Raw genomic sequence first — 55,765 nt, forward strand, 5'->3', positions numbered from 1 at the left:
GGCGACATCAATACCAATTCCGGTATCTTGAACCACAATTAAAATCCGTCCTTCTGGAGCTTCCCAGAAGCCGACAGTAACAAGACCTGAATCCGTAAATTTGACGGCATTAGAAATCAGATTCACTAAAATTTGGCGAATTCGACCCGGATCATTGACGATCGGTAAACTGTCCTGCGAACAATCAAGCTCTAACGCTAAGCCTTTTTGCTCTGCTAAACAGCGAAGATCCTGAATCGTTTCAGAAGCAATCTGAACCAGATCAAATCCTGCGGGTCGAAGTTCAAGCTTTCGAGATTTGAGCTTAGAAAAGTCGAGCAGTTCTTCGATCATGGCTAACAAATGATGACTATTGCGAACGACATGATCCACCATTTGGTTCAACCTACCATCACCCAAAAGCGCAACGCGATCGCCAATCAGCCGAGAAAATCCCAAAATTGCATTCATTGGCGTTCGCAGTTCGTGAGAAATCGTTGCCATGAACTGGTCTTTGAGTCGATCGATTTCGATCAGTTCCAGATTTTGAAGTTGAGTGTCTTGAAGTTGTGCCTCAGTGCGTTTGCGATTCGTAATGTCGCGAATCAGCCAGCGCAGTGCAGTTGCTTTTCCTTGTTGATCAAGTACTGCTTCAACTGTAATTGCTGCGATGAACGGCTCACGCTTGCGTCCACAAACCATCACTTCCCATTCTTGGACTCGATAAATCGTTGGTAATTGATTCAGAATCGATCGAAATGCCTGACGCTGATGTTCAGGAATAAAGCTGATTAACGGTTTCTGGATCAAATGCCGATGAGCAATATTAAATTGTTGAAGTGCGACCCGATTTGCCTCTCGAATGATTCCATATAGATCCGTAATTAAGTACGCATCCGGCGCAAATTCAAACAACTCTTGATAACGCTGTCGCTCTGCTTCAATCTCAGACTGAGCTGCGATTAACATTTCATTTTGTTGTCGTAATTCTTCTTCTGCAATACTCAGTTCTTCTAAGGCTGAGAATAATTCCTCTAAACAATCTTCTATGCTTGCAGAAGATTGCTTAGAGTCTTTTGTATTTTTATATAGAACTTGTGTCCGCTGCTGAACCGTTTGGATATAGCTGCTCAGCAATGTATTATCAAAGGCTTCCATGATTCTGCTCTGCAATGAGTTTAAGGCGAACTTTGGCACTTTTCCTACCATCGGGAATTCTGCCTTACCTTGCATCTATCAGATGGATGGAGCAGATGACGAACAGGGCGATCGCAATTCAGTCAACTCAGCAGATCTGACTAAAGCGCCTGCGACATTCGAGTTTTCTGAATCGTTAAATTAAAGATAAGACTCTGCCCAGTTTTGGAATTCGGTTGCACACTAAAAGAAGTCACCCAGTTCTCACTACACCAAGGGTTAAAGTTATGGCTCAAGCAACAGGCAATGTGACGATCGAACAGCGCCTCAATACTCTGATCGAATCCGCTCACGATGTGTGCAGTACCAATGGAACAATTTCCGATGATTGTGCGGCGGCGTGGGATGCGGTTGAAGAAGTTCAAGCTGAAATCTCACATCGCCGATCGGCGGTGAAAACTTCGCTGACTGTTTTCTGTGACGATAATCCAGATGCGCCAGAGTGCCGAATCTACGACGTTTAGACCTTCAAAAGCCGGGGCGTTACAACACTCCGGCTTTCCTTTAGAACCAATCTTCTTGTTCCAACGTTTCAATCACTTGTAAGCCGCGTGCGTCTCCAACTTTGAGCATTGCAGCTTTGGCATCTTCTCGCACGCCAGAATCTTCGTCTTCTGCAAACGCCTCGATCAAGGCATCGATCGCAGTTGCATAAACGACATTCGATGGCATCTCTCGACACAACTCACCCAATGCCCAAGCGCAATTGCTCCGAATGGCTGCAACCGGATCACGTCTTAATCCTTCAATTAAAGGTGGAACGGCGGCAACGATTACGTCGTATCCGAGGGTTGCCATCTGGGCAAGAGAACTTGCTGCCCATAAGCGAACGGCTGAAATATCAGTTTTGACCGCCTCGGTTAAGGTATTAAGCGATCGTCGATCGCGACAATTCCCCAGTGCCCAAACGACTCCTTTGCGGACATAGCCATTCCAATCTTGCTGATAGCGATCGACTAATGACTCCACCGCTTCCGGGCTAGGATTTCTTCCTAACGCATACGCTGCACTCACCCGCACTAACGGACAAGGATCGCTCAACAGTGCAATCAGTTTTGGAATGGCACGATCGTCTTGCACATCACAGAAAGCTCGTGCTGCTAACATGCGTTGCTGAATATCGGCAGCATCCAATAAAGGCAGCATCGCCTCCGGATCAGGCTTGGCAGCAACCTCATCCTCGACCGTCGGCAGTTCATCCAACGGATCGGCTAAATCCTCTTCTAGGTCTAAAACCTTTAAATCATCATTGCTATACATGGGATTTATTTTATTCTGCTAATCGATCGATTTTGTCATCCAGCGGGATTGGGTGCCATACCCTAGGGCTTGATAGAGTGACAGTGCAGGCAAATTTGTTTCAAAAACTTGCAGCCCGATCTGGCGATCGCCGCGCATTTTTGCCCATGTTTCAGCGTAACGCACGAGTGCCGCTCCGATCCCCTTGCGTCGATGTTCAGGCATGACATATAGCAACAAAATATGGGTCTGTCGTTCGCCTGTGCCTTGCTCAATTGCGCTTCCAAGCCATAATCCGGCAATTGGATTCCAACCGGAACGAGTTGAACATTGAACCCACTGCAAAGGTGTTTCAGCAGAGAAAAACCGCGCGATCGCAGACTCAAGCTGAGGAAAATTGCGCCCGGGAAATAGTTCTGTATAGGTATTCTGCATAAACGTTAGCAATCGATCGCGATCGCGTCCGCTACCTGAGCCGCGTTCAAGCACATATCCTGGCAGGAATTCCGACACGATCGTTTAAAGCTGAGTCGGATCATTCGGCAAGCCCTGAATAAACGGTGCAAGTGCGGGCGGTAAACCTGCAACTGCATCGACATCAGGAGATTGTGCTTTATCACCACGAGGAGTGACTTCTTCAATAGGTGCAGGTGCTGCCATGTCACTCGGTAGAAAAATTCGAGCACTAACAACGACTAGGGAAAACAAAAATACGAGAACAACGATCAACGGAGCGATGTATTGACGAAAGAAAGCCATGATTCGTGTTGAGGGGCGATCGCGGACAAACAAAACTCTACAAAACGTTGCAGAGACTCTTAATCTAAGAATAAAGCGCTTTGCGAGATTCCAACCAATCTTTTTTGGTTCGGAAAATACGATTTTTTAGATGCTTGCGTTAAAGTGACAAAACAGATTATATTGATTAAGACATCCAAGGGCGGATGGCGAAACTGGTAGACGCACCACACTCAAAATGTGGCACCGAAAGGTATGAGAGTTCGATTCTCTCTCCGCCCATCACAAATTACCAAGCTTAATGATCAAACTTAAAACTGGTCAACAGCCGGAACTTTAGAATTTCTTGAAAATATCTAATTTTGCACGATCGTCTGAAGCTACATCACGTTGGGCAAAGTGCTTTCTCAATTATGATTAGGGCAATCGGAATAGAGTATCAGAGGTTGAAATGGCTGAAACCGCACTTCAACTAAAGCGCTGGACGATCGATGAGTACCATCAACTCATTGAGACTGGTTTGCTTGGTAACAGCCATGTCGAGTTATTAAATGGTCAAATTATCGAGATGCCTCCTGAGAACCCGCCACACGCTTATCAGAGCCAAGAGGCTGATCGGTATCTTGCACGTCTTTTAGAGCCACATGCCTATATTCGACAAGCGAAGCCAATCACATTACCCAACCACTCAGAACCAGAACCAGATATCGCGGTTGTTCGTCCTCCAGGAAGTTCATATCGTCATCATCATCCCTATCCCGAAGATATTTTCTTTTTAATTGAGTATTCGGATTCAACCTTGAATCATGATCAATCCGTCAAGTTAGCAGTTTATGCGACGGCTGGCATTTCTGAATATTGGATCGTCGATGTCAAGAAAAACCGCCTCATTGTTCATCGCGATCCTCAGGGGTCTGAATACACTTCAATCACAGAACAGAATAGCGGCATAATTCATGCGATCGCATTTCCAACGATTCAAATTGATGTCCTTCAAATTATTAATCCCTAGTCAAAATTCAGGGCGGTTAACCGTTGGCTTCACCCTTTGACAGGCTTGATTCTCGCGCTAAAATTTAGATACGAATCAAAAGGACATGAAATATGGCGATGATGAAACGTTGGGAATCGCCCAGACGAGAAGGGCGAAACGATAAAGGAAAAGGTGGAGCGGCGAGACAAAGACAACTCAAGAAACGCAATCAAGTCCTACGCAAGAAACTCCAAGACGGACAAAACAATTCAAACTCTGGTAAATCGGGGAAAGAGGATACAACTCTCTCCCCGATTTTTTATGTATGAAGCAAAGTTGTGAATTCACGCTAAAGTGGTACAGTTCATTTCGCTCGGATCGCTCGATCGTGGATTACGAAACTGCACGTCAGCTCTTAATTGACCAAACGAATTCGACTGCCAGCGATACCTTTCTGGGACGGTTGGGTCAAGGAAAACCGCCTGTTCCGGGTCAAGTCACTTCAATTTTGCTGGCGTTGAGAGTCGTATTTGATGCGTTGAAAGATCAAACCACCCTCGATCGCACATTGGCTGCTGCATTATTTTCGATTTCTAATGAAGCAAGACGCTTATTTAATAATGGGTTAGGCAAAAGTCGCGATTGTCCACCGCTATTGAATGAGGATTTAGACCGAATTGCGATCGCCGTCAAAAGTATTTTTTCAGGCACGTGGCAAGGCTAAAGCTTCGATTTGGCGCACAACCGTTAATGCAGAATAGCTCACGCCTGCGGTTCCTTCTCCGGGATGGGTCGAATCTCCGACCAGCCAAAGCTGCTGAATTGGCGTTCGATTTGCAAATCCAAAAGGCCCAAATGTCGGGATGCGCTGCCCAATGCCTCCTACAATTCCATCTGCACGTCCTGTAAATCGCTGGAATGTTCTGGGAGTCGCAGATTCTTGATACACGATCGTCGATGGATCGAGTTTGAAATACTGCCCTAATTTCGCGATCGCTTCTTCTGCATACTGCTGCTTCATCGCCTCATAATCACCACTATTTTTCCAAGCGCCTGTATCGGTGAAAGAAGACGCGATGATCGTTGCTTTTCCGGCTGGAGCGCGACCATCTCCTTCGTGACTGACTGAAACGAACAGGGAATTATTTTCACCGATCGCGCCTTCGTAATCGTAGAGAAATTGTAAATGAGGCGGGCAATCGGCAGGAATTGCAGCTCGATCGACTCCTAAATAAATCACAAACGCGCCCGAAGCAGGCGGCAATTTCTCGACTCGACGCTGATACCCTTGAGGCGCATCTTTTCCTAAAAGTTCGACTAAATTCTGAACCGTCACGTTTGCAACCACGTGATCCGCAGACTCGAACCAAGATTCATTCGTTTTCTGATTCCGAATCGTCACCCCTGTCGTGCGTCCCGCTTGCGTGTGGATTTGCTCAACGCTGTGCCGCATTAAAAGTTTGCCGCGATCGCGCTCCAAAGCTTCGACTAAGCGATCGCTCAAAACCTGCATACTGCCTTGCAAATGAAACAAGCCTTGGGGCGCTTGAGAAACACTTAAAGCTGTTGCAGCATAAAGCAACGCAGTTTCCTCGGCACTCACTTGAGAATAGAGTTTCAATTGCAGATCGAGAAACGTGCGAAGTCGGCGATCGTTTAATCCATATCCTCGCAACGCATCACCGACCGTTGAGAAGGTATGTGGCAAAGTGAGCAGTGTATTCGGTCGAACGGCTTTTGTCAGTTGCCATAAATCCCAAACGTTTCGCGGTGGAAGCACCGGATCGCGGGATTGAAACTGCCAACTGTAGCGGAATAAATCATTCAGCAATTGCCAAAACGGTTCGCTGCCGGGAAATTGTTTTTGGCGTTCTGCTTTCCAGCGATCGGGATCTCGCCAAACCTGAATCGGCTCACTTTCACCCGGAAGATAAACTGCACAGGCTGGATCGCAAAATGTCGCAGGGGGTAAATCGATCTCAAGCTCTGAGAAAATTCGGTGATGAATTCCACCCGGTTCTAATCCTGCAACCTGGGTCGCACCCACATCGAAGGTAAAGCCTTGCCGTTTGAATGTTGAAGCGCATCCGCCTGGAACAAGGGCTTGATCTAAAACCAGGACTTCATACCCGCGATGAGCGAGAAGGGCAGCCGCAGTTAATCCACCAATTCCAGCACCGACAACAACAACTTTCTGGGGCATCTTTCTATACTGCTTAAAAAAACTTAACCTTCTGACTTCATTGTAAAGAATTGCAGAGCATCGTGCACAATCCATTGGTGCAAGCTTTTGCTTGAAATCTAAAGATTTAGAGTGTCAATTGCCACTTTCGGAAGACTAAGATAAGTAAAGCGACGCTACAGGTAAGCCATGACTTCAACGTTGATTAAATCTCCGAAGCTGAACGCGCCCACGATCCATCGCCTCTCGAATGGGTTGACGATTATTGCCGAACAAATTCCCGTCGATGCAGTCAATCTCAATGTTTGGCTAGATGTCGGAAGTGCGATCGAATCAGATGCGATTAACGGAATGGCTCACTTTTTAGAGCATATGGTGTTCAAAGGAACCGATCGCTTGAAAAGTGGCGAATTTGAGCAACAGATCGAACGCTGTGGTGCAGTCACAAATGCCGCAACCAGCCAAGATTACACGCATTACTACATTACGACCGCTCCCAAAGATTTCGCAGCTTTAGCACCCTTGCAAATGGACGTGGTGCTGAATGCTCGGATTCCAGAAGATGGATTTGAACGCGAGCGATTTGTAGTGTTAGAAGAAATTCGGCGATCGCAAGACAATCCTCGTCGTCGCACCTATCAACATATGTCAGAAATGGCATTTGAAACCCTGCCGTATCGACGACAAGTTTTAGGGCCAACTTCCGTAATTGAACATCTCAGCGCTCAACAAATGCGAGATTTTCATTCCACTTGGTATCAACCTCGATCGATGACGGCGGTTGCAGTTGGAAATCTTCCGGTTGATCAACTGATTCAAATTGTCGAAGACAGTGTTTCTCACGCTTTGCCCACGGCTGCACCGGAACGCGATCGACTGTTTGCAGAACAGCCGTTCACTGAAATTATTCGTCAAGAACATGTAGATCCCAGTCTGACTCAAGCGCGATTAATGCTGTTATGGCGGGTTCCAGGATTAGACAATCTCAAGCAAACCTATGCTTTAGACGGAATCGCGAGCATTCTCGGACATGGCAGAACAGCAAGACTCGTCAAAGACTTGCGTGAGAATCGCGGCTTAGTGTCCAGTGTGTCGGCGAGCAATATGAACTATCGTCACCAAGGCATTTTCTGTTTGTCTGCTCAGTTGCCAGTCGAAAATATTGAAGCGGTTGAAGCAGCGCTGTTAGAGCATATTCAAGCTCTACAAAACGAATTCGTGAGCGCATCCGAACTGGATCGAGTGCGAACTCAAGTTGCAAATCATTTCACGTTTGGCAACGAAACACCCAGCGATCGCTCGGGTTTGTATGGCTATTATCAAGCTCTAGTCGGCGATTTAGAGCCAGCATTCAACTATCCGACTTATATTCAATCTCTGTCTGCTGTAGACCTGCAAAATGCAGCACAAACTTATTTGCCAACTCAGGCGTATGGTTGTGTTGTCGTGAAGCCGGGAAAATAGACCTGAGAAATATAGACTATGTGGACGCAGATCGATGCTCAGATTAGTCAAGCAATTTCCCACCCGTTTGAAAGTCGCGATCGACGTTCTGTGGGTGGAGGTTGCATCAATCAGGGCTATCAGGTGAGCGATGGCAATTTCACCTTCTTCGTTAAGCTCAATCAGGCTGATCAACTGGAGATGTTTACAGCCGAAGCGCTCGGACTCAAACAGATGGCAGAAGCGCAAGCCATTCGCGTTCCGAAGCCCATGTGCGTTGGGGTTGCTGGAAATTCTGCCTATATTGTCTTGGAGTGGCTGGAACTCGGTCGCGGGAGTTCTCAAGCTTGGGCAGAATTGGGGCGCAATCTGGCTCGAATGCATCAATTTCAAAAATCGACCGCGTTTGGGTGGGAGCGCGATAATACGATCGGCTCAACGCCTCAGAAGAATCCTTGGACAGCGAATTGGGTAGACTTTTTCACCCAATATCGGATTGGATATCAGCTTGAATTAGGACATCAAAACGGCGGACGATTTCGCAATGGCGATCGCCTCCTCGAACAGATTCCAGAATTACTTGCAAATCACACTCCAAAACCGTCGATCGTGCATGGAGATTTGTGGTCAGGAAATGCAGCAGTAACCCAATCTGGGGAGCCTGTCATTTTCGATCCAGCAACCTATTGGGGCGATCGAGAAGTGGATTTGGCAATGACCGAACTGTTTGGGGGCTTTCCTGCCGAATTTTATCGAGGATATGACGAAATTTTTGCGATCGATGCAGGCTATCACCAGCGAAAAAAACTCTATAACCTGTATCACATTCTGAATCATTTTAATTTGTTTGGAGGCGGCTACGAATCACAAGCGAATCGCATGATTGATCAGTTGATTCTTTAAGCTGTTCATTCGAGGCAACAATGCAGATTGCACCACTCGAATTGTTGCCGTTGCCTCAGCTCTGTCTAAAGCGTCACCTTTGACGAGGCGGCGCTTTCTCCTGCAACGCGGTTGGCATGATAAACACCGTCTCGCCTTGCTCGTTTTTTCGCTCAATTGCACCGAGTTTTAAAAGTTCGCGTCTGGCGCGATCGACCGATTGCTGATCCCCAACTTCAAGGGCATCCTGATAAACCACTTGCCAAGCTTGAAACTGCACTGCTTCAATATTGGGCTTGGTTTTGAGAAAATTGGCAGTCTCCTGGAAGTTCGGTGCAAACTGCTTGTACTCTTCGCTTTCCGCTGCCCATTTCGCAGTCATTTCAAACGATTTTGCTGCTCCTGGCAGATCCCCAAGCAATAAAATTTGATCTAACCCCGCAAATCGCCAGACTGAGAAAGCCTTGGGATGCATTTGAGGCGTAAGCGCATCGGTTCCTCGCTTCATCAATTTCAGCGCTAATTCTGGCTGACCCAATTGATGCGAAATACTGCCAGAAATAAACAAGTAGCTATCGACAAAACGAGGATCGTGACGCGTCACGATATCAAAATACTGGGGAGCAAGCGAGAATCCAGTGACTTTCCGAGCAGGTGCATCGCCGTAATACTGAACAAAATTGAGGAATGTCCAGTTCGCCACCATATTATCAAACCCAAAACTTGGCATTTTGCTGAGCAAAGTGAGGCGGACTCGTTCCTGTTGCTCTGCTTGCTCAGGTGTTTCTAACGTAATCGAAGGTTGTTTGAGTCGATCGTACTGAATTGTTATCACTCCCGCGATCGCGACTGCTGCGATCGTCACATGGGCAATGATCCCGCTACAAGACTTCCAAGTTTGACGCACGCTTAACACCACAACAGAGAACCTCATTAAGAAAGGTTTACAAAACTCGCAAGAAATTCTTACAACAATTTGCCCAAATTCCGTTAGATTGTCATAAAGATTGCATTCATCGTTACCTTGTCTGAGCCATATTAAGGCACGTTTTCAACTCAGAGACACTTAATTAACTGTCCTAAAACTGTCAGACTGACCGGAATTGCTCCGTATACGTTGTATCTAGTCTTTGGGGTAATTCTGATCCCCACTCTTCACCTGAATCCTGAACTTAATTAAATTTCGTTGATCGAATTCGACCAATGTCACCCTAAGTGACCGGTGTAAATTATTAACTGTCCACTTCTCGCCTCCTCAATACTCAATGAACCAACCCACTCGCCGTGTATCGCTGCTTCAAGTCGCTCTCTGTAGTGGTGTCGTTGCAGCTACAGCTGCTGTATCCGTATTTGGATCTGATCGCTCGGTTCGGGCAGCACTTCAAGACAGCCCCAAATCTGTTTTGGACGAAGCTTGGCAGATTGTGAACCGCGAATATGTAGACGGTACGTTTAACAAAAATGACTGGCGTGCTGTCCGGCAATCTCTTTTGAGTCGAGACTATAGCTCTCGTCAGCAGGCATATACAGCGCTTCGAGATGCTCTGAAAAAACTCGATGATCCCTATACCCGCTTTATGGATCAAAAGCAGTTTGAGGCATTGAGTAGTCAAACGTCTGGAGAACTTTCAGGGGTTGGGATTCGCTTGGAGCAGAATGAAAAAACTAAAGTGTTGACTGTGGTTGAGCCGTTAGAAAATTCTCCAGCGATAAGAGCGGGGATCAAGTCAGGCGATCGCATTCTGGCGATCAACGGCAAATCGACCAAAGGCATGACGGTTGAAGACGCATCCAATTTGATTCGAGGGGAAGTCGGAACAAAAGTGACGCTCCAAGTCGGGCGAGATGGAGCGACTGCCTTTAATCTACCTCTGACCCGTGCACGCATCGAACTGCAAACCGTTCGTGCAGATGTCCGGCAAGAAGGCAAAAACAAGATTGGCTACATTCGCCTCGCTGAATTTAGCAGCCATGCTGCTGAACAAATGGAGCGAGCGATCAAGAAATTGAGCGATCAGAAAGTGGATGCCTTTGTGCTTGATTTACGCGGCAATCCAGGCGGGCTGTTGCAAGCCAGTATTGATATCAGCCGCATGTGGTTAGATAAAGGCGCGATCGTCAAGACGGTGAATCGTCAAGGCGGCAGTGATACGGCTTATGCGACGGGTAGACAATTGACGAAGTTGCCGCTAGTGGTCTTGGTCGATGGTAGATCGGCAAGCTCGAGCGAGATTCTCACAGGCGCGCTGAAAGACAATAAGCGGGCAATGGTGATTGGCAGTCAGACCTTTGGAAAGGCATTAGTGCAATCGGTGCATTCGCTGTCTGACGGATCGGGACTGGCGGTGACGATCGCGCATTACTACACGCCCAACGGAACAGACATTAGCCACAAGGGAATTTCACCCGATGTGAAGGTTGATTTGTCTGATGCTCAGCAGAAATTCTTGGCAACCAATCCGAAACTGATTGGAACGATTCAAGATCCGCAGTACGCTCAAGCGTTGAATACGCTGCAACGGACGGCACTGCTGAAACCGAATGCACAACAAGCCTCGCAATCCGCGCCAGCCAATCGTGAATAGGCGAACTTGATCAAGTCTGAAAAAGGATCGTTTAAGACGATCCTTTTTTATTCAGATTAAGAATTGAGTCATTCTGAAACTTGCGTTCTAGGCACTTGATACGATCGCATTCAATGCATATCTCTTCAAATGCAAAAATTATGACGACAACGATTTGCTATCCTCACACAACTGATCTTGCTAGCGATGATTATCTCGTCGTTGGGTTGGCGACTTGCTTTATCAAAGACGATGATGGGGTCCATGAAGTGAATGTGGTTGAGCCAATTCCTTCTGCGGCATTAGAAGCGATCGTCAAAGGCATCCCAACTTCTTATAAAGTTGCAACTGCGACGACGCTCGGCTCTGTGATCCCGGGTGAAGCGTTACATCTCCCAGAGTGTTTTCCATCAGACGCGCAATTCTGTGATGATTTTGTTTTCCGCGCTACGGCATCGGCTCGAACCTATAAAGCGCGATCGATTGCTCAATCTCACATTCCAACAGGTACAACACGCGAGGATTTCAATTTCTCAACCGAGCGGAAACGAGTGTTAAATTCTCAGCGAATTGTGAAGACTGAGGATAATGTGAAACAACACGAATATACGCACAAGGTTCTGTAGAAAATTTTATGTTGAAACTGTTTGGGGGTGCGCGCAGTCGAGCATCGATTGTGCAGTGGTATCTCGAAGAATTAGAGATCCCTTATGAGTTTGACCTGCTTGATATGCAAACTGGGGAACATCGGCAGCCTGAATTCTGCGAGATCAATCCATTCGGCAAGGTTCCTGCGATCGTGGATGGGGATCTGAAACTTTGGGAGTCGGGTGCGATCTTGCTCTATTTGCTCGATCGCTATGACAATGCGGATGTTAATCAGCGTGCAATTGCGGCTCAATGGGTGCTGTTTGCCAATGCCACGTTGGGCCCTGGGATCTTCGTAGAGACGAATCGAGAGCGAGAAATGCCGCGACTGATGCAGCCTCTCGATGAAATTTTTGGCAAGCGTAAATTTATTGCAGGCGATCAGTTTACGGTTTCAGACGTGGCAGTTGGTTCGTTGCTTGCTTATATTCCGTTGATGTTAAAACTGGATTTGAGTGAATATCCGAATGTGGTGAGCTATATGCAGCGAATCACAGCACGTCCGGCATTTCAAAAATCGATCGGCGGTCGGAAATAAATGCAACAAAGGTCGAGCATCGTACAACAAAAAAAGGGGGCAGTGTTGACCCCTCTTTTTTTTATCGTTTTGATCGATTAACTTATTTGAAACCGACGGCTGCTTGCCATACAAATGCCAGCAACAGAAAGAAAACAGGGATTACAGGCAAGATATCAACCAGCGGATCAAAAATCGAATAAGCTTCGGGCAATTTTGCAAGTAGCATTGCTGCTTCCATGACTCGATGACCTCTCCAACACAGGACTCATAATTGATACGGATTTTAACATGATTCGAGGGTCGTCTTTAAGGCAGAAAGTTGGGATCAAGAATTTCTGCGATCGAGTAAGGACATTCAGGAGGAAAGGTTGCACTGGGTAAGTGGGTTTCCTTCACAGCTTCTCTGCATCCTCGTCGATAGTACTTCTCAATCCAGCTTGGATCTTCAAGAAACCGCCTCAAACTAGGCGTATCCTCTAGACAATCTTGGATGTGATCTCGGCAATTGATGATCGTCGTTTCCCAGCTTTTGGTTCTTCGTTCTGGTTGATATTGATATTTGAGCAAATGCAAAATGAGAACCTGCAAGTAGCTGCCAAGCTCTCGTTGTTCACTGCGTCCCAAAGCTTCTAATTCCTCGATCAAATTTTCGATATCTAATTCTGCCCAACGCCCTTTTTTCAAGGAGTCAGCTTGCTGCTGTGTCCATTGGAAGAAGTCGCTATCGTAGAGTTCCATAGTGCTGATGCCCTAGAGAGGAGTAAGCCATTTTGCGAATTCGGTGTGAAACGTGCCGTTGAAAATCGCCGCCCGAATTTGGGTGGTGAATCGGATCAGTTCAGTAATATTGTGAATCGAAATTAGGGTGTAAGCCAGCAGTTCTTGTGACCGCAGCAAATGGCTGATATATGCCCGACTGAAATTCTGGCAGGTGTAACACGGGCAAGTTTCATCGATCGGCTGAAAGTCCTCTCGGAACTTCGCATTTTTCAAATTCCAGCGATCTCCTTGGACTAAAGCGGCTCCGTGTCGTGCCAGTCGAGTTGGAATCACACAATCGAATAAATCCATGCCAGCCGCGATCGCACGTGCGATTTCGCGATAGGTTCCCACACCCATTAAATAGCGAGGTTTATTGTCGGGAAGTAAAGGAGTTGTGGCTTGAACAACGCGATCGATAATCTCAGGTGCTTCACCAACACTGACACCTCCGATCGCATATCCTGGCAAATCTAAATCTGCCAATTGTCGAACGGCTTCGGCTCTGAGATCTAGGAATTCTCCCCCTTGCACAATCCCAAATAAAGCTTGATCTGATCTCCCATGTGCCTCAATACAGCGTTTTAGCCAATCGTAGGTTCGAGAAGTTGCTTTCTCAGTCGCTTCTCGTCCCACTCCCGGTGGAGGACATTCATCGAATGCCATGATCACATCTGCACCCAGAGCATTTTGAATCTGGATCGATTTCTCTGGTGTGATTTTGATCATTTGCCCATCGCGAGGCGAGCGGAAGGTTACGCCTTCATCGGTGATCGTTCTCATCTCACTTAAGCTAAAGACCTGGAAGCCGCCTGAATCGGTCAGCATTGGCTTTGACCAACCCATAAATCGATGTACGCCTCCGGCTCGCTCTACGATGTCTTCTCCAGGCTGCAAATGCAGATGATACGTATTCGACAAAACCATCTGTGCGCCTGTGGCTTCGAGTTGATCAGGCGTAATGGTTTTGACATTGGCGAGTGTGCCGACGGGCATGAAGCGAGGCGTTTCGACAATGCCGTGAGGAGTATGGAAGACTCCAGCGCGGGCGTGGGTATGAGTGCAACGAGCTTGGCACTGGTAAGAGAATTGATTCAAGACTTGGGATTCCGAAACAAACGCAAGATTCCATCATAAGGGCGAGGGGATGAGATTGCGATTGTCTTCCATAAAGCTGATTCAACTCAATTTGACTTTGCCTAAACTAGGGAACTAAGAGATTTTCATTTTTCTTTCATTTTCTGTCATACTTTAGAGTATTCAAACTTTTCATTATTCTTTCATTATTGACCAAGGACACTGATATGCAATCGACTCCATTCTTTGAGAATTCTTATCCCCGATTGACTGTCCATACTCAAGCGCTGGATATTTCACCAAATCTGACAGTCGAAAATCTTAGTGTGAAGTATCGAGCGATCGAGGCACTGACGGATGTTAGTTTCTCGCTTCAATCTGGTCGGTTGGTAGGAATTTTCGGGCCGAATGGAGCTGGAAAAAGTACGCTCATTAAAGCAATGCTCGGATTGATTCCGGCGGTGAGCGGTGCGGTGCAGTATGAAGGAAAAGCGCTGGTGGATCAGTTGGATCGAGTCGCGTATGTGCCGCAGCGATCGCAGATTGATTGGTCGTATCCTGTCACCGTTTGGGATGTTGTAATGATGGGGCGGACGAAGAAAACGGGCTGGTTTCAGCGATATTCTTCGATCAGTCGCAGGTTAGTAACCCAGGCCTTAGAGCGGGTGGGAATGATGGAGTTTCGCGATCGCGCAATCTCGGATTTGTCCGGTGGGCAGCAACAACGAGTCTTTTTGGCGCGGGCATTGGCACAGCAAGCGGATGTATTTTGCTTTGATGAACCGTTTGTCGGAATTGATCAGAAAACCCAGACAATTATGTTCGATGTGTTTAAGGAGTTGACGCGCGAGAACAAATTGGTGCTGGTGGTGAATCACGATTTGGGTGAATCGATCGTCAATTTTGATGAGTTGATTTTGCTGAATAAATCGCTAGTTGCAAGTGGATCTCGGCAGAAAGTCTTGACTCAAGAGAATTTGCAGCAGGCTTATGGTGGGAAGGTTGTATTCTTCTCGGATGCTGCTTAGGATCGCGAATTCGATTCACTCAGCGATTTAATTCATGGTAATCCAGACAAAACTCGCATAGGGTGGATTACAAGCATGGCGGGTAGTCTACGTCAGGCGAACTTTGTCGTCGCTGTGAGTTCTATTCGCTAGGCAAACATTCAGAGTCATTTCATCCACCATCGAACTATGGAAGCCCTCATTGAGCCTTTGCAATATGGATTCATGCAGCGATCCCTAATCATCGCCATCTTAGTCGGGTTGATTTGCGCGATCGTCGGGAGCTATTTGATTGTTCAACGCTTAGCCCTCTTAGGTGATGCAATTAGCCACTCGGTTCTGCCAGGACTCGCGATCGCATTTCTGTTTGGATTCAATATTTTTGTGGGCGCATTCATCGCAGGCGTTCTCAGTACCTTGATTATTGCTTGGATTCGCACGCGATCGCCGATTAAAGAAGATGCCGCCATGGGCATTGTCTTCAGTGCGTTTTTTGCACTTGGAATTACGTTAATTACGGTGATTCAAAAAGATAACAAAATCGATTTGAATCATTTTCTATTTGGCAATATTTTGGGTGTGACAACAGGCGATGTGCGAGACACTGCGATTATTGCTGCGGTGATTTTAGCGATCGTGGTGCTCTTTTATAAAGAACTTCTTTTCTATACTTTTGATGCCTTAGGCGCACAAGCAGCAGGGCTTCCGACCAATTTGCTGAATTTGGGTTTGATGGTCTTGATTGCATTAACGATCGTTGCCAGCATGAAAGCTGTAGGTGTCATTCTGGTTTTATCGTTGCTCATTACTCCAGGTGCAACTGCCTATTTGTTAGTCAAGCGATTGCACCACGTCATGATCGTTGGAGCCGCGATCGGGATTTTCTCCAGCATCAGCGGCATGTATTTGAGCTATTTCTACAATTTGCCATCGGGAGCCGCGATCGTGATGGTCACATCGGCATTGTTTTTTCTGGCGTTTCTGTTGAGTCCTCGACATGGAGTTCTCACACAACCGCGATCGACGACTCGACAATCGATTCCGTTATTACGTGAGATTAAAAGCTTAATGCCTAGAAGTCGTCAAAAGGGTTAAACGAATCAAAACGGCGGCGGCGAGGTTCATCCCGTTCGCGTTCTCCAAGTTCGCTCGGTGGGCGATCGCTACTCCATGCCCACCAAACTTGACCGCATTGGCAATGATAGAATTCCTGCCATTTTTTGCGATAGTCTTCGGTGAATACCGGAGCGCGACGATTGATCCAAACTCCATTCGCTTCCTTGGAAGACTTATGACAGGTTGGACAAGCAAAAGAGAAAGAATGAACTGCCGAAGTTGTCCAAGTCGGCGGAGTCGGTTCAAAAGCGTCCATTATGTTGCGTGCGGTGAGTTAACGCTCTGTTCATTATGACTTGGAAAGTTACTTTCGGGATCAGAAAAAGTGGGGAGTAGGGGGTGGGGAGTAGTCTGGCTTTCAGTTTCAATCAAACAATCTAATCCTTCTTCTACGGATGGTGGTGCTCCGTATAATCGGCGAGCCATGCGGTGAATGACTTCTTCTGGAACTTGGCGCGATCGCAGTCGATTTCGCTCTAGACAAATCTCGATCGTTGGATTGACCCAAATTCCAGTGATGTGTGTGAATCCAGCTTTTCGTGCGAGTGCGATCGCGGCTCGGCGTTGTTTCCGCACGGCATTGGTGGCATCGTAGATTGCAAATTCGAGTTCGTTGGCTGCGATCGCGTTTGCCGCTTGTTGAAATTGCGATCGCACTTCGAGCCAGATTTTCAGCCAACTGCCTTGAATCGCCTCATCTCCGAACAGTTGAGCGCGAATAGCATCGGTGGAGATTAACCTTCTTGTATGAGTGTCCTGCAAATTCCATTCGCGAGAGCACAACAATTCGGAAGGCAACGATTCATCTGCCAACAAAGAATCTGCCAGAGTCGATTTCCCGCTCCCTGGCAGTCCAATCATTAGCACTAATCGAATCGGTTTAGATAATCGTTCCGTCGGGAATCACCGCATTTTTCAACGTCACAACAATCCCACTGCGAATATAGAAACCGAGATTTTCTCGATCGGCTTCCTGCACATGGTCTTTGTTCACAATTTGGACGTTACATCCAATGTGAGCATTCTTATCGATAATGGCACGACGAATAATCGTGTCTGAACCAATTCCTAGCGGTACATTTGGACTATCACAATCCGCACCGGATTTGCGCTCAGTATTACCTTGGTAGAAGTCCGCTCCCATGATCAGCGAATCTTCAATGATCGAGCCTGCTTCAATTCTCGATCGCACACCCAACACCGAATGATGCACTCGGCAATTTTTCAGGATGCAGCCTTCACCCACGATCGATTCGGTAATTTGAGAATCGAGGAATTTGCTCGGTGGCAAGAAGCGTTGACGAGTATAGATCGGAGCCGTCTCGTCGTAGAAACTGAAAGGCGGATAGGGTTGTTGGGTTAATGCCAAATTCGATTCGTAGAACGCTTGAATCGTTCCGATGTCTTCCCAATAGTCGTTAAACAGGTAGGCTTGAACGTTGTAAGTACTTGCCGAACTAGGGATGATTTCCTTTCCGAAATCAGTTTGATTCGGGGCTTCTCTCAATAATTTTTCGAGAACTTCTTTCTTGAAGACATAGATCCCCATTGAAGCAATGTAGGGGCTTTGTTTTGCTTCTTCAGGCGACAATCCTAAAACGGTCGTATCAACCTGCATGGCTTTCAACGCATCGCCTTTCGGCTTCTCGCTAAAGTCTACAACTCGTCCAGAATCATCGATCTTCATCAAACCAAAATCAGAAGCGCGTGCCTCATCCATCGGCACAACTGAAAGCGTAATATCCGCTCCAGTTTCGCGGTGACGCTGAACGAATTCGCGATAGTCCATGCGATACAAGTGATCACCCGACAGAATCACATATTCATCAATGTCCCATTCTTGAAACAGCCAAATATATTGGCGAACCGCATCGGCAGTTCCTTGGAACCAGTTCGGATTTTCGGCAGTTTGCTGAGCGGCGAGGACTTCAACAAATCCTTCACTGAACCCTGAAAAATTGTAAGCGCGAGCTAAGTGGCGGTTGAGAGAAGCCGAATTGAATTGCGTCAGAACATAGATCTTAAAGATCTCAGAATTGATACAGTTACTGACTGGAATATCAATGAGTCGATATTTTCCGGCTAATGGGACGGCTGGCTTCGCCCGCTGCTTGGTTAATGGATACAGACGGGTTCCAGCACCCCCTCCTAAAATAATAGCTAAAACTTTTTTCACAAAAATAACCTCGCACTTCCACTTCGACTCCCACCATTAGTTTCTGTCTGTATGGCAAAGTTGACAAGAGGTTTGAGGCAGAGAAATTGAAATCAGGGATCAATATTCTCGAATCCGTAGATATTTGCATTCTAGAATACATTCAAACCCCTGAGTTCAGGAGTAACGCTACGTTTAGAATATCTGTGTTGAGTTTTTTGTGAGTCAGCCTTTGGAAGCTTTGCGTCGAACTCCGTTGTATGAATTAGCGATCGAACTCAATGCCCGGATGACGGGTTTTTCGGGATGGGAAATGCCTGTCCAATTTGGCGGAATTACTCAGGAACATCAGGCTGTGCGATCGCAAGCAGGCATGTTTGACATTTCCCATATGGGTAAATTCACGCTGAGCGGTCGGGATGTTTTGACACAAATCCAAAAACTTGTGCCATCGGATCTGAGTCGCCTTCAGCCGGGACAAGCTCAATATACAGTCTTGCTAAATCCGCAAGGCGGGATCATTGATGATTTGATTTTCTATTTTCAAGGCGACGATCGCTGGGTTGTGATTGTGAATGCCGCAACGACTCAGAAAGATCGCGAGTGGATGCTGGCTCATCTGAGTGGGATCGAGTTTCAAGATCTTTCAGAGACGCAAGCTTTAATTGCAGTGCAAGGGAAAAAGGCAGTCGAATATTTAAGCGAGATCGTCGATCAAGATTTGTCAGGGGTGAAAGCCTTTGGGCATTTAGAAGCGCATGTTTTAGGACAGCCTGCCTTCTTAGCGCGTACCGGATATACCGGAGAAGATGGATTTGAAGTGATGCTCGCACCAGAAGCTGCGATCGCACTTTGGCGATCGTTGTTAAATTCCGGCGTGACTCCTTGCGGGTTGGGATCGCGGGACACATTGCGATTAGAAGCGGCAATGGCGTTATACGGACAAGATATTAACGAGACAACAACGCCCTTAGAAGCGGGGCTTGGTTGGCTTGTGCATCTCGATACCAAGGGTGATTTTATCGGGCGATCTGTCCTCGAAGAGCAAAAACAAAACGGCGTGAAAAAGCGCTTAGTCGGATTACAAATGCAAGGACGAAATATTGCGCGACATGACTATCCGATTTTCTTTGAAGGGAAAGAGGTTGGAATTGTCACCAGTGGGACGTTAGCACCGACGGTCGGACAAGCGATCGCGCTTGGCTATGTTCCGACTGAATTGTCGAAACCTGGGCAAACAGTCGAAATTGGCATTCGAGGGAAGAACTATCCCGCGATCGTCGTGAAGCGTCCGTTCTACCGCGCAAGCAAATAGAATAAGAAAAATCTTCGATACGTTTAGACATCATGGCATTTGAATATCCTGACACACTGAAATACACAGACTCTCACGAATATGTCCAGCTCGATGGCGACACTGCCACGATCGGGATCACCGCATTCGCGATCGATCAGCTTGGCGATATTGTGTTTTTGGAATTGCCAGAACCTGGAACTGAGGTTCAAAAAGGCGAGAATTTTGGCACCGTGGAATCCGTGAAAGCGGTGGAAGATTTGAAATCTCCGGTAAGCGGAACCGTGCTAGAGGCAAATACAGAAATGATGGATTCGCCAGAGAAATTGGTAGACGCTCCCTATACAGACGGATGGCTGATCAAGGTGCAAATCAGCGATTCGACTGAGATTGACGATGCGATGTCAGCCGATGAATACCGTGCTCAGGTTGAGGGTGCTTGAAAATTTCTCAGTAATTTCCGAAATCTACATGGCAATTTCACTGTAGCTTTACACCCGCTAGTTCCGCTGGCGGGTTAATTGTTGCAGAATGTGTCTAACAAATTTTGATATCTTGAACGTTCAACGTGCTTGATGGTTTGGAATTTCAGTTTTAAAGCCTCATTTAGGCTAGGTTAATCTGTCTGAGCTTCAGATTTTGAGTCTTCTCAAACATTTGCGGCTCCGAAAATTGACTTAGAATCGAACCTGCTTTTGTCACTCTAAACGATTCGTAATCTATGTCTGAACCCACAGTGTCCGTGTCCGCATTGTCCGACTACGCTCGCTCGCTCGATTTCGATTCGTCCGAACCTTCAGAATCCACTGTTTCGACTCCTGAATTGACTTATACCGATCGCTTTGTCGATCGACATATCGGGGTGCGAGGTGAAGAAATTCGAGCAATGCTCGCGGTATTGGGATTAAACTCGACTTCCGATCTAATCGAGCAGGCTGTGCCAAAAAGCATCCGAATTCAGCGTCCGCTACAAATTCGATCGGGTCGGAGTGAATATGAGCTTTTGAAGGAACTCAAAGCGATCGCGTCGAAAAATCAAGTGCTGCGATCGTTGATTGGCATGGGCTACTCGAATTGCATTACGCCTCCTGTCATTCAGCGCAATATTCTCGAAAATCCAGGTTGGTACACGCAATACACGCCGTATCAGCCCGAAATTTCTCAAGGACGGCTCGAAGCGCTGCTGAATTTCCAAACCATGATCATGGATCTCACAGGCTTGGAAATTGCGAATGCCTCACTTCTAGATGAAGGCACAGCAGCAGCAGAAGCGATGTCCATGAGCTATGGCATTGTGAAAAATAAAGCGAAGACGTTCTGGGTGTCAGAAGCATGTCATCCTCAGACGATCGAAGTGATTCAAACTCGTGCATTGCCACTTGGAATCGAAGTAATCGTCGGCGATCACCGAACATTTGAATTTGACACTCCGATCTTTGGGGCATTGCTGCAATATCCCGCAACCGATGGCGCGATTTATGACTATTCTGAATTTGTCGATCGTGCTCATCAAGCGGGCGCATTAGTGACGGTTGCGGCTGATCTGTTGAGTTTGACCTTACTAAAAGCACCGGGAGAATTTGGAGCCGATATTGCGATCGGCAATACTCAACGATTTGGGGTTCCGCTCGGGTATGGTGGCCCTCATGCGGCTTACTTTGCGACGAAAGAAGTTTACAAACGCCAATTGCCTGGAAGATTAGTTGGTGTTTCTAAAGATCGTAATGGTCAGCCTGCTTTGAGACTGGCGCTGCAAACTCGCGAGCAACATATTCGCCGGGATAAAGCAACGAGCAACATTTGTACAGCCCAAGTTTTACTCGCTGTGATTGCGGGCATGTATGCGGTGTATCACGGTGCAGAAGGCTTGAGAAAAATTGCCGATCGCGTTCATCGTTTAACTGCACAATTAGCGATCGCGCTGCAAAAGCTCGGACTCAAGCTTGGAACTGAGCCTTACTTTGACACGCTCAAAGTCGAATGTGATGCGGATGCTGTTCTGGCGCGGGCGTTGCAGAAAGGGATCAACTTACGCAAGATTGATGCCGACACTGTGGGTATCTCGATCGATGAAACCACGTCTCAAGCGGATTTACTCGATTTAGTTGGTTGTTTTGCGGGTCGATCGCTGCCTGCGATTCCTGATCCTCAAATTCCATCTGCGTTTATTCGGACTTCCAAATATCTGACTCATCCAACTTTTTCGGCTTATCGATCGGAGACGGAACTTCTGCGATACATGTATCGCTTGCAGTCGAGAGATCTCTCTCTTACGTCTGCGATGATTCCGCTCGGCTCTTGCACGATGAAGTTAAATGCAACTGCTGAAATGATTCCGATTACTTGGCCAGAGTTCGGACAGATTCATCCTTTTGCACCGACGAATCAAACTCAAGGCTATCAAACGTTGTTCCAACAGCTCGAATCCTGGCTGTCTGAAATTACCGGATTTGCAGGCATTTCATTGCAACCGAATGCAGGCTCTCAAGGTGAGTATGCTGGCTTGCTCGTTATCCGTCAGTATCATCAAAGTCGGGGTGATACTCATCGCACGATCTGTTTGATTCCTCAATCTGCTCATGGCACGAATCCAGCGAGTGCAGTCATGGCAGGGATGAAAGTTGTTGCGATCGCATGTGATCACGAAGGCAACATCGACATTGCAGATCTCAAAGCAAAAGCTGAACAGCATCGAGAGAATCTAGCAGCCTTGATGGTGACTTATCCTTCAACGCATGGTGTGTTTGAAGAAGGCATTCGAGAGATTTGTGCGATCGTGCATGAGAACGGCGGGCAAGTCTACATGGATGGCGCAAACATGAATGCTCAAGTCGGCTTGTGTCGTCCCGGTGATTTTGGTGCAGATGTGTGCCATTTGAACTTGCACAAAACCTTCTGTATTCCGCATGGTGGCGGCGGCCCTGGAGTCGGCCCAATCGGGGTTGCTTCGCATCTTGTTCCGTTCTTACCCAATCATTCTGTAGTTGCAACGAGCGGAGAATCGGGAATTGGAGCTGTGTCAGCCGCGCCTTGGGGCAGTGCTAGCATTTTGCCGATTTCGTGGATGTACATTGCAATGATGGGCGGTCAAGGCTTGACCGAGGCAACTGAGATTGCCATTCTGAGCGCGAACTATATTGCAAAACGCCTGGAAGGACATTATCCCGTGTTGTACAAGGGCAAGAATGGCTGGGTCGCGCATGAATGTATTCTCGATCTGCGTGAATTCAAGAAAAATGCAGATATCGAAGTCGATGACATTGCAAAACGATTGATCGATTACGGCTTCCATCCGCCAACAGTTTCTTGGCCTGTGGCAGGAACGGTCATGGTTGAGCCGACTGAGAGTGAATCGAAAGCGGAACTTGATCGTTTCTGTGATGCCATGATTGCGATTCGAGAAGAGATTCGAGCCATTGAGAATGGCAATGTCGATCGCACGAACAATCTCTTGAAGAATGCACCTCACACAGTTGCAGATCTCACGTCTGAGACTTGGGATCGTCCTTATCCACGGCAAGAGGCAATTTTCCCGACGGCATGGACAAAAGCAAACAAATTCTATCCAGCCGTTGGACGAATTGATAATGCCTTTGGCGATCGCAATTTGGTCTGTTCTTGTTTGCCGATGGATGCGTATGAATAAATCGGCAAGATAGTGCAAAAACTTGAGTAGAGATAGGTCATTGACCCATCTCTACTCCAGGCAGTATTGCTAGAGACGATTCTGAAAATAGTAAGAGATTGCTGTGCGATCGATGTCTGCTCAGCAATCGTCTTAATCTAGAACGCGCCGACCTTCTAAAGCACGCGCTAGGGTTACTTCGTCTGCATATTCCAAATCTCCACCCATTGGTAGCCCGAAGGCAATCCGCGTCACACGAGTAAAAGGTTTTAGCAAGCTTCCAACATATAGAGTTGTTGTCTCGCCTTCTACGCTCGGACTGATGGCGATAATGACTTCTTCGACTTTTTGCTGACTGACGCGCCGAACGAGTTGCTTAATGTTGAGTTGCTCAGGGCCAATGCCATCGATCGGGGAAATCAGTCCCCCTAAAACATGATATTTCCCGCGATATTCCCGCGTTTTCTCAAGCGCGATCACATCACGAGACTCTGCCACAACACAAATGGTTTTCGCATCGCGTTGGGGCGATCGACAAATCTCACAAACGGGTTCAGCCGACAAATGACCGCAAACAGAACAGAACCCAACTTGCAGCTTTGCTTCCATCAACGCCATTGCCAAAGCTTTTACTTCTTCTTCGGGGCGTTTAAGGATGTGTAGTGCGAGACGTTGGGCTGATTTAGGGCCGACACCTGGGAGGTGTTGAAGTTGCTCGATGAGACGAGCTAAAGGGCGTGTGTAAACCGTTGTCCTTCCTCCGATTCGCTGGATTCGATCGTAGCGTAAACCGCTACTATCCGGGAGGCCAACTCATCGATCGACCGCCCAGAAGATGCAGGTGCATATGATACACGGTTTGTCCGCCATCTTCACCTGTATTGATGACAACTCGATAACCGTTGCTGAGTCCTTGTTGTTCGGCGACCCGTTTAACGGTGAGGAGGAGATGTCCCATCAGGGCATGATCCTGGGATTCGGCATCGGCGAGTTTCGCGATCGGTTGTTTGGGAATGACCAAGATGTGAACGGGCGCTTGTGGGTTCACATCGCGAAAGGCGAGGGCTAGGTCGTCTTCGTAGACAATATCAGCAGGAATTTCTCTACGAATAATCTTGCTGAAGATTGTGTCGTTCGAGTCGCTCATGACAGCAATTAAAAGTGGTTCGCTGATTATTGTATGTCAGGAAAGACTCGACCAAAATGCAGTTTGGGGAATCGTTATGAATTCTTAGACTCGAAGAAAATGCCGCTCAATGAGGTGGCAGAGGGCGAGAGCATCACAGATAATTTGCAGAAATAGGAGCGTGTTCAAATCCTTGTTGACGAGCAAGATTGAATAATCGCTCTGCTTCTACTCGATTGCCCTTCTGCAACTCGATCCCTGCTAAGTTGCTCGATGCAAGCCCATATCCTTGTCTCGAAGCATGGTGATACCAGGTTGCAGCCTCGTCAAGGTTTTGTTTAACGCCAAGCCCTAAATGATAGAGGTTTCCGATAATCGTTTGAGCTTCCGCGTTGCCTTGGTGTGCGATCGGCATCAATAATCTTAACGCTTCGTCATAGTCTTGGCGATCAAATGCTGCGATACCTAAATTCAGTTCCGGCATAGTGTTTTCGCTAATATTTTTTCTACCATAGCTCATAGCTCAGGTAGTTCTATGATCAGCTCGTACTCTAACAGCAACGGAATTTTGAGGGAGATTAATCCTTTGACCAAAATCAGCTAACCAAAGCGACCCTCGACGTAATTGCGGGTGCGGACATCGGTTGCTGCACTAAATACTTTACTGGTTGCATCAACCTCAATTAATTGTCCGATTTGGCTTTCATCGGTACTGAAGAATGCGGTGCGATCGCTGATCCGGGCGGCTTGCTGCATGTTGTGCGTCACAATCACGATCGTGAATTGTTCCCGCAATTCCTGGATCAGTTCTTCAATCTTCATTGTTGTGATCGGGTCGAGCGCCGAACATGGCTCATCCATGAGTAGGACTCTGGGTTTGATAGCTAGTGCCCTGGCAATACAAAGCCTTTGTTGTTGTCCACCTGACAAGCTTAAGGCTGACTTGTTCAAATGATCTTTGACTTCATTCCACAGCGCTGCACTTTTGAGGGCAGATTCTACCATTTCATCCAACATTGAGCGGGAAGGACGACTAAACACGCGAATTCCATAGGCAACATTATCGTAAATGCTCATTGGAAACGGGTTCGGCTTCTGAAAGACCATGCCAATTTGCCGCCGCAAGCGATTGAGATTGACCCGATTACTATAGATATCTTGCCCAAAGAACTGAATCGTTCCTTCGATACGCATATTGCTCTCAAGCTCACCAATGCGATTCAGTGTTTTGATAAATGTAGATTTACCGCAACCCGAAGGACCAATGATCGCTGTTACCTGTGCAGAAGGAATCTCGATCGACACACCTTCTATTGCTTTGCGAGTGCCATAGTAAACGGCTAAATCTTTGACACAGAGAGCTAAATCGGTTGCTTGAGAAGCAAATTGCATAGTGGGATCGGGTTTCATGGATTATTGATGGCGACGAGTGATCAATCGGGAAAGTAAATTGGTAAGAATGACAATTCCTAAAAGCACAACTGATGCTGACCACGCTAACTGATTTTGCTCAGGAAAGGCTGAGCTTGCATAGTTGTAAATCATCACGGATAGCGATGGCGTTGGGTTCAAGGCCTGCTCGACCCAGTTCTGGCTGAATAGTGCAGTAAATAGCAAGGGAGCAGTCTCACCCGAAACACGAGCGATCGCTAATAAAACTCCCGTTGTAATACTAGGTAATGCCGCTTTCAATACAACTTTGAAGGTTGTTTGAATCGAGTTAGCACCCAATGCGGCGGAAGCTAAACGCTGCTGAGTTGGAACTAGCTTTAATGCTTCTTCGGTTGACAAAACAATGATGGGTAGCATAATCACAGCTAATGCGAATGCACCCGCTAATGCAGAAAAACCGCGATATCCCAAAATCGTAGAAAGTACAATCACTGCATAAGCAAAAACACCAACTACGATCGAGGGAACTGCACTCAAGATTGACATCACAAATCGAACAATCTGAGCAATGGCATTGCCGCGTCCAATTTCAACGAGATAGATAGCCGTGAGAATACCAAACGGAATACTCATCATCGCGGCAAGTCCAACCATAAGGACTGTACCTTGAATCGCATTAGCAAATCCGCTTACGACACCTGCTTCCCCCACTGGAGCAGGAAGATTCGTCAACACTTCCCATCGCAAATTGGGTAAACCTTGACGGAGAATTTCAAACAAAATAGACAAAAGCGGAAGTAACGCGAGTCCGGTGAGCAGAACTGCGATCGCACTCATCCCATAACTGAACAAACGGCGATCAACCGATAATGGCTTTGTAAGTTGCCGATCAAAAAAACTTGACATTGATCAAAATCAATAAAAGACTAACGCTTGAAGCTTACGATTTTTACCAATACGGTTGCGATGATATTAACGATTAACGTTAATGCAAATAAAATCAATGCTAAGTACATCAATGCGCCGATATGTAATTCATCTAATGCTTCGGGAAATTGGTTTGCTAAAATTGCAGGAATCGTATTACTTGCATCTAGCAACGATAAGCTAACTTGATCCGAATTCCCAATTACCATCGTTACAGCCATCGTTTCGCCTAACGCCCGACCCAACGCTAAAATGACGGCTCCGACAATTCCTGAAGCACTCGCAGGTAAGAGAATGGTGAAAATCATTTCCCACCGCGTTGCACCGAGTGACATCGAAGCAGTTCTTAACTCTTGCGGAATGCTTGTCATCACATCTCGGCTAATTGCTGCGATCGTGGGTAAGATCATCACTGCCAGAATCGTTCCAGCAACGAGTAGACTTGGTCCAAAGGTTTCGGTACTAAAGAACGGAATCCAACCGAATTGCTGATGCAGCCAGAGTTGAATCGGTTTCATAAATGGAATCAAGACAAAGATTCCCCAAAAACCAATAATGACACTAGGGATTGAAGCAATGAGTTCAACTAGAAACCCTAACAGCGATCGCACTACCGCAGGTAAGAATTTCTCACTCGTCACAATGGCAACGGTAATGCCAACTGGAACCGCAAATAAGAGTGCAATAAAAGAACTCACAAGAGTTCCGTAAATGTAAGTCAGAGCACCAAATTGAAGCTGATTGACATCCCATTCCTGGCGCGATAAAAATCCCAACCCAAATGCCTGAATTGCGGGAGCAGCAGACTTAAAAATCACCCAACCCATCCACAGCAATACTCCGATCGAGGCTAATGCAACAGCCTGAAGCACCCAAGCAAAGCCCCGATCAAGCCATGCTGTATTTCCATCCGTGATCGAAGGTGATGGAGATGGAGATCGTGAAGAAAGCGAAGAACTCATAACAATTGGGTGGCAATTGGGATTGGGAAACAGCAGCAAGGCAAGGAAAAGGGGTACTCACAGATCTGAAGTACCCCAAGGGTAGATTTAGAAGGTAAATGTGGTACGAATGGTACCAATCAAGAGCGTATCGTTTGCCGAATTGTGCTCTGGATTAAAGATCACCAGAACACCCGGTGTGATGGCGATATTGTCATTCAAGCGATAGCGGTAGAATGCTTCCAAGTGATAAGAAGTATCGCGATCGCGACGGCGACGAATCACGCCCGTTCCTGTAGTAGGACCATAATCACTATTCGTGACTTTCGGTGGCATCCCAAAGATTAATCCGCCAAAATTTCCTTCTTTGAATAGATCAGGGAACCCAAGTCCGACTGACCAGTTCCAGATAGAAGCATTATCTCCATCCTGAACTGCTGGATTGAGAGCGGTTCCTTGACCAGAAATCGTGTTGACTCGGCGATTTGCCTTCGCTTCGGTATAACCTGCCCATCCCGACAATGTTAAGCCAGGATTCAACCGAATATTTGCTTGAAGTCCGAATTGATTTGCAGTCGTTGGAATATTCCCCGCGCCGTTAATGGTACCTGTGCTACCAAACGGATTGTTAGCAAAGCCACTGCCTGTGCTACCTGAGATGCCCGAACCCGCTGTATAGTAGGCATTTACATAGGTAAAGCCAAGTCCAAAATTAGGGGTCGGTTGATAGACTAACTGCCCGATCGCTGCATAGTTGCCACTAAATAAACCTCGATCGAGGCTTGGATCTTGTGCATCTCCAGTGGGGACTAAATAACCTAAAGACAAGGTAAACCGATTGCCAACGGTAAATTCTCGCCCTAAGCGATGGTTTACAATCACACCCGTTCCGCTACCAGCACGGTAGATTGGGTTAAAGCGACCAAAGCGGGAAATTGCACCAGAACCACTGGATTCAAAAGGACTGAGGGTCGGAATAGAATCGTTGAATTCTAACCCGTCACCCGTTCCCGTTCCAACAAAGACCGTGGTTTGATCTCCGAGTGGGAAACGATACTCTAGGCGACGCAATGAAACACTGTTGTCATTGCTACCGTCATAGCCCAAACGAGCCATGTTTGTGTTGGTGACTGCACCTGAAAAAGAGGGAATGTTCCGGGCTTGCAGTTGAGTTCTTAAGCGATCGCGACCATTGAAGCTGGTATCAAAACCAATTCGCACCCGACTAGACAAGGTTAGATTCTCTTGTACATTTCGCGCTGATCCTGCTCCAATCGCGGCTGTAGTTGCTGTTTCCCGTGCTGCGGGCGTTGCTGCTGCATCAATGATTCGTTGTTGATCAGAGTTGATCGCTCTTTCATCTCCGAACGCTTGTGCTGCCGAGAAAATGACTTCCCCGGTCAGCTTGGTGGTTGTCGAGAATTGCTGTTTTTCTAGCGTAGTGGTGCGCGCTTCTAAACTATCCACCATGCCCCGCAGCGTTGCTAACTCTGCTGCAAACTCTTCTTGGAGCTTTTGCAGAGTTGCTAAATCTTCTCGCTTCACTAAATCAGTGGTTGCTGCTGCAATCAATTCATTGACGCGATCGAGGCAAGCATTCAAACCTGCTGCAAATTCGTAGCGCGTTAAAGCACGATTGCCCCGATAGGTACGATCGGGATAGCCTGCAATACAACCATACCGCTCAACGAGAGACTGTAACGCTTGAAATGCCCAGTCTGTCGGGCGAACATCAGAAAGTTGAGAAACCGAAGTAACCTGACCAGCAAGCTGTGAAGGTTGGGCTTCGCTTGCAAGCTGATTGACTGAAGTTTCGACTTGCGTTAATGCAGGCGAAGTTTCAGCAACAGCCGCGATCGCAAAGATAGAAAATAACCCAGGCAATAACACAAGGGAATGCCAAACTGTTCGTAACATTTGATAGTCCTCACATCGCAAGAATGAATGAAAATTGAAGAAAGAGCCGACGCGACTCGAAATTCAGCATCGAAAATGAAAAGCAACTCTAACGGCACGGTTCCTTTATCTCGATCGCTCAACTTCGATCGTGTCAGCTCACAAGGCGTGAAGAAACAATGTAAAAGTGTGAGGAGGAATTTTTAGAAACTAGGGCTTGACTTCGTTTCTGACTACTTGCAAAATCCGTTGCACATCACTCGGTGCAATTCGAGCAAAATTCAGGTCATCATTGAGTTCTTGACCTTCTGTAAGAACCCATTCAACCCACTTTTTCACGGCTGCTGCTTTTTCAGGGTTGTCATAGCGGCGATAGATCATCATCCAGGTCAGCCCTGTAATCGGATATCCTGCGTCTGGATCTCCATCAAACACCCGAAAATTATCCGGGAGTTTCAAGGATGCAATGGCTTTGTTGGTCTCTGCTAGTGACGGAGACAGCCATTCCCCCCGCTTCGTTTGCACCTGAGCAACGTTCAGCTTATTTTTCTCAGCATAAGATTGCTCAACATAGCCAATCGATCCCGACGTTTTCTGAACAGTAGAGGCAACCCCTGCATTGCCCCGCCCTTTCAACGGATTTGTCGTCCATTTGGGGGCTGTTCCCACGCCTACACGCCCTCTGAAGTACGGATTGACTGCACTGAGGTGGTTTACAAACACAAACGTTGTCCCACTCCCATCGGCACGCACAACGGTCTTAATGTTAGAGCTAGGTAGATTTACACCCGGATTATCTTTCGCAATTCTTGGGTCATTCCAACGGGTGATCCGACCTGAAAAAATGTCCGGTAGCACTTCGCGACCAAGTTTGAGGTTAGAAACCCCAGGAAGATTGAAGATGGGCACGACAGAGCCACCTGCCGTCGGGACTAAAATCACGCCGCGATCGACCTTCTTCATATCGTCATCGGTCATCGCCGCATCACTACCGCCGAAGTCTACAACGCCTGCGATAGTTTGGCGAATCCCACCGCCGCTTCCGATTGCTTGATAGTTCACCGTCGCGCCAGGATTCTTCTTCTTAAATTCGGAAATATACCGTTCATACAGGAGTGCCGGGAAAGTTGCGCCAGCTCCATTGAGTGTGACGGCTTCGGCGATCGCGGTCAAAACTGGAGTAAGCGTGAGCGCAATGGTTACTACAGACGCAGTAGCAGCGCGGCGAAAAGCTGTCGAGAGTGCCATTGTGTTGTGTCCTTGAGCAAAGACTGTGGTGCATCAATTTAGGTAACACTGAACACCCTACAACTCTAGTAGTTAAGTGAAGACAAACGAAAAAATAATAATTGGTTAAATTTGGTTAAATCTTAGGTTAACCAAATTGGAATGCTAGTGAAATAGATTCTTTACACATGCGATGTACTAAATGTCTCAGTAAAGTTATCGCTACAAATCCACCTTGAGATGTATATTGGTACAGATAAGGTGTAGCCTACCTCCCTGTATTCCAGAAAACAGAAATGCTCATCTGTATTCACAAACGATGAAAATGATGACAACATTCTGAAATTCAAGAAATATTTAAGTGATCACAACTGAAATGTTCTGGAGCTTTTTAGCTCGGCATGTAAGAGTTCAGGTTTATGTAGACGGCTAGAAATTTCAAGCCACATTGAGGAATTGCAAAATAGCTGGAGCCTTCCTCACTGTAACTTTTTCTCGATCGATTTCTTCTCAATCGATTTCTTGTGTTGACGTTCAATCTGACTGAATCCCATGACTAAAACTCTCTCAATGCCTGTTATGCCAGCGATCCCTGCTCCAGCGCGTGCCTTCATCCGACCGATGCTTTTAGCAGCAATTGGAATGCACGCTCTCTTATTGTTTGCTCCATTCCCGCAGGAAAAACCAAAGCCGCCTGAAAATAAGGAAGCACCCGTTAAAATTACGCAGCTTCCGACAACAAAAGTGAAGGTACAAAATAAAGCGAAGATTGCAAATCCCAATAAACCCAGTTTGCCTAAAATCAATCGCCCTGCGGCAAATCCGGTTGTGATCAAACCAGAACCACCCAAGCCCGAAGCGGCGCGATCGCAAGAAGCACCTCCTGAAAAAGGTCAAGTTGCCAATCCTGCCAGTGGTGGTGCCACCTCGTTTGTCGATTTCCCGCATTATCAACCCTCTACTCCGGATTGTTTTGGCAAAGGGTTAGGTGAGAATTGCCGGATTGCGACTGCAAATTTACCCACAGTAGCAGCCTTTTATCAATCGCAACCCAAAGCAAAAGGATTCACTGTTACCTTAGCTGAAGAGAACGCGAACGCAAAGATCTACACCGTGACGGCTAAAAATGGTCAAATGCTGTTTCTCAGCTTATTTGCTGACGCTCCTACAACAGTAATTTTGCTCTCTGAACAAAAGGTGACTGATCTCGCAACCTTGAAGGAATCAGTGAGTCCGCCTGAAGAGTACTACCAAATTTTGGCGGATCTCTTAGTAGAAGCCGATCGCTCAGATAATCCTGCGAACACGGCTTCACCGGAAAACTTTGCTCAACCGCAGATGTTCTATAACATTGTGAGTGAGGCAGAGTTGCAGCAGGGAGCGATTCCAGACTTGCGCCCCGGAATTGATGGAACACCGAAGCTAGCACAAGGTCAAAATCCGATGAACTTCTATCAATCCATGTCTGCGGCTGGACTATCAGGTTTCTTTGAGATTTCAGAGCAAGGTCAGTATGGCGGCGGTAACTTGTATCGCTTAAAGAAAGGAAGTACTACGTTCTACTTAAATTTGATCCCCACGAAAGATCAAACTGGAACGATCATTGTAACGTGGCTCAAAGATCCGAAAAGCTAAGAAAAATCGGGACATGATGAATGTCCCGATCAAACTATCCATTCTGCGCTCTCTCTACTCGATCGCTAAAGAAACGCGATCGCCTCCGACATCTCGCAGCGTTCCCAGAGTTTGAACCACTTTTTCGTAAGCAAGCGACTTATCAGCTTTGAGCACGATCGCGCCCTGTGGATTTCTTTGAAAATAAGCTGCAACCTGTTCTGCAATCTGCGCTTCTGTGACGGTTGCATTGTTAATTTCCGTTTGTCCAGCCCGTGTCATTCCAATAATCAGCGGCTCAGGAGCAGGTTTATTGTTGACTCCTTTATCTGTACTGGGCAGTATTGCGTCTACAGATTTGGAACTCGTTAGTGTCATCGATACCAGGATGAAAAACGTCAGAATCGTCATGATCACGTCCATCATCGGAACGAGATTCACCTCTGGAATTTGGCTTTGCTGGTATTTGTTAAATTTCATGCCTAGCTCCCGACAGAGAGTTCAGAAGATAACTGAGCCGATCCTGCTTTCGCCAATTCATTTGTCCAAGGTTCGTACCAAACTTGGCGATAAATCAGTTCTAACTCGCCACCGATTTTAGAGAAATACTCCATCTGCTGAGATTGCAGAGTGACAGAGACTCTTAGAAGTGCCAACGCAATGATTGCGACGACCATACCGCAAGCCGTGGTTGTGAGTGCTTCAGCGATTCCGGCTGCCGCTTTGGTGGTTTGTTCTGCTCCGAGCGTTGCGCCGCCTACGTTCAAGTTGGCAAAGGTCAACATCAGACCTGTTACAGTTCCTAGCAGTCCGAGCAGGGGCGCGATCGCGACGGCTGTTTCTAACATCTTGTCGCCTCTGCGCATTTTGGCAAATTCTTCATCACCCGCCGTTTCCAGTGCCAATCGGAAAGTTTCTGGGTTGGGCTGGTTGAGTTTTAGAGCCGCTAACATGAAGCGTCCAATCGGTTGCGAACTGGCTTTCTCCGCAATCATTCGAGCATCGGTCAAGCTATATTGTGCTGCGTCTAAGATATGATGTGCGACTCGGTCTTCGGTTCTGAGCACTTGAAACCAGAATACTGCACGATCGAAGGCACATGCAAAAGAGGCAACCGATAAACCAACGAGGGGAAGCATCAATGGTCCCCCTTTCGCTACAACTTCGTACAAATTAGACATAGTTTGGCAGAACCGCTCAAAAGAACAAACGAATTAACAGTCAATGAAGTACTGAGAGGAAAGATGTCAACGCATAATGCACCAACGTTGAGAATAACGGAAATAACGTAGAAAAATGGTTAAGGGAAGGTAAGGAACAGCCGAATTTTCAATTAAGGTGTTGAGTGACTCTTAACTGCTTGCCTCTAAGCCATGGACTTAACTAGCTGCTTGCAAATCAATTGAAGAACAGGAATATAGCGAATACACTCTACAGGATTACAGGTGTAGAGATGGGAAAATACTGCTCAAATGAAGTTCGATGGAATCTGGGTTCAAATTATGCGAATGGTGCGTGCTAGCGTTGAAGAGTTGCCCCACACCTGTCAAAATTGCTGCATGGAACCCTTCAGCAGTCTCCAGCTTTTGATCAGCTTTTTCTAGCCTTAATCAGGATGCTGTGTAAGGTGCTTATTTCCAGCTATGCACTACGCCAAACAGCCATCTCTGCATGACAATGACTACATCGCCAGTACACTCCATCTAGTCTGACATGGCGAAGCAGAACATACGAACAGCAAGGACAGAGATGCTGGCTCGTTGTACTGCGATCGAACGTAGTGTGACTACAGAAGCTAAAATTCGCTTGAGACTGAATTCTTAGGGAAGTATTGATTGAAGTAGGCATATTAAAAAAGGTTTCTAGTGAGATCGTGACAAAAATAAAATCTTAGACTTGGAATTGTAAATTGGGACAAAAAAACTTCCATCTACTTATTGTTGAATCAGTAGTGGAAGCTAGAAGTAAGCCAGTTACTCTGGCTTACTAGAAAAGCAGGAAATAGAAGCAGATTCTACTTTAAATTTCTAAGTAATCCGGTTGTGTTCCCGTCAAATCTTTTCGGGTCTTTTTTCTGTTTTTTGCCGCCCTGAGACTCTGCTTTCGGTTTTTTAGCTTCTCGATTGCCTTTTTTCTCTTTTGCCATGTCCCTTTCTCCAATTCAAAGTTTTTGCGTTCAGTTAGCTAATTACCTAAGTAATTAGCAGATCCCAAAAATTCGTTGTAAATACTGCCATTGGGCAGCTTTGCGCCTTTTAAGTTTGCTCCGCCAAGGTTAGCTCCTTTCAAAGTTGCCCAGTTTAGGTTGGTATCGCTTAGGTCTGAACTGCTCAAGTCTGATCCGGTCAAATTTGCCCCAGTAAAATCAACTCCGCTTAGATTTGCGTTTGCAAAGTTCAAGTTTTTCAAATCTTCTGTTCTGAAATTTCTTTGCCCTTCTGCGTATCGGTTGAGGACTTCATTAGCATTCATGTTGGTCGCCTCGCGACGTGTAGCGCAATCGCTGTATCTCTATTGTAGAGCCTAATGGCTTTTATAGCTACCTAATCGAACAGTCTATCGAATGACTTCTGCTCCAATTTACGCCTGAACCTGATTTAAGCTTTCTATTCGCTTGTTGTCTAGCCAGTGATCTATACCAACTCTCTCTAATCAAGATCCCATGATTCCTCCTGACAAGTCGAAAGCGATCGTCAGCCGTAAACAGCAACCACGATCGCTTGAAAAAAAATTGGCAGAACCTTGGTTTGAGCGTTCAAGCATGATGAGTCATACGTCATTTCTCAGCTAGTCATGCACGCTGCCATCGGGCATTATCGTTTTACTTAATCCTGTATGGTCGATATTGGCTCCTTGAATTGTTGCTCCCGTTAGATTTGCTTCACTCAAATGCGCGCCGTTGAGGTCTGCATCACTCAAATCTGACTCTCTCAGATTGGCTTCAGTTAAATTTGCACCTCGTAAATCAGCACCGCTTAGATCTGCCTTACTCAAATCTGCTTTCCGCAAATTTGCCCCACCTAGTTTAGCTTCACTGAGATCTGCGCCGCTCAAATCTGCATGAGTCAAATTCGCCCCACTTAGGTCTGCCCCACTCAGGTCTGCATGGATTAAGCAAGCTTGAATCATTGCGGCATCGGCTAGATTTGCTTGATTTAGTTTTGCTTGGTTAAGGTGAGCCTCAGTCAGATCCGCCCCGCGCAGATCCGCTCTGACTAACTCAGCCCCAATCAGCTTTGCTCCAATCAGCTTTGCATCTGTCAAGCAGACTTGGAGCAGTTTGACGTGACTAAAATCTCGTTGTCCTGTTGAATAGAGTTCTACAATCTCTTGAGCATTCATTATGTTTCTCCTGAGTTTAAATATTGGTGGGATTGAGTTCCAATTTCCATTCCTGCTTGAGAAGCCCTAGATACATCGTTGTTTTCTGAACTAACGTGAGTCGATACTGTACAATCAGAAACTCTTGAGCCTGCTCACGGGACATCCAGTGGGCTTGATCTGCGAAATTTCTGAGGTTGAATTCCTGCTCTGGAGTAAGTCCGCTCGATGGATCCATACTGACCTCTAATAACCCTAGTGAAGGTAAAAATTGTGAGCCTGATGGAAAATCACAAACTAGGCAAAATGAAGCTGTGGTTCTAGCGTGATTAAACTGATAGAAAACTCCCACCTGATTCTGTAGAGACAAAAGTGAGAATTAAAGTAACTCATATATTGTAGCTGTCTCTAGAGAACGCATCTAGAGTTTTACTCCTCAGCTACTTCACTTGCGCAGGTGAATGGACCCTTACCTTTGAGCATCTCAATTAAACCAGCAGCTTGAGAGCAGCTAGAGTGTTCAAGGCACTAGCTTTGACAGCAGTATCAACAATATCGGTCACGAGTTTCACCTTTCATTTGGTACTCGTTAATATTGATTACGCTAACCATCACAAGTATGTCAGCTTGATGTTTGATTTTGTGTTGGAATTGTTGCTTGAGCTATATTCTGTGAGTAATTTCTTAGCTCATCACAGATGAATCTCTCCAAAGATAGATCTAATCAAACAATCCTTCTACGGTTTGTCGAAATGCAATTAGAGCATGAGTTGCTTGATATTGCTTGAGATCTTCTAGCAATTGATCCGAGATTTCTAAGGTGACAATGGTTTTGAGTTCAATGTTGGTGTTGTAACCTGCGATGTCTCCCATCCGTTTACCATGGCTTCCTCCGCCCTGAGCTGGAATAATTGTGTAGCCGGACACTCCTAGTTTTGATAACAGACGGATTAGTCTCTCTTGCAAAACAGCTTCACCAATAATTGTGACAAGAATGCCTTGGGCTAAAGAATCAGACATATCATTTTCCTCTAATCTGCGATTAAATGTATCGATTAATCCAGCCTACTCCTAAGTAATGCACAATACCGCATTTCTCGTTTTCGGCAGACAGCACTCCACATTCAAAGTTAAGATGAAACTCTAGCTTACTGAAGCCCAGTAATTAAGTAGTCGAAATAAGCACCGACTTCACTTGCTTCTTCTTCTGACATGAGTGACGTTGTCATTGCTTTCATGGCGCGAACACCCTCAGCAACTCCCTCAAGCGGTGTCCCAAGGGAATTGTACATCTGGCGCACTCCAATCAGTCCGATATCTTCAAGCGGAGTCGTTTCTCCAGCAGCAACGCTGTATGTGATTAAGCGCAGGTAGTAATCCATATCCCGCAAGCAGGTTGCGGTCATGTTCTCTCCATAGGCATTGCCGCCTGGAGAGACTAAATTGGGACGACGCTGAAACAATTGTTTAGTGGCTTCTTTAACAATGCGATCGCGACTTTCAGTTAAAGTTTTGACCAAGCGCAATCGACGATCGCTACTCATCATAAAGCTTTTGATCTGATCCATTTCGCCTGGCGTAGGATAGCGGCACTCTGCGTCTGCGTTCACGATTAATTTCTGAATTACACTCATGATTACATTCCCCTAATCTTTTACAACTACATTGACAGAGCGATGTTTGATTTCATGTATGAATTGTTTGATTTCGATGCAATTCATTCTCCTTGCAATTCTCGATCCTCTGACTCTTTCTGAGGCAAGAGCAACGTTGCTTCAATCTCTTGTCGAATTGCGGCTGTGACTTCACAGTTGCTATTCAAACAATCAATTAGGAGCTGATTGGCATCGTAGTACCGTTGTAGGACTTGCTGTTGCTCAGGACTAAACTGCCAGGGATGCTGAATGTGGTCAAACGTGCGAGTGGTTGCAATTTTCTCGATTGGGTTCGATTGGGATTTTTGGCTGACCTTCATTAGAAAATTTTGTAAATAGGGATCTTCAGCGACTAGCGCATCAATTTGTTGTTTCATTAACTGCATGAGCGAATCTGCACTTCGCAACATTGCTGCTGTTAACAAGAACACTTCGCGCCAGTGAGCATCGCTAATGTGGCTCACTAAGTTTCCTAATGCTTGCTCTAATGCTCGTAAATTAGGGCTAGCGACAATTTTCCGAGCCGTGAAGTATGCTTGAAACGCCAAGTAGGAAAATGAAAAAATGCCTCGCGCTCGTTCAATTAAGAGTCCATGCTGTGCCTCGATCGCTTTTAGCATCTTCTCGCTTGCAAGTTGCAGTTCTTCGGGTTCTAACGACGTATTCGGTAGGTTTCGTAAATAGTCTCCGATGTACTGTTCAATCATGCCCCGTTCAAAAAAGTACTGACCCTGCTCAAAGGTGACTGCTGCCAATTGGCTCAGCAATCTTAGCTTTTGAGGTAATAAAAAACCTGGGTAAGCCTCATCGCGTTCGACTCCTCTAGCTTCATCCCACTTCCCCAGCAGCAGATCGAGTCCTTGCTTGTAAAATTCAGTCCGCTTTGTTGGAATTTTTTCTTGACTCTGAAATACCCAGCAGGCAAGGTGCAGAAACAAAGGGGTAACAACCAGTTGGCGAAACTGCCAGTTCTCCGGTAGGTCGAGTTTCTGCAGAAACTCAACGGATTGATTTTGCTGCGGTTCCTTCGGAGTTGCGCTCTGCGCTAATCGCGGTGTTGTTCGGCTGAATACGGCGAACCACTTTTGTGCGAATGTTGTGATTTGCGCTTGGGTGAACGGTGCAATCTCAACATCGGTGAAGCCTCGAAGTTGCAACTTTTGAGCCGCTGTCCGACAGGAAACAACAAACTGATTGCGATGATACTTATCTGAGAATTGACGAATTTCTCGTAGAACCGATGTACTGTCCTGATTCAGCAGTTCATCAATACCGTCCATTAACAGCAAAACTCGACCTGATTGTAGCAACGTTTCAATTACGGCGGGGTCTGAAATGCCAGAAGGGACAAAGCAAGAGCACACATAATTAAAAAGGCTAAAAGTTCCACTGTTTCTAGATTCTCTTGTAAACTCTCTCATTGCCATAAAGAGCGGCACTCGATTAGCAGCAAATTCTCCCCGATTGCACTGAATCGCTAGATGTTGCAAAAAAGTGGTTTTCCCGATTCCCGGCTTTCCCAAAACTCTCAGCTTTGAATAAGTCTTGACTGTCTGCATTCCGGGGATTAGCTTTTGCTCAATGTCTCCTAAGCCCAGACGATCGAAGTCAGTCGGCTTTAGGTTCTGTAGTTCAGCGATCTCGACCCATTGTTGGCTAGCAATTTCTTCTAAAGTATTGACATCGACATAGATATCATCAATCCTCACCGGACGGTTGACATCAAGTAACTGTAAGATGCCGCACTGATCTTGAATCGTGTCTTGATGCTGCGATCGCACTTGCTGGACTAAACTCTCCACATCCAAGGGAGTTGTTTTTGTTCGTTCTCCGGGAACTGGAAAATCTACAGGAGCATCAAGTGCAATCTCGCGCCAATCTAAGTCTAAAATCGAACAAATTTCTAGAAAGATTTGGCGATCGACAGGTTGTCCAGTGAAAAAGCGCCAGATGGGTTGACGGGTCTTTAAGTTCACTTCCCCTGCTAGATTTTCCTGCGTCCAGCCTTTGATAGCAAACGCACGTTTAGCCTGTTGAATACCAGCAGGAGATGCCTGAAGTGAGCGCTTGACCATAGAATAAAAGGCTCGTATTAGAAATCAAAGCATTCCTCTACTCAAAATGTAAGCGTTTGATTTCGTTACTGTCTCGTTTGATCGCCTGAATTCTCTAAACGATCTCGATCTGTCCATGCTCATCTAAATCGACTTTCACAGAATCTCCAGACTTAACTCGACCAGAGAGAATCGTCTCAGCTAGACTATCTTCGAGTAGACGAGTGATCGCTCGTCGCAGCGGACGTGCGCCTTGCTCTGGGTGATAGCCCGTTTCGACGAGGCGATCTTTAACGCGATCGCTCACTTCCAGTGTGATGTCTTGTTCTAGCAAGCGAGCTGAAAATTCATTCAGTAAGAGATTCGCAATTTGTTTGATTTCATCATGTGTTAATTGTCGGAACACAATGATGTCATCTAAACGGTTCAAGAATTCTGGGCGAAAGTACTGCTTCAGTTCTTCATTGACCAAAGCAACAGTGCGGTTATAAGATGCTTCTGGAGCATTCGTCGAGAGTTCAAAACCGAGTCCGCCTCCTCCTTTCTGAATCACCTTGGAACCAACATTCGAGGTCATCACGAGCAAGGTATTCTTGAAATTCACAGTCCGACCTTTCGCATCGGTTAGGCGACCATCTTCTAAGATTTGCAGCAGCAAATTAAATACATCGGGATGTGCTTTTTCGATTTCGTCAAATAGCACAACGGTGTAAGGCTTGCGTCGAACGGCTTCTGTTAACTGTCCGCCTTCGCTATAGCCCACATATCCGGGTGGAGAACCAATCAGCTTAGAAACGGTATGGCGCTCCATAAACTCAGACATATCTAGTCGAATCATCGCCGATTCAGATCCAAAAAAGCAGGCAGCTAATGCTTTGACTAACTCAGTTTTGCCCACTCCCGTTGGCCCTGAAAAAATAAACGATGCGATCGGGCGATTGGGATTGCTTAAGCCCACTCTTGCCCGACGAGTAGCTCGTGCGATCGCGCTGACCGCTTCTTCTTGTCCAATCAGTCGTTGATGCAAAACTTCTTCCATCTGCATTAACTGTTCTGACTCAAGTTCGGTGACTTTGTTCACCGGAACGCCTGTCCAAGATGAGACAATGTGAGCGATATCGACCTCATCCACAACGATTGCAGAACCAAATGCTGGAGCCTCGGTCTGAACCTCTGCTTGCAGAGTCAGCTCACTCGATCTCACTTCACCAGCACGCTTAAAGTCCTGTTGTGCGATCGCGCTTGCTTTGGTGAGCAAAATCTGTTTGAGTCGTTCACTCATGCTCTTATCGAGCGAGAATTTCTTGCCGTGAAGAATTCGAGCGCGAGATCCGGCTTCATCAATCAAATCGATCGCTTTGTCTGGGAGCAGCCGATCAGAAATATATCGATCGGCAAGCTTTGCCGCCGCTTCTAGTGCAAGATCCGAGATTTCTAGCCGATGGTGCTGCTCATAGCGACTGCGTAATCCTTGTAAAATCAGAATCGTCTCTTCAATGCTCGGCTCATTAATCATCACGGGCTGAAATCGCCGTTCTAGTGCTGCATCTTGCTCAACATATTGACGATATTCATCGAGCGTTGTTGCTCCAATACAGCGCAGTTCGCCGCGCGCGAGAGCAGGTTTCAGAATATTTGCAGCATCGAGTGAGCCTTGAGCAGAACCTGCCCCTAGCAAAGTATGAACTTCATCGATGACTAAAATGATGTTTCCCGATGAGCGAACTTCCTTCATGATGGTTTTGAGTCGTTCCTCAAACTCACCTCGATACTTTGTTCCAGCCAGTAAAGTTCCGATATTCAACGTGAGAACTTGCTGATTTTGAAGCGATTCGGGCACGTCTCGATCGACAATACGCTGCGCTAATCCTTCGGCTAAAGCAGTTTTTCCGACACCCGGTTCACCAATTAAAATCGGATTGTTCTTCGTGCGGCGACCCAGAATCTGAATCATCCGTTCTACTTCTTGCTGACGACCGACTACCGGATCAAGCCTTCCCAATGCCGCAAGTTCAGTCAGATTCGTGCCGCACTCATTCAAAATCGGTGTGCTCTTGCGACCGGAACTCTTCCCTTTTAAGATGGGCTTAGCTTCAGAGATGGCTTGTAGCACTTTAATCCGAACTTCAACCCGCTCCACGCCTAGCCGTTCTAAAACCTGAGTGGCTAATCCCGCCTCATCTTGCACGATCGCCAGCAACAAATGCTCTGGTTCCACCTGGCTATGTCCGAGCCGCTCTGCTTCTTTTAAGGACTGCTCTAAGACACGCCGACTCCGGGGAGTAAAGGGGATCTCAGTCCGAGACAGTCCAGGCCCTCGACCAATCACTGCCTGCACTTGCTCTTGTACTTCTTCCAGAGTAATGTCTAGATCCGCTAACACTTGTGCAGCAATACTGGGTCGAGTCGCAATTAAACCTAGCAAAAGCTGCTCTGTGCCAACATAATTATGGTCAAGGCGACGAGCTTCGATTTGAGCCGCATTCACAACCCTAATGCTTCTCTCTGTAAATTTATCAAACACAGGGATTTCCTCTGATAATGGAAGCGTTGCTCAAACTATGATTTTCTCAATCTCAAGCATTGACTGTTAGATCTGCGGCACTTTAAGACGGTTCGAGAGGGTGCTGGGAGTGGTTCCGTCTGGCAAGATTGCACCCTTAAGATAGGTCTGACCCAAAATTGCTTCACCCAAATTCGTATTGCTTAAATTTGCCTCAGTCAGATTTGCACCTGTGAAGTTTGCTTCGCTTAACATTGCTCCAACTAAAATTGCGCCTTTGAGATTGGCGTAACTTAAGTTCGTTTTAGTCAGATTTGCCTTGGTTAAGTTTGCACCGCTTAGATTGATGCCTGTGAAATTTAAACTTCTGAAATTTACGGCAATTAAGTTCAGATTCCGAAAGTCCCGTTGTCCTGCATTGTATCGGCTCAGAAGTTCTTTCGTATTCATTTGTTTCTTGGGTTTAGTTAAGGAATGCTGTATCGCTGCATGAAAAAATAGGTGAGTTGAAACGCTTGCACCATTTTCAATCCAGCCATGAATCATGTTTTCAGAGATCGACAATAAGGCAGACTCTGTAAGAGCTGCCTTTAAGACGGTAGAGTTGTACTTGCTCCCTGCTCGATCAGAATCTAGCGGCGAGAAGAGCCGCCTCTGCGATCGCCCCAACTTCCACTAGAAGAACTTCTCTCTTCACGAGGTTTTGCCTTGTTGACGGTCAAATCGCGCCCCATCCACTCGGCTCCGTTGAGAGCTTCGATCGCGGCTTCTTCCTCAGTGTCGGTTGCCATTTCGACAAACGCGAAGCCCCGAACTCGTCCAGTCTCCCGGTCGGTTGGTAACTGAACTCGCTTAACGGTTCCATATTCAGCAAAAATTTCGCTGAGGTTGTCCTGCATCACTTCGTAAGAAAGATTGCCAACGTAGATTGACATAAAAAACGGCTCCAGAATCATAATGTAGAGAGATTTAGGTTCGGAGCAACACTTAATGATAAGGAATTACACAGCCGAAAATATCGCTTCAGCCTTCAGCCTAACACAGCTTCTAAAAGTTCAACGACTGTATAGCTTAATAGAAACAATCCGATGTGTAGCTTAATAGAAGCAATGAGAGTTTTTTATCTACTGACAACACGCTCTAAGGTTGAAAGCATCTTCTAAGATTTCAAAGGACAAAGCGGATAATTTAGCACTCAAATCTACGTATTGCGCTGTAACTTCTCTCTGTAACACTCAGAGATACCCCCAAAGGTATAGGCTTGATGGGAATTCTGCCGATACTATAGTAAATAGAAGTTCATTAAGAAGTGTAACAATGCAATCGAACAAAGCGACTAACTTACCTCCTGTTGCCACAGAATACAATGGTGTCGATCGCAATGCTTTTCTTTTCGGCTTCAATCCTCAAGCAGAACTCTGGAACGGTCGATTAGCAATGATCGGATTCCTTGCTTACTTAGCGTGGGACTTAGCAGGCTTTAGTGTGCTGCGCGATGTTCTACACCTGATTAAGTAGAGTGGTGGATTTTACATCTCAGCAACAGAGGTGTTTGCCAGGTATAACTATTCAATAATTTAGTCCTCAAACTTTGGAGCGAATCAATCGCGCCTCTAGTTCTGGGGACTTTTCAAATTTTATGCAGGTTGATGAATCACCATTGCGCTCCGATCTCTTTTCTATGCTGGTTTCTCAATGGATAATTTAAGAACTGGGTGTAAGGTCAAGCAACCTTTCTAAGCGATTACGCACTGCAACATCTGGGACTTGTGGTTTTAATTGCATTGTCATAGAAATGGTATGCTCTTGTTCTTGCTGCACAATCAGCACGGTACAGGGCAAGATTGGAGACAATGTCGGATGTAGTGCGTGACCGATGACGATCAAATCAGCGTACCAATTTCTCGCCGTTCTAATCAGAGCTTGCTCCGTCTTTTCGCTCAATTCTGAAATGTCAACCTGAATTCCCAAGCCTATCGCCATTTCTGCCAGCGAATGTGCGATCGCTCCTGGATTTGTTCTCAGATCAACTAAACATAATTGAGCTTGATTTGCTCTAGCAAATCGGAGCGCAGTGTTAAACACACAATGCTGAGATGGAGCATCTTCAAGAACGACTAAAATTCTTCGGAACATTGCTTTTACCCCCTGCTACAGTGCTCAATATAATCGAGTTAGTTGAGGAACTTGTGAGGATGCACAGGTCGTAGCCACACGTTCCTCAACAGTGCATTATGGTGCTTGTCCTTTAGTAAAAACTAGCTGCGGGTTCTTGGACGAGTTGTGATCGCCGCTCTGCTTGATGCCAGACTGGTCTACTTGTTAGAAGTTCTGTTACATCCATGCCATTCCCAATCACACCGGGAACGCTTGGATAGCCAGCACTTGCCCCGACCAGGAATAAATTCGGCAACTCAGTTTTGTAGCCCAATCGATTTAATCCGACTTGACGAGGCACTAACTTTGCTCCATAGATATTGCCTTCGGGTTGTCCGAGGTAAAACTCACTCGTCGTCGGTGTTCCGTAGACTTTCATTCGGCAGTAGCGATCGACATCTGGAATCAAATCTCGGACACTTTGCATGAGATGTTGATAGACCTCACGTTTTTTCGCCTTGTAAGCCTGCATATCTGTCTTGTGCAGTTCAGCAAACGCTTCATAGGGACAAACTGTTGCGACTTCTAACACATGATGCCCAAGAGGAGCCATACCGGGTTCTGAAGATTTGAGCGTTGGACAGGATAAAAAGATCCACGGATGGCTTAGATCGCCTGCGAGTTGGTTCTGATATTCTTCATTCAGATTTCCGGTTGGATAGTACCAAATGTTCCAGTTGCCAATGCCATATTGAGCCGGATCAAAGCGTTCATCGAGTCCGAGATAAATGTTAAATGCGCTGGCAGAATAGTCATACTTTGTTAAGCGATCGCGTTCTTTCAAACTCAAGGCTTCAGCATCATGCATTAATCCGACAGTCAGTTTTGGATCAAGATCACTGATATAAGCCTTGCTGGCAGAATAAGTTTTACCATTCGCAATGATTCCAGTAACCTGATGATTTGTGACCTGAATATGCTCCACTGGAGTCGAGTAGAGAATCACGCCACCTCTTTGACGAATCGCATCTGTAATCGTATCGACAAAGAATTTGAAGTGATGTTTCGGATAGTAAGCTCCTTCTGAGTAGTCCCAGACGAGTGCTGTATGGGTGAGTAGTGCAATTTCATTGGGTGGGAGCGCGTAATCGCCGCTCTGACCTGCGAGAATGGCTTGCAGTTTTGGAGATAGCCCGACCTGATCGTAGAGCATTTGCAATGTCCAATTGCGGCGGGCGAAGAGGTGCCAGTATTTGGGAAGTTTCAGCCAGTCTGTCCACTGCTGATTAAACCATTTCACTTCTTGAGTCAGGTCATGCACTTGCTGGTAAATGAGTTTGATTTCATCACAGTAGCGACGAATTGCATTTGCTTCTTCTGGAAAGGTTTGCAGAAGACGATTTCTCAAATTTTCCCAGCCTAACGGAATCCTAAAATCAGCTTCATTTGTGATCACTCGATCGATACACTCGGGGTCAAGACTGTTGAACTCAACTTCTCGATCGATATAGTGGAGAAATTGATCGATTGTCTGTCCTTCTCCACATTGCGAAATATAGTGTACATCAGCACAGAAGCGGTAGTTTCCATAGTCAAAGGTATGGCAACAACCACCTGGAATATCATGCTGTTCTAGGATGAGGACTCGATGACCTTGACGAGTCAGACAAGCGGCTGTGGAGAGTCCACCTAGTCCTGCGCCCAGAATAATGTAATCAAAACGTTCCATATCAATCACCTTACGTTGCAGTGCAAAGGATCAGGAAACTTGCACAACAGGGAAACAATGTTCCCAACTGTTATGCAAGCAAGTGAGAGAAGGATGTATCTGAATGTTGCCGATTAAGAAGAACGAGCACGTCGGAATGTAAGACTAAACAAGAGAGGGTCTCATCACGTTTTCTCGTTGATAGAGGGCTGCTTTTCTATCTTTGACATCAGCGTAAACGAGGATTGTGAGGAACTTGTGAGGAATTTCACATTAAACGCAACATAAGTTCCTCAAATGATTTTTTTGCAGCCAAGAGGCAAATTTCTTCTGAATTTTTACTATACCTACCTCTATGCTATGAGTTGTCAGAAGATTTACCTTTTGACTGAGGCAGGCAAGACTTTTCTAGCTTATTACGAATCACATGCTGAAGCGACATCTATAGATATATAGATTATTTGTATTAAAAATATTAATCCTTTTGACAGAAGGTCTGTACATTTCTACGACTTACCTTAGAAGCACATCACAAAACTTCATGAATGGAAACAATTCGCAATGTATAACTACCAAAATAAATTTCTACGATCGCTCTCTGCATTAGCTGTGCTTGTAGGACTGAGTGCAGCAACCATTCTTCCTGCTCAAGCACAAATAAATCCGCAGACTGGAACAACTGAGAATCAACGTCTTGCGCCTCTACTTCAGCAGGCGGCTGGAGCGGGTTCATTTACGACACTTGCAAGAGCCGTTGAAGCAGCAGGACTGACGAACGAGCTACAATCTCGCGGAGGAAATTACACGATTTTAGCTCCGACTGATGCCGCATTTGCTGCGCTGCCTCAAGGAACGCTCGATCGCTTGCTGCAACCTGAGAATCGCAACTTGCTCCGACAGGTGCTTGCTTATCACATTATCCCGCAGGAAGTAACTGCAAATGATTTTAGTACGGGAACAACGAGAGTGCTAGGCGGCGGAATTGCGGTTCGTGTCACTCCAGAACGAATTATCGTGAATGATGGTAGCGTTGTCCAAGCGGATATTCAGGCAGAAAATGGTGTGGTTCATGCAATTAACCGCGTTTTAATGCCGAGAGAGCTACGTGATCAATTAGCTTCACTGCAATAGTTCAGCAGATCAAGTGTGCAGTAGATTCAACTGAAATTCAATTATCACCTTGCTTGGGAGATTTTCTGATGACTTCTATCAACACTAGTAGTCTGGATCAAGCTGCTTTAGCATTTCAAAAATTGCCCGTTGAGGAGCAACTTGCAACATTGGGAATGCTATTACAAGAGATTTCTGGATCGATTCCCGTTCATGTTTCAAGCATGGGCGGAGAGATTGTCCCATTGATTCAACAAATTCACGAGCAACGTCAAGACGAGCAGTTACAAACACTAAGTGATTTCTTAGCAAATGAGACTGCAAAAGGGGATGAAGTTGCACTTGATCCTCATCCTAGTAAAGCAATGCTAGAACTGGTTCCGGGTTCGACTCAACCTGCTCTTACGCGCTATAAGTCCCTAGATAGTAATGCTCGCTTGGCGTTCTGGTATCAACTGGGACAATACTTGGGCGATGGCATTCCAGCAATTCCGTCTGGTTTTTCATTGTCGTCAGAAGCAAATGACTTGTTGACTGCTCTACGATCGCTGAGTTTAGAGCAGCAGGCGGCTTTTCTGAGTCAAGTTGTATAACTGGGTTGAGCCAGGCTTTTGAGGTGTAAATGCTCGAAAGAGTGGGGAGCGGGGAGTGGGGAGTAGTTCTCTTAGCTCCCTGCTCCCTACTTTACAGATGGCTAGACCATTGCAACTGGCTTGCTCGGTTGTGGGGCTTTTAATGGATCATGTCCGATTTGCTGCATGATCCGATCTCTTGCTAAGCAACGGTACTCAGCAAAATGCTCTCCGGCAGCACAAAGTCCAAAATAGAGATTCAGCGATCGAGGTCTACGGACGATCATTTCCCAAAGCTGCCGCCAAAATTGAGCACGAAGCTCTGTTCGACGAATGCCTTGAATCCAAATGACCTGTGCTATCAATCGCAACCCCTTTTTCATCGGAAAATGTAAGTTTTGAGCTAAGCGCGGATTTGGAGAAATGGCTAAACAATGCTGAAAACAGCGTTTCAGATAGTTCGATGGTTCGTAGAGTGTCCAGAGTGTATTGATATAGTCCCTCGCAATCTCATCCAGGGAGCGAGTCGGAACAAAATTCATCAACGTGTTTTGATCTCCCACTTCGAGTAGGTCTCCTTGACTCTGCCGTAATCGATTTTCTCGCTTTAATCGTTCCCACAGATCGGTATTCGGAAGTGCCTGGAGAATTCCGAGCATCGGCTGGGGAATGTTTGTTTCTTCCACAAATGCACGAATGCGATCGCCTGCCCCTTCTCTCTCTCCATCAAAGCCTAAGATAAATCCGGCATAGATCAACAGCCCTGCTTTCGTGATCGTATGACAGGCTTCGACTAGAGGGCTACGCATGTTTTGATGTTTTCGAGTCGTCTGCAAGCTATCTTGATCCGGTGTTTCAATCCCAAGAAAAACCCCATAAAATCCTGCTTGCACCATTAGCTCGAGTAATTCTGGGTCGTCTGCTAGGTTCACTGAAGCTTCGGTCACAAAAGTAAATGGATAGTGGTGGGCTTCCATCCAGGGAATCAATTCGCGTAGGAACCGTTTCACATTACGTTGATTCCCAATAAAGTTATCATCGACAATAAACACCGAACCGCGCCATCCTAAAGAATATAAAACTTGAAGCTCTATGATCGCTTGATGGGGTTCTTTCGTTCGCGGCTTGCGCCCATAGAGCGTAATGATGTCGCAAAATTCACAATTGAAGGGGCATCCCCGCGAAAATTGAATCGACATCATTAGATAAGCATCGAGATCCAGCAAGTCAAATCGTGGAACTGGGCTTGTGGATACATCAGGTTTCTCTAACCCGCGAAAGATGCCTCGTTCTTCCCCGGCTGCAATTGCACTGACAAATTGTGGAACCGTAACTTCACCTTCATCTAAAACTAAATAATCTGCGCCTGATGCTAAAGCATCTTCCGGCAGAGAAGTGGGATAAGGGCCGCCGACTGCAACTTTTTTACCTTGCTGAACAGCTTTCCGAATCAACGCATGGAAATCTGCTTTCTGCGCTAGCATCGCTGATAAGATGACCAGATCACACCATGCCCAATCTTCATCTGTTTCGACTCTGACATTGCGATCGCAAAATCGCACTTCCCAATTTAATGGAAGTAGTGCTGCAACGGTTAGAATTCCGAGCGGCGGAATAAAAGCTTTTAGCCCTGCCATTTCAATGAAGCGATCGTACGACCAAAATGTTTTCGGAAATTTGGGATAGAGCAAAAGTACTTTCATAGCAAATTCTCAACGTAGCGTGGAAGAACAAGTAAAGTCAGCTCACGTCTAATGAAACAATGCGTTCAAAGGGCGGACATTACCCTTCATTGAGAGATTCTTGAGAAAGCGGAATGCTCTAATTTTGATAGCAGTTTCTAAATCAAGATTCAGAAGATATAAAATTTATTACATAGACACGCCAAACTGTTACCTTCATTTACATAGAAGAAACTAAGGCTGCTGATAGTTTGTATCTTACTTTTTTGTAGTCGCTCTATTCTCGCGTTTCGGCTGTGCTCAATGTCCGGCTGCACGATCTGGTGCAAGTGACGCATAACCGAAACGCCTCTTTTGTTGAGTTGTGTGTTGAGCTGTAATTTAGCGAGCGTTGCGTTCTGCAATCACAACATCAGCGATCGCTTCTGGGAGTTCTGCTAAATCCGTATGATCGTCATCTATACTGACTGGCGAGACGAAAGTATAGCTCGGATCACATTCGCGAGTGTCATAAACTTGCACCACCCACTTATCTGGAATGCCTTCGATTCCAATCTCGACGACATACCAGCTTACACCCAAAAACTTTGAAGACAGAACAGTGAACCATTCTTGCTCAAGTTCAGGGATTCCTAAATCTTGGGTGAGAAATGCGATCGCTAATTCTCCGGCTTCGGTTGCAGTCAGTTCTAAGTTATTGATCATCATTGGGTTTCTCTGGATAAAGTCCAAGCTGTTTTGCCAGTTCACGGGCGATGTAGATCAGAAATCTTGCCCCATCTGGATTATTTTCGTGAGCCATCATGCTCGACACTTGTACTAATGTCTGTACAAATCCGGCATCAATTAAATCGGGTTGAGCATCTAACACTTCAGGTTCTTGCCCATTCGGACAAATCATCAATTCTTGAATCAGTTCGATATACTGAGCTTGTCTCGCTTCAGTGATTGCTTCAGCCATAAGATGAGGTTCCTCAAATACTTTGTTGCCAGAGACGTTCTAAGCGGGCGACTTTTTGCTTGAATCTTGCAGATTGATAAGATTGATAGGCAGTCCAGAGTGGAAACAAGAAGAATCCACTCATGCTGATCAAAGAAAGAGCTTCTGAAATTTGAGAGAGAGCCGGCAATCGGTGAATAAACTGCAAGTGGTGATACCACACTAAAGCAAATACGAACAATGCGGGTGTAATCACGATGAAGGTAATCAGACAGACTGCCAAAACATCGTCTAGGTTAGTTTTCATGGTGAGATCAGGGTTAGAAAGGCTTTGCAGTATGGGTTTCGCGATCGAAGAAAAACCGCGATCGCGGCTGAGTATCGCCATAGATCTGAAAGCTAACTGTCGGCTCATCCCCAATGGCTTCAACACAATGAATCGCGTCTGGTGAAAAGCTGACAATTTCGTTCGGGCTAATAATTTTTTCGCCAATTGGCTCAATTTTGTTCGGGAAATCCGGATCACCCACTCGCCGCCAAAAGGTTTGCTTTTCCTGCCCCTTCAGAACAGCCGTAATTCCCCAAGTTCCATGATTATGAATTGGAGAAACCAAACCTGGAGCAAAAGTAACATTTTGAACCGTGAGAGGATAGCCAATTTCGTCGTATAAGGTCAAAACCGAACTGCCTGTTTTAAAGCAAGGTTCGAGAAATTGGGTACGAACATAGTAAGAATTGATGATCAGTTTACGAACTAAGCGACGGAGTTGGGGCAAATGATCCCACTCATCTGCCTCATGTTTGACTTGTGCGAGAAGATCAATGACTTCGGTCAGAAATCGATGAAGATAGTAATGTTCTTCAATTAAGTCCCATTCTCGTGTTGCAGGTCGAGTCTGGCACTGCCCATCATCGGTTACAATCCAGTCCAAGGTTTTCATAGTCTTGAGAGAGGTGAAGGTCAATTCTATGCGATTCCAGAGTTCCGAAAAGGCTAGTCATCTTCTTCAGGCGGTTGAGTTAATACATCAAATACAGTTGTTGCACTTCCGAATTCTTTCCCATCGATTTCTTTAATCCGAGAAGTAATCTCTTTTGCTTTTTCTAGCTCTCCCAACTTTGCCCAAACTAGTCCTGATGCACCATAGGCATTGAGGTAAAGCCGAATGCTCGGATCTTCTCGTCGATCGAGCAATATCGGCTTCAAGTCACTCCATAGCTCAGGCAATTTTTCGAGTTCTCGAACACGATCAATCACTTTCTGAGCAATTTGCAGCGCCATCCAAGCATTACTTTTGTAGAAAAAGTAGCGATAGGCAGTGACCAAGACATCTAAATTGACTTCAGCTTTTGCGAGAGCTTCGAGGATATACTGGTCAGACTGCGCTGTATTTTCCCAAGCATTGGCAGCACAGAGCAAAATTGCTTTGATATCTTCAGGGACATCGTACCAGGAAAGAGTTGGGGAGGACATGGTTAGAATTGAGTCAAGATGTAGAGTAAGGCAAACAAGATAATCCAAATGATGTCTACAAAGTGCCAGTAGATTTCTGCCATTTCAATGCCTGTATGTTTGGTAGCAGAGTAATGACCTGGACGACGCGATCGCCATAACACTCCCAGAATCAAAAGCAACCCGATGAATACATGCAATCCGTGGAATCCGGTCATCATATAAAAGCAATTTGAGAAGGTATTGGTCGTCAGACCATAACCGAGATTGAGGTATTCGTAGACTTGACCGCCTAAGAAAATTGCTCCCATTAACGCTGTGATGCTGTACCAGAGGCGCATTCCTTTCACATCATTCTGTTTGATAGCAACATCGCCTTTGTGAATTACGAAGCTACTCGAAACCAGAATGATCGTGTTGATGCTGGGAATGAGCAGTTCGACTTCGGTTTCTTTCGGAGGAAACTCTGGCGTGATTCCTCGTAAAAAGAGGTAAGTTGCGAACAGTGCGCCGAACATTAATGATTCAGAAATCAGAAAAGTGAGTAGCCCCAAAGTCCGAAAATCGGGATGTTCTTCGTGGCCGTGTGAGGCGGTTGAATGGGTGGAGTCGATAGTAACTTGAGTCATGATGATTGAAGAGATAGCAAGAAGTTTGGAAATGCTTGAGAATGGCTCTCTAAATTCTCTCAATTTCGGAATTTACAGAACCAAGAGGATGTTTGAAAAGTATCGTTTCTGGCACTCACCCGCCCCTCGACTGAAAGTCGGGGCTAACGGTACGAAGTCCTTTGAAAAGGACTGGAAACTTGATGTTGACAGTCTTTTAGTCCCTTGAGTGGACTTGCTTCTGTTAGCCCGGATTTTCAATCACGGGCGGGATAGCAACGAGAGCGAAGAAACTTTCTATACTTTTAAAACATCCTCTAAAGCTAACAAAAACGCAATAAGCAGATCGACTACTGCACAGGCGCAGGCTCGCTTGCAGATGGAGAAGCTTCTGGCTCACTCATCCCATAGTCGTAAGGGCCATGAGTGACGACTGGCAGCACTTCCCAATTCTCAATCATCGGTGGAGAACTCGTTGTCCATTCGAGAGTTAATGCATTCCAAGGATTATCACCTGCTAGCTGACCCTTACTCCAACTGCGAATCACATTGAAGTAGAAAGGAATGACCGAAATTGCCAGAATATATGCTCCAAGCGTGCAAAGCTGATTCACAGAAGTAAACTGCGGATCATACATAGCGACTCGGCGCGGCATTCCTTGTAAGCCTAAGTAGTGCATTGGCAAGAAGGTTAAGTGCGTCCCAATAAAGGTCAACGCAAAATGAATGCGTCCCAAACGCTCATCTAGCATTCTTCCCGTGATTTTGGGGAACCAGTGGTAAATTCCAGCATAGATGCCGAACACAGAACCCCCGTATAGAACATAGTGGAAGTGTCCAACCACATAGTAAGTATCATGAACATGCAAATCAAATGGAGCTGTTCCTAAAGTAACTCCACCTAAACCGCCCATTACAAACATTGAGAGCAACCCGATCGCGAAGAGCATCGCACTGGTATAGCGAATTTTTCCACCCCAGAGCGTTGCCACCCAACCAAAGATTTTCACCCCAGTCGGCACAGCCACAATCAAGGTTGAAATCGTAAAGAACATTCTCATCCAGCCTGGCGTTCCACTTGTAAACATATGGTGAACCCAGACAAACAATCCGACTAAACAGATTGCCACGCTGGAATACGCGATCGCTTTATATCCAAAAATTGGCTTGCGAGCGTGTACCGGAATGACTTCAGACATGATTCCGAAAATCGGCAGAATCATCAAGTAGACCGCAGGGTGAGAGTAGAACCAGAATAAGTGCTGATAAAGCACAACGTTGCCGCCTGCATCTGGCTTATAGAAAGACGTGCCGAAGTTGATGTCAAACAGCAGCAAGATTAAACCGATCGTTAAAACAGGAGTCGAGAGTAGCGCTAAAATCGAGGTTGCCATCAATGCCCAACAAAACAGCGGTACTTGCGTCCACTTCATGCTAGGAACTTTCAGCTTCCAAATCGTAATCACAAAGTTGAGCGAACCTAGGACTGAAGAGGTTCCGACTAATGCGATCGCAGCAATCCAAATCGATTGTGCAATCGGAGCGGTGATAATACTCAAGGGCGGATAGGCTGTCCAACCTGCCTGAGCACCCCCAAACACAAAGCTCAGCATCAGCAATAACCCTGCCGGAGGATTGAGCCAGAATGCGATCGCATTTAGCTTCGGAAAAGCCATATCGCGCGCACCCACCATCAGAGGAATGAGGAAATTTCCAAATCCTCCAATTGCCGCAGGAACAATCCATAAGAAGATCATGATTGTTCCATGATTGGTCATGAAAGCATTGTATAAGCTGGTATCTACTAAATCAGGATCAGGAGTCGCGAGTTCTGTCCGAACTGCAACTGCCATAAATCCGCCGACTAAGTAGAAGAAGAATGCAGTGACCAGGTATTGAATCCCAATCACTTTATGATCGGTGTTGAATGTGAAATAGTCATACCACTTCCAAGCAGGATGGGAGGCAGCCGGATTTGCCTCGGAAGAGATGACTAGATTTTGATCTTGAGTTTGAGCCATGATGCTAAGGATGCAAGTGCGCTAAATGTTCTGCGGTGATGCCGAGGTCTTTGGCATAGGGTGCAAGAAATTCTGAGTCAGAGAGGGTTGCAACTGCTCGATTTGTCTCTGAGACTTGAGCAATCTTGGTTTCCTCGACCCATTTCTCATAGTCTTCGCGAGTTTGCACAACGACTGTCGATCGCATTCCACCGTGATAAGCTCCACAGAGTTCGGTACATACGATCGGAAATTCGCCCAGTTTTGTCGCGACGAATTGGAGCTGGGTTTGCTCACCTGGAATGACATCTTGTTTGATGCGGAATTGAGGAACCCAGAATGAGTGAATCACATCCTGAGCTTTCATATTGAGAACAACTTTTTGCCCGATGGGTACATGCAATTCACCGGGCATGACCCCTTCAGTAGGATAGTCAAACAGCCAAGCATACTGCATTGCAGTTACATTCACATTCAGTCCACCTTCGTGATTCTCTGTGAGACCATAGGCGGGAATGCGAGTTGTAGAACTGGTCGTAGAACTGTCTGTAGAACTGCTCGTTTCATCACTTGCATCGGCAATCATTGGTGCTGCGATCGCAGTTCCCATCGTATCGTGATGAGCATGAGTCGCAGCAGAGTGGACATGCGCCATTGCTGAACCCGCAGAAATGCCGCCCATGTGTTCATAGACATCAACGCTATAGACTCCCAAGCCAATTACAATGATGCTGGGAATCGCAGTCCAGAGAATCTCTAGAGCAAAGTTGCCTTCGATCGGAACGCCATCTGTTTCGTCGCCATCAGGTTTGTGGTATTTGAGGGTGAAAAACAGAATTGTGCCTTGAACCACAATGAAGAGTGCAGTTCCAATGCCGACCATAACGCTAAAGAAGTCGTCTACCCAAGGAGCTTGCTCTGAAGCTTGCACAGGCAGGAGGTGATGGTTTTGGCTAACCCAGAAGCTGATCAAGGTGATCACAACGCCTGCAATTAGGGTTAGCAGTGAAGTAGGAATTTGGTTCATAGGTTGCTTCAAGCGAGTTTAGAAACAGCAATGTTGCAAAATTCGGAAACACAATTGCTGAAGCTAAAGGGATAGATTGACTAGTATTAAAACGAGCTTTTACTATCTGAAACTACTGCTTAATCGTAATCTGATTTGCGACAAATTCAAGTTAAGAAGATCTTAAAATCCTCTGTATTTAGACAGATAAACGATCGCTATAACCCCTGCTTTGATTAGATTAATTGCAGATATGTATTGATAATTACAAATCAGATTTGGGCGAATGTTTGCAACAAACATATTTTGAAATCGCTCAGATGAGCTTCAAGAAAAAATCAATTTTGACTTTGAATTACAGTCATTAAATTAGCCGGTTATCTACAGCATAATTTTTAGAAAAAATGTAAAAAATGCTATGTTTTAGAAAACAGAGATTGTTTACTATGAACAATCTTTTCTAAATGTTAAAATAATGTTGATTTGCTCAAGCTGAACAGTAGAACGCTGCTAGCTCAATTAGAAAAGAATACGA

The 55,765-nt window shown here is 46.1% G+C and carries 63 protein-coding genes and 1 tRNA gene (1 of these 64 only partly in view); 21 read left to right on the forward strand and 43 right to left on the reverse strand.

Translation table 11 applies throughout. The features are described from left to right. A protein-coding gene (locus OU814_RS26005) for a PAS domain-containing sensor histidine kinase (protein WP_268242588.1) crosses the window boundary here: on the reverse strand, nt 1–1,137 show its 5' portion. Its footprint begins 195 nt before the window's first position; only the first 1,137 of its 1,332 coding nucleotides appear in the window; the start codon lies at nt 1,135–1,137; its stop codon lies off the left edge, out of view. Here OU814_RS26005 and OU814_RS26010 point away from each other — a divergent pair. After that, complete coding sequence (locus OU814_RS26010; RefSeq protein WP_268242589.1) at nt 1,136–1,321, forward strand: hypothetical protein; 186 nt, start codon at nt 1,136–1,138, stop codon at nt 1,319–1,321. The two genes, OU814_RS26005 and OU814_RS26010, sit on opposite strands and share 2 nt — an antisense overlap. A gap of 82 nt (nt 1,322–1,403) precedes the next feature. Beyond that, on the forward strand, nt 1,404–1,640 hold the full coding sequence (locus OU814_RS26015) for a Calvin cycle protein CP12 (protein WP_268242590.1): 237 nt from the start codon (nt 1,404–1,406) through the stop codon (nt 1,638–1,640). Nucleotides 1,641–1,680: 40 nt separating this feature from the next. Here OU814_RS26015 and OU814_RS26020 read toward each other — a convergent pair whose 3' ends face one another. The 3 genes from OU814_RS26020 to OU814_RS26030 are packed head-to-tail and all read right to left on the reverse strand — an operon-like array spanning nt 1,681 to nt 3,174. Beyond that, nucleotides 1,681–2,436, reverse strand: a complete 756-nt coding sequence (locus OU814_RS26020; protein ID WP_017289098.1) for a HEAT repeat domain-containing protein — start codon at nt 2,434–2,436, stop codon at nt 1,681–1,683. An 18-nt stretch (nt 2,437–2,454) separates the two neighbouring features. Further along, nucleotides 2,455–2,928 (reverse strand): GNAT family N-acetyltransferase, encoded by a 474-nt coding sequence (locus OU814_RS26025; protein ID WP_268242591.1) that lies wholly within the window; start codon nt 2,926–2,928, stop codon nt 2,455–2,457. A gap of 6 nt (nt 2,929–2,934) precedes the next feature. Beyond that, nucleotides 2,935–3,174: a hypothetical protein gene (locus tag OU814_RS26030; RefSeq protein WP_017289096.1), complete on the reverse strand. Its 240-nt coding sequence runs from the start codon at nt 3,172–3,174 to the stop codon at nt 2,935–2,937. 179 nt (nt 3,175–3,353) lie between these two features. Here OU814_RS26030 and OU814_RS26035 point away from each other — a divergent pair. From OU814_RS26035 to OU814_RS26050, 4 genes are all read left to right on the forward strand, one after another. Then, nucleotides 3,354–3,435, forward strand: a tRNA-Leu gene (locus tag OU814_RS26035). Nucleotides 3,436–3,604: 169 nt separating this feature from the next. Further along, the gene (locus OU814_RS26040; protein WP_268242592.1) at nt 3,605–4,165 is read left to right on the forward strand and encodes a Uma2 family endonuclease; all 561 of its coding nucleotides are present in this window, start codon (nt 3,605–3,607) and stop codon (nt 4,163–4,165) included. 98 nt (nt 4,166–4,263) lie between these two features. Then, complete coding sequence (locus OU814_RS26045) at nt 4,264–4,455, forward strand: hypothetical protein (RefSeq protein ID WP_239741187.1); 192 nt, start codon at nt 4,264–4,266, stop codon at nt 4,453–4,455. After that, a complete protein-coding gene (locus OU814_RS26050; protein WP_017289093.1) occupies nt 4,452–4,850 on the forward strand; it encodes a hypothetical protein in 399 nt (132 codons plus the stop codon). Before OU814_RS26045 ends, OU814_RS26050 begins: the two co-directional genes overlap by 4 nt. Here OU814_RS26050 and crtD read toward each other — a convergent pair. Then, complete coding sequence (crtD, locus tag OU814_RS26055; protein ID WP_268242593.1) at nt 4,830–6,329, reverse strand: C-3',4' desaturase CrtD; 1,500 nt, start codon at nt 6,327–6,329, stop codon at nt 4,830–4,832. The two genes, OU814_RS26050 and crtD, sit on opposite strands and share 21 nt — an antisense overlap. Before the next feature lie 168 nt (nt 6,330–6,497). Between crtD and OU814_RS26060 the strand changes: the two genes are divergently transcribed. Beyond that, nucleotides 6,498–7,772, forward strand: coding sequence for a M16 family metallopeptidase (locus OU814_RS26060; RefSeq protein ID WP_268242594.1), 1,275 nt, complete (start codon nt 6,498–6,500; stop codon nt 7,770–7,772). An 18-nt stretch (nt 7,773–7,790) separates the two neighbouring features. Next, nucleotides 7,791–8,654: a fructosamine kinase family protein gene (locus tag OU814_RS26065; RefSeq protein ID WP_268242595.1), complete on the forward strand. Its 864-nt coding sequence runs from the start codon at nt 7,791–7,793 to the stop codon at nt 8,652–8,654. A 73-nt stretch (nt 8,655–8,727) separates the two neighbouring features. Here OU814_RS26065 and OU814_RS26070 read toward each other — a convergent pair whose 3' ends face one another. Further along, nucleotides 8,728–9,567, reverse strand: a complete 840-nt coding sequence (locus OU814_RS26070) for a hypothetical protein (protein WP_268242596.1) — start codon at nt 9,565–9,567, stop codon at nt 8,728–8,730. Between the two features lie 331 nt (nt 9,568–9,898). On the opposite strand from OU814_RS26070, the gene ctpB reads away from it, so the two are divergent. From ctpB to OU814_RS26085, 3 genes are all read left to right on the forward strand, one after another. After that, entirely contained in the window at nt 9,899–11,218 is a 1,320-nt protein-coding gene (ctpB, locus tag OU814_RS26075) for a carboxyl-terminal processing protease CtpB (protein ID WP_017289088.1), read from the forward strand. A gap of 140 nt (nt 11,219–11,358) precedes the next feature. Next, nucleotides 11,359–11,823, forward strand: a complete 465-nt coding sequence (locus tag OU814_RS26080) for a hypothetical protein (protein WP_026148752.1) — start codon at nt 11,359–11,361, stop codon at nt 11,821–11,823. Nucleotides 11,824–11,831: 8 nt separating this feature from the next. After that, nucleotides 11,832–12,383 carry a glutathione S-transferase family protein gene (locus tag OU814_RS26085; RefSeq protein WP_017289086.1) on the forward strand — a complete coding sequence of 184 codons (552 nt, stop codon included), beginning with the start codon at nt 11,832–11,834 and terminating at the stop codon, nt 12,381–12,383. 82 nt (nt 12,384–12,465) lie between these two features. Here the strand turns inward: OU814_RS26085 and OU814_RS26090 are convergent, their stop codons facing one another. From OU814_RS26090 to tgt, 3 genes are all read right to left on the reverse strand, one after another. Further along, the gene (locus OU814_RS26090; RefSeq protein ID WP_017289085.1) at nt 12,466–12,603 is read right to left on the reverse strand and encodes a photosystem II reaction center protein K; all 138 of its coding nucleotides are present in this window, start codon (nt 12,601–12,603) and stop codon (nt 12,466–12,468) included. A gap of 68 nt (nt 12,604–12,671) precedes the next feature. Next, nucleotides 12,672–13,103 carry a DUF29 domain-containing protein gene (locus OU814_RS26095; RefSeq protein ID WP_268242597.1) on the reverse strand — a complete coding sequence of 144 codons (432 nt, stop codon included), beginning with the start codon at nt 13,101–13,103 and terminating at the stop codon, nt 12,672–12,674. A 12-nt stretch (nt 13,104–13,115) separates the two neighbouring features. Continuing rightward, nucleotides 13,116–14,222, reverse strand: a complete 1,107-nt coding sequence (tgt, locus tag OU814_RS26100) for a tRNA guanosine(34) transglycosylase Tgt (RefSeq protein ID WP_268242598.1) — start codon at nt 14,220–14,222, stop codon at nt 13,116–13,118. Between the two features lie 206 nt (nt 14,223–14,428). On the opposite strand from tgt, the gene OU814_RS26105 reads away from it, so the two are divergent. Both OU814_RS26105 and OU814_RS26110 read left to right on the forward strand, forming a co-directional pair. Next, the gene (locus OU814_RS26105; protein ID WP_268242599.1) at nt 14,429–15,229 is read left to right on the forward strand and encodes a metal ABC transporter ATP-binding protein; all 801 of its coding nucleotides are present in this window, start codon (nt 14,429–14,431) and stop codon (nt 15,227–15,229) included. A gap of 168 nt (nt 15,230–15,397) precedes the next feature. Then, nucleotides 15,398–16,303, forward strand: a complete 906-nt coding sequence (locus OU814_RS26110) for a metal ABC transporter permease (protein WP_017289081.1) — start codon at nt 15,398–15,400, stop codon at nt 16,301–16,303. Here OU814_RS26110 and OU814_RS26115 read toward each other — a convergent pair. Genes OU814_RS26115 through OU814_RS26125 form a run of 3 tightly spaced genes read right to left on the reverse strand, consistent with a single transcriptional unit; the run spans nt 16,281 to nt 18,500 of the window. Next, a complete protein-coding gene (locus tag OU814_RS26115; protein ID WP_017289080.1) occupies nt 16,281–16,580 on the reverse strand; it encodes a hypothetical protein in 300 nt (99 codons plus the stop codon). The two genes, OU814_RS26110 and OU814_RS26115, sit on opposite strands and share 23 nt — an antisense overlap. After that, on the reverse strand, nt 16,580–17,185 hold the full coding sequence (locus OU814_RS26120) for an AAA family ATPase (protein ID WP_268242600.1): 606 nt from the start codon (nt 17,183–17,185) through the stop codon (nt 16,580–16,582). Before OU814_RS26120 ends, OU814_RS26115 begins: the two co-directional genes overlap by 1 nt. 19 nt (nt 17,186–17,204) lie before the next feature. After that, on the reverse strand, nt 17,205–18,500 hold the full coding sequence (locus OU814_RS26125; protein WP_017289078.1) for a glucose-1-phosphate adenylyltransferase: 1,296 nt from the start codon (nt 18,498–18,500) through the stop codon (nt 17,205–17,207). 199 nt (nt 18,501–18,699) lie between these two features. Here OU814_RS26125 and gcvT point away from each other — a divergent pair, with 199 nt between their 5' ends. From gcvT to gcvP, 3 genes are all read left to right on the forward strand, one after another. After that, a complete protein-coding gene (gene gcvT, locus OU814_RS26130; RefSeq protein ID WP_268242601.1) occupies nt 18,700–19,794 on the forward strand; it encodes a glycine cleavage system aminomethyltransferase GcvT in 1,095 nt (364 codons plus the stop codon). A 32-nt stretch (nt 19,795–19,826) separates the two neighbouring features. Beyond that, nucleotides 19,827–20,216 carry a glycine cleavage system protein GcvH gene (gene gcvH, locus OU814_RS26135; protein ID WP_017289076.1) on the forward strand — a complete coding sequence of 130 codons (390 nt, stop codon included), beginning with the start codon at nt 19,827–19,829 and terminating at the stop codon, nt 20,214–20,216. Between the two features lie 278 nt (nt 20,217–20,494). Then, nucleotides 20,495–23,419, forward strand: a complete 2,925-nt coding sequence (gcvP, locus tag OU814_RS26140; protein ID WP_268242602.1) for an aminomethyl-transferring glycine dehydrogenase — start codon at nt 20,495–20,497, stop codon at nt 23,417–23,419. 132 nt (nt 23,420–23,551) lie between these two features. Here gcvP and recR read toward each other — a convergent pair whose 3' ends face one another. The 8 genes from recR to pstS all read right to left on the reverse strand — a co-directional run bounded on the left by recR (nt 23,552) and on the right by pstS (nt 30,928). Continuing rightward, entirely contained in the window at nt 23,552–24,172 is a 621-nt protein-coding gene (gene recR, locus OU814_RS26145; RefSeq protein ID WP_442786153.1) for a recombination mediator RecR, read from the reverse strand. A 22-nt stretch (nt 24,173–24,194) separates the two neighbouring features. Continuing rightward, nucleotides 24,195–24,545 (reverse strand): histidine triad nucleotide-binding protein, encoded by a 351-nt coding sequence (locus OU814_RS26150; RefSeq protein ID WP_268242603.1) that lies wholly within the window; start codon nt 24,543–24,545, stop codon nt 24,195–24,197. A gap of 133 nt (nt 24,546–24,678) precedes the next feature. Further along, nucleotides 24,679–25,008 (reverse strand): tetratricopeptide repeat protein, encoded by a 330-nt coding sequence (locus OU814_RS26155; RefSeq protein ID WP_268242604.1) that lies wholly within the window; start codon nt 25,006–25,008, stop codon nt 24,679–24,681. 116 nt (nt 25,009–25,124) lie between these two features. Continuing rightward, entirely contained in the window at nt 25,125–25,916 is a 792-nt protein-coding gene (pstB, locus tag OU814_RS26160) for a phosphate ABC transporter ATP-binding protein PstB (RefSeq protein WP_268242605.1), read from the reverse strand. 21 nt (nt 25,917–25,937) lie between these two features. Beyond that, on the reverse strand, nt 25,938–26,822 hold the full coding sequence (gene pstA, locus OU814_RS26165) for a phosphate ABC transporter permease PstA (RefSeq protein WP_268242606.1): 885 nt from the start codon (nt 26,820–26,822) through the stop codon (nt 25,938–25,940). A 20-nt stretch (nt 26,823–26,842) separates the two neighbouring features. Next, complete coding sequence (pstC, locus tag OU814_RS26170) at nt 26,843–27,805, reverse strand: phosphate ABC transporter permease subunit PstC (RefSeq protein WP_268242607.1); 963 nt, start codon at nt 27,803–27,805, stop codon at nt 26,843–26,845. 87 nt (nt 27,806–27,892) lie between these two features. Continuing rightward, complete coding sequence (locus OU814_RS26175; RefSeq protein ID WP_268242608.1) at nt 27,893–29,701, reverse strand: iron uptake porin; 1,809 nt, start codon at nt 29,699–29,701, stop codon at nt 27,893–27,895. Between the two features lie 189 nt (nt 29,702–29,890). After that, nucleotides 29,891–30,928 (reverse strand): phosphate ABC transporter substrate-binding protein PstS, encoded by a 1,038-nt coding sequence (pstS, locus tag OU814_RS26180; RefSeq protein WP_268242609.1) that lies wholly within the window; start codon nt 30,926–30,928, stop codon nt 29,891–29,893. A gap of 531 nt (nt 30,929–31,459) precedes the next feature. On the opposite strand from pstS, the gene OU814_RS26185 reads away from it, so the two are divergent. Next, a complete protein-coding gene (locus OU814_RS26185) occupies nt 31,460–32,542 on the forward strand; it encodes a hypothetical protein (protein ID WP_268242610.1) in 1,083 nt (360 codons plus the stop codon). Nucleotides 32,543–32,596: 54 nt separating this feature from the next. Here the strand turns inward: OU814_RS26185 and OU814_RS26190 are convergent, their stop codons facing one another. From OU814_RS26190 to OU814_RS26205, 4 genes are all read right to left on the reverse strand, one after another. Continuing rightward, on the reverse strand, nt 32,597–33,001 hold the full coding sequence (locus tag OU814_RS26190) for an ExbD/TolR family protein (protein WP_268242611.1): 405 nt from the start codon (nt 32,999–33,001) through the stop codon (nt 32,597–32,599). Between the two features lie 2 nt (nt 33,002–33,003). Further along, nucleotides 33,004–33,702, reverse strand: a complete 699-nt coding sequence (locus OU814_RS26195) for a MotA/TolQ/ExbB proton channel family protein (protein ID WP_268242612.1) — start codon at nt 33,700–33,702, stop codon at nt 33,004–33,006. An 833-nt stretch (nt 33,703–34,535) separates the two neighbouring features. Next, entirely contained in the window at nt 34,536–34,667 is a 132-nt protein-coding gene (locus OU814_RS26200; protein ID WP_017289064.1) for a hypothetical protein, read from the reverse strand. 38 nt (nt 34,668–34,705) lie between these two features. Further along, nucleotides 34,706–34,993 carry a pentapeptide repeat-containing protein gene (locus OU814_RS26205; protein ID WP_017289063.1) on the reverse strand — a complete coding sequence of 96 codons (288 nt, stop codon included), beginning with the start codon at nt 34,991–34,993 and terminating at the stop codon, nt 34,706–34,708. Nucleotides 34,994–35,183: 190 nt separating this feature from the next. On the opposite strand from OU814_RS26205, the gene OU814_RS26210 reads away from it, so the two are divergent. After that, a complete protein-coding gene (locus tag OU814_RS26210) occupies nt 35,184–35,312 on the forward strand; it encodes a hypothetical protein (protein WP_268242613.1) in 129 nt (42 codons plus the stop codon). On the opposite strand, the gene OU814_RS26215 is transcribed toward OU814_RS26210, so the two are convergent. The 8 genes from OU814_RS26215 to OU814_RS26250 all read right to left on the reverse strand — a co-directional run bounded on the left by OU814_RS26215 (nt 35,309) and on the right by OU814_RS26250 (nt 42,989). After that, the gene (locus OU814_RS26215) at nt 35,309–35,863 is read right to left on the reverse strand and encodes a pentapeptide repeat-containing protein (protein ID WP_268242614.1); all 555 of its coding nucleotides are present in this window, start codon (nt 35,861–35,863) and stop codon (nt 35,309–35,311) included. The two genes, OU814_RS26210 and OU814_RS26215, sit on opposite strands and share 4 nt — an antisense overlap. Nucleotides 35,864–35,879: 16 nt before the next feature. Further along, nucleotides 35,880–36,080, reverse strand: a complete 201-nt coding sequence (locus tag OU814_RS26220; protein WP_017289060.1) for an NblA/ycf18 family protein — start codon at nt 36,078–36,080, stop codon at nt 35,880–35,882. Between the two features lie 482 nt (nt 36,081–36,562). Then, a complete protein-coding gene (locus tag OU814_RS26225; protein ID WP_017289059.1) occupies nt 36,563–36,862 on the reverse strand; it encodes a P-II family nitrogen regulator in 300 nt (99 codons plus the stop codon). Between the two features lie 128 nt (nt 36,863–36,990). Continuing rightward, complete coding sequence (locus OU814_RS26230; protein ID WP_268242615.1) at nt 36,991–37,476, reverse strand: allophycocyanin; 486 nt, start codon at nt 37,474–37,476, stop codon at nt 36,991–36,993. A gap of 83 nt (nt 37,477–37,559) precedes the next feature. Then, nucleotides 37,560–39,572 (reverse strand): NACHT domain-containing protein, encoded by a 2,013-nt coding sequence (locus tag OU814_RS26235; protein WP_268242616.1) that lies wholly within the window; start codon nt 39,570–39,572, stop codon nt 37,560–37,562. A 94-nt stretch (nt 39,573–39,666) separates the two neighbouring features. Next, nucleotides 39,667–42,075: an ATP-dependent Clp protease ATP-binding subunit gene (locus OU814_RS26240; protein WP_268242617.1), complete on the reverse strand. Its 2,409-nt coding sequence runs from the start codon at nt 42,073–42,075 to the stop codon at nt 39,667–39,669. Nucleotides 42,076–42,141: 66 nt separating this feature from the next. Then, complete coding sequence (locus tag OU814_RS26245) at nt 42,142–42,504, reverse strand: pentapeptide repeat-containing protein (protein WP_190653260.1); 363 nt, start codon at nt 42,502–42,504, stop codon at nt 42,142–42,144. Nucleotides 42,505–42,686: 182 nt separating this feature from the next. Then, nucleotides 42,687–42,989, reverse strand: coding sequence for an RNA recognition motif domain-containing protein (locus OU814_RS26250; protein WP_026148750.1), 303 nt, complete (start codon nt 42,987–42,989; stop codon nt 42,687–42,689). A gap of 382 nt (nt 42,990–43,371) precedes the next feature. Between OU814_RS26250 and OU814_RS26255 the strand changes: the two genes are divergently transcribed. After that, complete coding sequence (locus tag OU814_RS26255; protein ID WP_017289052.1) at nt 43,372–43,572, forward strand: chlorophyll a/b-binding protein; 201 nt, start codon at nt 43,372–43,374, stop codon at nt 43,570–43,572. Between the two features lie 186 nt (nt 43,573–43,758). On the opposite strand, the gene OU814_RS26260 is transcribed toward OU814_RS26255, so the two are convergent. Both OU814_RS26260 and OU814_RS26265 read right to left on the reverse strand, forming a co-directional pair. Beyond that, on the reverse strand, nt 43,759–44,190 hold the full coding sequence (locus OU814_RS26260) for a universal stress protein (protein WP_190653259.1): 432 nt from the start codon (nt 44,188–44,190) through the stop codon (nt 43,759–43,761). A 112-nt stretch (nt 44,191–44,302) separates the two neighbouring features. After that, entirely contained in the window at nt 44,303–45,880 is a 1,578-nt protein-coding gene (locus OU814_RS26265) for a phytoene desaturase family protein (RefSeq protein WP_268242618.1), read from the reverse strand. Between the two features lie 540 nt (nt 45,881–46,420). Here OU814_RS26265 and OU814_RS26270 point away from each other — a divergent pair. Beyond that, nucleotides 46,421–46,990, forward strand: coding sequence for a fasciclin domain-containing protein (locus OU814_RS26270; protein WP_268242619.1), 570 nt, complete (start codon nt 46,421–46,423; stop codon nt 46,988–46,990). A gap of 68 nt (nt 46,991–47,058) precedes the next feature. Further along, on the forward strand, nt 47,059–47,562 hold the full coding sequence (locus OU814_RS26275) for an orange carotenoid protein N-terminal domain-containing protein (RefSeq protein ID WP_268242620.1): 504 nt from the start codon (nt 47,059–47,061) through the stop codon (nt 47,560–47,562). A 101-nt stretch (nt 47,563–47,663) separates the two neighbouring features. Here the strand turns inward: OU814_RS26275 and OU814_RS26280 are convergent, their stop codons facing one another. The 9 genes from OU814_RS26280 to OU814_RS26320 all read right to left on the reverse strand — a co-directional run bounded on the left by OU814_RS26280 (nt 47,664) and on the right by OU814_RS26320 (nt 55,251). Next, nucleotides 47,664–49,244, reverse strand: a complete 1,581-nt coding sequence (locus OU814_RS26280; protein WP_017289046.1) for a B12-binding domain-containing radical SAM protein — start codon at nt 49,242–49,244, stop codon at nt 47,664–47,666. A gap of 360 nt (nt 49,245–49,604) precedes the next feature. Next, nucleotides 49,605–49,931, reverse strand: coding sequence for a hypothetical protein (locus OU814_RS26285; protein WP_017289045.1), 327 nt, complete (start codon nt 49,929–49,931; stop codon nt 49,605–49,607). Continuing rightward, complete coding sequence (locus OU814_RS26290; RefSeq protein ID WP_268242621.1) at nt 49,918–50,184, reverse strand: hypothetical protein; 267 nt, start codon at nt 50,182–50,184, stop codon at nt 49,918–49,920. Before OU814_RS26290 ends, OU814_RS26285 begins: the two co-directional genes overlap by 14 nt. 13 nt (nt 50,185–50,197) lie before the next feature. Continuing rightward, a complete protein-coding gene (locus OU814_RS26295) occupies nt 50,198–50,470 on the reverse strand; it encodes a hypothetical protein (protein WP_017289043.1) in 273 nt (90 codons plus the stop codon). Between the two features lie 13 nt (nt 50,471–50,483). Then, nucleotides 50,484–51,104 carry a cupin gene (locus OU814_RS26300; RefSeq protein ID WP_268242622.1) on the reverse strand — a complete coding sequence of 207 codons (621 nt, stop codon included), beginning with the start codon at nt 51,102–51,104 and terminating at the stop codon, nt 50,484–50,486. 53 nt (nt 51,105–51,157) lie between these two features. Next, complete coding sequence (locus OU814_RS26305; RefSeq protein ID WP_017289041.1) at nt 51,158–51,637, reverse strand: hypothetical protein; 480 nt, start codon at nt 51,635–51,637, stop codon at nt 51,158–51,160. Nucleotides 51,638–51,639: 2 nt separating this feature from the next. Beyond that, on the reverse strand, nt 51,640–52,245 hold the full coding sequence (locus tag OU814_RS26310) for a cytochrome c oxidase subunit 3 (RefSeq protein ID WP_017289040.1): 606 nt from the start codon (nt 52,243–52,245) through the stop codon (nt 51,640–51,642). A 329-nt stretch (nt 52,246–52,574) separates the two neighbouring features. Next, nucleotides 52,575–54,245 (reverse strand): cytochrome c oxidase subunit I, encoded by a 1,671-nt coding sequence (ctaD, locus tag OU814_RS26315; RefSeq protein ID WP_268242623.1) that lies wholly within the window; start codon nt 54,243–54,245, stop codon nt 52,575–52,577. Between the two features lie 4 nt (nt 54,246–54,249). Further along, nucleotides 54,250–55,251 (reverse strand): cytochrome c oxidase subunit II, encoded by a 1,002-nt coding sequence (locus OU814_RS26320; protein ID WP_017289037.1) that lies wholly within the window; start codon nt 55,249–55,251, stop codon nt 54,250–54,252. Nucleotides 55,252–55,765 lie beyond the last annotated feature (514 nt).

This window comes from Leptolyngbya sp. GGD (assembly GCF_026735145.1).
GTDB classification, from domain to species: domain Bacteria; phylum Cyanobacteriota; class Cyanobacteriia; order Leptolyngbyales; family Leptolyngbyaceae; genus Leptolyngbya; species Leptolyngbya boryana.

What these genes read in the sequence shown, in the direction of transcription:
- OU814_RS26010 (WP_268242589.1), top strand. Translation starts at nt 1,136, where the DNA reads ATGATTCTGCTCTGCAATGAGTTTAAGGCGAACTTTGGCACTTTTCCT.
- OU814_RS26015 (WP_268242590.1), top strand. Translation starts at nt 1,404, where the DNA reads ATGGCTCAAGCAACAGGCAATGTGACGATCGAACAGCGCCTCAATACT.
- OU814_RS26020 (WP_017289098.1), bottom strand. Translation starts at nt 2,436, where the DNA reads ATGTATAGCAATGATGATTTAAAGGTTTTAGACCTAGAAGAGGATTTA.
- OU814_RS26030 (WP_017289096.1), bottom strand. Translation starts at nt 3,174, where the DNA reads ATGGCTTTCTTTCGTCAATACATCGCTCCGTTGATCGTTGTTCTCGTA.
- OU814_RS26040 (WP_268242592.1), top strand. Translation starts at nt 3,605, where the DNA reads ATGGCTGAAACCGCACTTCAACTAAAGCGCTGGACGATCGATGAGTAC.
- OU814_RS26045 (WP_239741187.1), top strand. Translation starts at nt 4,264, where the DNA reads ATGATGAAACGTTGGGAATCGCCCAGACGAGAAGGGCGAAACGATAAA.
- OU814_RS26050 (WP_017289093.1), top strand. Translation starts at nt 4,452, where the DNA reads ATGAAGCAAAGTTGTGAATTCACGCTAAAGTGGTACAGTTCATTTCGC.
- crtD (WP_268242593.1), bottom strand. Translation starts at nt 6,329, where the DNA reads ATGCCCCAGAAAGTTGTTGTTGTCGGTGCTGGAATTGGTGGATTAACT.
- OU814_RS26060 (WP_268242594.1), top strand. Translation starts at nt 6,498, where the DNA reads ATGACTTCAACGTTGATTAAATCTCCGAAGCTGAACGCGCCCACGATC.
- OU814_RS26065 (WP_268242595.1), top strand. Translation starts at nt 7,791, where the DNA reads ATGTGGACGCAGATCGATGCTCAGATTAGTCAAGCAATTTCCCACCCG.
- OU814_RS26070 (WP_268242596.1), bottom strand. Translation starts at nt 9,567, where the DNA reads ATGAGGTTCTCTGTTGTGGTGTTAAGCGTGCGTCAAACTTGGAAGTCT.
- ctpB (WP_017289088.1), top strand. Translation starts at nt 9,899, where the DNA reads ATGAACCAACCCACTCGCCGTGTATCGCTGCTTCAAGTCGCTCTCTGT.
- OU814_RS26080 (WP_026148752.1), top strand. Translation starts at nt 11,359, where the DNA reads ATGACGACAACGATTTGCTATCCTCACACAACTGATCTTGCTAGCGAT.
- OU814_RS26085 (WP_017289086.1), top strand. Translation starts at nt 11,832, where the DNA reads ATGTTGAAACTGTTTGGGGGTGCGCGCAGTCGAGCATCGATTGTGCAG.
- OU814_RS26090 (WP_017289085.1), bottom strand. Translation starts at nt 12,603, where the DNA reads ATGGAAGCAGCAATGCTACTTGCAAAATTGCCCGAAGCTTATTCGATT.
- OU814_RS26095 (WP_268242597.1), bottom strand. Translation starts at nt 13,103, where the DNA reads ATGGAACTCTACGATAGCGACTTCTTCCAATGGACACAGCAGCAAGCT.
- OU814_RS26105 (WP_268242599.1), top strand. Translation starts at nt 14,429, where the DNA reads ATGCAATCGACTCCATTCTTTGAGAATTCTTATCCCCGATTGACTGTC.
- OU814_RS26110 (WP_017289081.1), top strand. Translation starts at nt 15,398, where the DNA reads ATGGAAGCCCTCATTGAGCCTTTGCAATATGGATTCATGCAGCGATCC.
- OU814_RS26115 (WP_017289080.1), bottom strand. Translation starts at nt 16,580, where the DNA reads ATGGACGCTTTTGAACCGACTCCGCCGACTTGGACAACTTCGGCAGTT.
- OU814_RS26120 (WP_268242600.1), bottom strand. Translation starts at nt 17,185, where the DNA reads ATGATTGGACTGCCAGGGAGCGGGAAATCGACTCTGGCAGATTCTTTG.
- gcvH (WP_017289076.1), top strand. Translation starts at nt 19,827, where the DNA reads ATGGCATTTGAATATCCTGACACACTGAAATACACAGACTCTCACGAA.
- gcvP (WP_268242602.1), top strand. Translation starts at nt 20,495, where the DNA reads ATGTCTGAACCCACAGTGTCCGTGTCCGCATTGTCCGACTACGCTCGC.
- OU814_RS26150 (WP_268242603.1), bottom strand. Translation starts at nt 24,545, where the DNA reads ATGAGCGACTCGAACGACACAATCTTCAGCAAGATTATTCGTAGAGAA.
- OU814_RS26155 (WP_268242604.1), bottom strand. Translation starts at nt 25,008, where the DNA reads ATGCCGGAACTGAATTTAGGTATCGCAGCATTTGATCGCCAAGACTAT.
- pstB (WP_268242605.1), bottom strand. Translation starts at nt 25,916, where the DNA reads ATGCAATTTGCTTCTCAAGCAACCGATTTAGCTCTCTGTGTCAAAGAT.
- pstA (WP_268242606.1), bottom strand. Translation starts at nt 26,822, where the DNA reads ATGTCAAGTTTTTTTGATCGGCAACTTACAAAGCCATTATCGGTTGAT.
- pstC (WP_268242607.1), bottom strand. Translation starts at nt 27,805, where the DNA reads ATGAGTTCTTCGCTTTCTTCACGATCTCCATCTCCATCACCTTCGATC.
- OU814_RS26175 (WP_268242608.1), bottom strand. Translation starts at nt 29,701, where the DNA reads ATGTTACGAACAGTTTGGCATTCCCTTGTGTTATTGCCTGGGTTATTT.
- pstS (WP_268242609.1), bottom strand. Translation starts at nt 30,928, where the DNA reads ATGGCACTCTCGACAGCTTTTCGCCGCGCTGCTACTGCGTCTGTAGTA.
- OU814_RS26185 (WP_268242610.1), top strand. Translation starts at nt 31,460, where the DNA reads ATGACTAAAACTCTCTCAATGCCTGTTATGCCAGCGATCCCTGCTCCA.
- OU814_RS26190 (WP_268242611.1), bottom strand. Translation starts at nt 33,001, where the DNA reads ATGAAATTTAACAAATACCAGCAAAGCCAAATTCCAGAGGTGAATCTC.
- OU814_RS26195 (WP_268242612.1), bottom strand. Translation starts at nt 33,702, where the DNA reads ATGTCTAATTTGTACGAAGTTGTAGCGAAAGGGGGACCATTGATGCTT.
- OU814_RS26200 (WP_017289064.1), bottom strand. Translation starts at nt 34,667, where the DNA reads ATGGCAAAAGAGAAAAAAGGCAATCGAGAAGCTAAAAAACCGAAAGCA.
- OU814_RS26205 (WP_017289063.1), bottom strand. Translation starts at nt 34,993, where the DNA reads ATGAATGCTAATGAAGTCCTCAACCGATACGCAGAAGGGCAAAGAAAT.
- OU814_RS26210 (WP_268242613.1), top strand. Translation starts at nt 35,184, where the DNA reads ATGATTCCTCCTGACAAGTCGAAAGCGATCGTCAGCCGTAAACAGCAA.
- OU814_RS26215 (WP_268242614.1), bottom strand. Translation starts at nt 35,863, where the DNA reads ATGAATGCTCAAGAGATTGTAGAACTCTATTCAACAGGACAACGAGAT.
- OU814_RS26220 (WP_017289060.1), bottom strand. Translation starts at nt 36,080, where the DNA reads ATGGATCCATCGAGCGGACTTACTCCAGAGCAGGAATTCAACCTCAGA.
- OU814_RS26225 (WP_017289059.1), bottom strand. Translation starts at nt 36,862, where the DNA reads ATGTCTGATTCTTTAGCCCAAGGCATTCTTGTCACAATTATTGGTGAA.
- OU814_RS26230 (WP_268242615.1), bottom strand. Translation starts at nt 37,476, where the DNA reads ATGAGTGTAATTCAGAAATTAATCGTGAACGCAGACGCAGAGTGCCGC.
- OU814_RS26235 (WP_268242616.1), bottom strand. Translation starts at nt 39,572, where the DNA reads ATGGTCAAGCGCTCACTTCAGGCATCTCCTGCTGGTATTCAACAGGCT.
- OU814_RS26245 (WP_190653260.1), bottom strand. Translation starts at nt 42,504, where the DNA reads ATGAATACGAAAGAACTTCTGAGCCGATACAATGCAGGACAACGGGAC.
- OU814_RS26250 (WP_026148750.1), bottom strand. Translation starts at nt 42,989, where the DNA reads ATGTCAATCTACGTTGGCAATCTTTCTTACGAAGTGATGCAGGACAAC.
- OU814_RS26255 (WP_017289052.1), top strand. Translation starts at nt 43,372, where the DNA reads ATGCAATCGAACAAAGCGACTAACTTACCTCCTGTTGCCACAGAATAC.
- OU814_RS26260 (WP_190653259.1), bottom strand. Translation starts at nt 44,190, where the DNA reads ATGTTCCGAAGAATTTTAGTCGTTCTTGAAGATGCTCCATCTCAGCAT.
- OU814_RS26265 (WP_268242618.1), bottom strand. Translation starts at nt 45,880, where the DNA reads ATGGAACGTTTTGATTACATTATTCTGGGCGCAGGACTAGGTGGACTC.
- OU814_RS26270 (WP_268242619.1), top strand. Translation starts at nt 46,421, where the DNA reads ATGTATAACTACCAAAATAAATTTCTACGATCGCTCTCTGCATTAGCT.
- OU814_RS26275 (WP_268242620.1), top strand. Translation starts at nt 47,059, where the DNA reads ATGACTTCTATCAACACTAGTAGTCTGGATCAAGCTGCTTTAGCATTT.
- OU814_RS26280 (WP_017289046.1), bottom strand. Translation starts at nt 49,244, where the DNA reads ATGAAAGTACTTTTGCTCTATCCCAAATTTCCGAAAACATTTTGGTCG.
- OU814_RS26285 (WP_017289045.1), bottom strand. Translation starts at nt 49,931, where the DNA reads ATGATGATCAATAACTTAGAACTGACTGCAACCGAAGCCGGAGAATTA.
- OU814_RS26290 (WP_268242621.1), bottom strand. Translation starts at nt 50,184, where the DNA reads ATGGCTGAAGCAATCACTGAAGCGAGACAAGCTCAGTATATCGAACTG.
- OU814_RS26295 (WP_017289043.1), bottom strand. Translation starts at nt 50,470, where the DNA reads ATGAAAACTAACCTAGACGATGTTTTGGCAGTCTGTCTGATTACCTTC.
- OU814_RS26300 (WP_268242622.1), bottom strand. Translation starts at nt 51,104, where the DNA reads ATGAAAACCTTGGACTGGATTGTAACCGATGATGGGCAGTGCCAGACT.
- OU814_RS26305 (WP_017289041.1), bottom strand. Translation starts at nt 51,637, where the DNA reads ATGTCCTCCCCAACTCTTTCCTGGTACGATGTCCCTGAAGATATCAAA.
- OU814_RS26310 (WP_017289040.1), bottom strand. Translation starts at nt 52,245, where the DNA reads ATGACTCAAGTTACTATCGACTCCACCCATTCAACCGCCTCACACGGC.
- ctaD (WP_268242623.1), bottom strand. Translation starts at nt 54,245, where the DNA reads ATGGCTCAAACTCAAGATCAAAATCTAGTCATCTCTTCCGAGGCAAAT.
- OU814_RS26320 (WP_017289037.1), bottom strand. Translation starts at nt 55,251, where the DNA reads ATGAACCAAATTCCTACTTCACTGCTAACCCTAATTGCAGGCGTTGTG.